The organism is Pseudomonas floridensis (genome assembly GCF_002087235.1).
Taxonomy (GTDB): Bacteria; Pseudomonadota; Gammaproteobacteria; order Pseudomonadales; family Pseudomonadaceae; genus Aquipseudomonas; species Aquipseudomonas floridensis.
The window spans coordinates 54,938-110,617 of the sequence record NZ_MUIO01000009.1 but is presented as its reverse complement, the minus strand read 5'-3'; the positions used below and the strand labels follow the sequence as shown (position 1 = coordinate 110,617).

Annotated in this window: 56 protein-coding genes and 4 tRNA genes; 33 read left to right on the top strand and 27 right to left on the bottom strand. The window is 56.9% G+C overall.

All coding sequences use genetic code 11. From position 1 onward, the window contains the following. Positions 1-155 precede the first annotated feature (155 nt). From cgtA to BZK31_RS03050, 3 genes are all read left to right on the top strand, one after another. Positions 156-1,379 (top strand): Obg family GTPase CgtA, encoded by a 1,224-nt coding sequence (gene cgtA, locus BZK31_RS03060; protein ID WP_083181196.1) that lies wholly within the window; start codon positions 156-158, stop codon positions 1,377-1,379. Positions 1,380-1,469: 90 nt separating this feature from the next. Next, on the top strand, positions 1,470-2,588 hold the full coding sequence (gene proB, locus BZK31_RS03055; RefSeq protein WP_083181225.1) for a glutamate 5-kinase: 1,119 nt from the start codon (positions 1,470-1,472) through the stop codon (positions 2,586-2,588). Between the two features lie 40 nt (positions 2,589-2,628). Next, entirely contained in the window at positions 2,629-3,099 is a 471-nt protein-coding gene (locus tag BZK31_RS03050) for a CreA family protein (RefSeq protein ID WP_083181195.1), read from the top strand. 136 nt (positions 3,100-3,235) lie between these two features. Here the strand turns inward: BZK31_RS03050 and rpsT are convergent, their stop codons facing one another. Then, positions 3,236-3,514 (bottom strand): 30S ribosomal protein S20, encoded by a 279-nt coding sequence (gene rpsT / locus BZK31_RS03045; protein ID WP_003215870.1) that lies wholly within the window; start codon positions 3,512-3,514, stop codon positions 3,236-3,238. Between the two features lie 251 nt (positions 3,515-3,765). On the opposite strand from rpsT, the gene murJ reads away from it, so the two are divergent. From murJ to ispH, 6 genes are all read left to right on the top strand, one after another. Beyond that, positions 3,766-5,304 (top strand): murein biosynthesis integral membrane protein MurJ, encoded by a 1,539-nt coding sequence (murJ, locus tag BZK31_RS03035; protein ID WP_083181193.1) that lies wholly within the window; start codon positions 3,766-3,768, stop codon positions 5,302-5,304. 132 nt (positions 5,305-5,436) lie between these two features. Next, a complete protein-coding gene (gene ribF, locus BZK31_RS03030) occupies positions 5,437-6,387 on the top strand; it encodes a bifunctional riboflavin kinase/FAD synthetase (RefSeq protein ID WP_083181192.1) in 951 nt (316 codons plus the stop codon). Then, the gene (gene ileS / locus BZK31_RS03025) at positions 6,384-9,215 is read left to right on the top strand and encodes an isoleucine--tRNA ligase (RefSeq protein ID WP_083181191.1); all 2,832 of its coding nucleotides are present in this window, start codon (positions 6,384-6,386) and stop codon (positions 9,213-9,215) included. Before ribF ends, ileS begins: the two co-directional genes overlap by 4 nt. Beyond that, positions 9,208-9,723, top strand: a complete 516-nt coding sequence (lspA, locus tag BZK31_RS03020; RefSeq protein WP_083181190.1) for a signal peptidase II — start codon at positions 9,208-9,210, stop codon at positions 9,721-9,723. The genes ileS and lspA overlap by 8 nt, the downstream gene beginning before the upstream one ends. Further along, positions 9,716-10,192, top strand: a complete 477-nt coding sequence (locus BZK31_RS03015) for an FKBP-type peptidyl-prolyl cis-trans isomerase (RefSeq protein ID WP_083181189.1) — start codon at positions 9,716-9,718, stop codon at positions 10,190-10,192. Before lspA ends, BZK31_RS03015 begins: the two co-directional genes overlap by 8 nt. Positions 10,193-10,250: 58 nt before the next feature. Continuing rightward, positions 10,251-11,198: a 4-hydroxy-3-methylbut-2-enyl diphosphate reductase gene (gene ispH, locus BZK31_RS03010; protein ID WP_083181188.1), complete on the top strand. Its 948-nt coding sequence runs from the start codon at positions 10,251-10,253 to the stop codon at positions 11,196-11,198. Between the two features lie 6 nt (positions 11,199-11,204). Here the strand turns inward: ispH and BZK31_RS03005 are convergent, their stop codons facing one another. Then, the gene (locus BZK31_RS03005; RefSeq protein ID WP_083181187.1) at positions 11,205-11,705 is read right to left on the bottom strand and encodes a GspH/FimT family pseudopilin; all 501 of its coding nucleotides are present in this window, start codon (positions 11,703-11,705) and stop codon (positions 11,205-11,207) included. A 131-nt stretch (positions 11,706-11,836) separates the two neighbouring features. Between BZK31_RS03005 and BZK31_RS03000 the strand changes: the two genes are divergently transcribed. Genes BZK31_RS03000 through thiO form a run of 7 tightly spaced genes read left to right on the top strand, consistent with a single transcriptional unit; the run spans position 11,837 to position 18,841 of the window. Continuing rightward, positions 11,837-12,319 carry a GspH/FimT family pseudopilin gene (locus tag BZK31_RS03000; protein ID WP_083181186.1) on the top strand — a complete coding sequence of 161 codons (483 nt, stop codon included), beginning with the start codon at positions 11,837-11,839 and terminating at the stop codon, positions 12,317-12,319. Next, positions 12,319-12,834 (top strand): type IV pilus modification protein PilV, encoded by a 516-nt coding sequence (gene pilV / locus BZK31_RS02995; RefSeq protein ID WP_083181185.1) that lies wholly within the window; start codon positions 12,319-12,321, stop codon positions 12,832-12,834. The genes BZK31_RS03000 and pilV overlap by 1 nt, the downstream gene beginning before the upstream one ends. 2 nt (positions 12,835-12,836) lie before the next feature. Then, positions 12,837-13,541, top strand: coding sequence for a prepilin-type N-terminal cleavage/methylation domain-containing protein (locus BZK31_RS02990; RefSeq protein ID WP_083181184.1), 705 nt, complete (start codon positions 12,837-12,839; stop codon positions 13,539-13,541). Between the two features lie 11 nt (positions 13,542-13,552). Then, positions 13,553-14,062: a pilus assembly PilX family protein gene (locus tag BZK31_RS02985; protein ID WP_083181183.1), complete on the top strand. Its 510-nt coding sequence runs from the start codon at positions 13,553-13,555 to the stop codon at positions 14,060-14,062. After that, positions 14,049-17,297, top strand: coding sequence for a pilus assembly protein (locus BZK31_RS02980; protein ID WP_083181182.1), 3,249 nt, complete (start codon positions 14,049-14,051; stop codon positions 17,295-17,297). Before BZK31_RS02985 ends, BZK31_RS02980 begins: the two co-directional genes overlap by 14 nt. An 11-nt stretch (positions 17,298-17,308) precedes the next feature. Further along, positions 17,309-17,710, top strand: a complete 402-nt coding sequence (locus BZK31_RS02975) for a type IV pilin protein (protein WP_083181181.1) — start codon at positions 17,309-17,311, stop codon at positions 17,708-17,710. A gap of 27 nt (positions 17,711-17,737) precedes the next feature. Further along, positions 17,738-18,841 carry a glycine oxidase ThiO gene (gene thiO, locus BZK31_RS02970; protein WP_083181180.1) on the top strand — a complete coding sequence of 368 codons (1,104 nt, stop codon included), beginning with the start codon at positions 17,738-17,740 and terminating at the stop codon, positions 18,839-18,841. A gap of 415 nt (positions 18,842-19,256) precedes the next feature. Here the strand turns inward: thiO and BZK31_RS02965 are convergent, their stop codons facing one another. The 4 genes from BZK31_RS02965 to BZK31_RS02950 form a co-directional block, all read right to left on the bottom strand. Next, complete coding sequence (locus BZK31_RS02965; RefSeq protein ID WP_083181179.1) at positions 19,257-20,597, bottom strand: sigma-54-dependent transcriptional regulator; 1,341 nt, start codon at positions 20,595-20,597, stop codon at positions 19,257-19,259. A gap of 2 nt (positions 20,598-20,599) precedes the next feature. Beyond that, positions 20,600-22,192: a sensor histidine kinase gene (locus BZK31_RS02960; RefSeq protein ID WP_083181178.1), complete on the bottom strand. Its 1,593-nt coding sequence runs from the start codon at positions 22,190-22,192 to the stop codon at positions 20,600-20,602. Beyond that, positions 22,182-22,421, bottom strand: coding sequence for a PP0621 family protein (locus BZK31_RS02955; protein ID WP_083181177.1), 240 nt, complete (start codon positions 22,419-22,421; stop codon positions 22,182-22,184). Before BZK31_RS02955 ends, BZK31_RS02960 begins: the two co-directional genes overlap by 11 nt. A gap of 125 nt (positions 22,422-22,546) precedes the next feature. Beyond that, a complete protein-coding gene (locus tag BZK31_RS02950; RefSeq protein ID WP_083181176.1) occupies positions 22,547-23,569 on the bottom strand; it encodes an outer membrane protein assembly factor BamD in 1,023 nt (340 codons plus the stop codon). Positions 23,570-23,718: 149 nt separating this feature from the next. Here BZK31_RS02950 and rluD point away from each other — a divergent pair, with 149 nt between their 5' ends. From rluD to BZK31_RS02915, 7 genes are all read left to right on the top strand, one after another. Further along, positions 23,719-24,681 carry a 23S rRNA pseudouridine(1911/1915/1917) synthase RluD gene (rluD, locus tag BZK31_RS02945; protein WP_083181175.1) on the top strand — a complete coding sequence of 321 codons (963 nt, stop codon included), beginning with the start codon at positions 23,719-23,721 and terminating at the stop codon, positions 24,679-24,681. After that, positions 24,678-25,406, top strand: coding sequence for a peptidoglycan editing factor PgeF (gene pgeF, locus BZK31_RS02940; protein WP_083181174.1), 729 nt, complete (start codon positions 24,678-24,680; stop codon positions 25,404-25,406). Before rluD ends, pgeF begins: the two co-directional genes overlap by 4 nt. 180 nt (positions 25,407-25,586) lie before the next feature. Beyond that, the gene (clpB, locus tag BZK31_RS02935; protein ID WP_083181173.1) at positions 25,587-28,151 is read left to right on the top strand and encodes an ATP-dependent chaperone ClpB; all 2,565 of its coding nucleotides are present in this window, start codon (positions 25,587-25,589) and stop codon (positions 28,149-28,151) included. Positions 28,152-28,447: 296 nt separating this feature from the next. After that, positions 28,448-28,523 (top strand) — tRNA-Asn (locus BZK31_RS02930). Between the two features lie 29 nt (positions 28,524-28,552). Continuing rightward, positions 28,553-28,629: transfer RNA gene (locus BZK31_RS02925), tRNA-Pro, on the top strand. A gap of 5 nt (positions 28,630-28,634) precedes the next feature. Beyond that, positions 28,635-28,710, top strand: a tRNA-Lys gene (locus BZK31_RS02920). A 95-nt stretch (positions 28,711-28,805) separates the two neighbouring features. Next, positions 28,806-28,882: transfer RNA gene (locus BZK31_RS02915), tRNA-Pro, on the top strand. Between the two features lie 327 nt (positions 28,883-29,209). Here BZK31_RS02915 and BZK31_RS02910 read toward each other — a convergent pair. The 3 genes from BZK31_RS02910 to BZK31_RS02900 form a co-directional block, all read right to left on the bottom strand. Continuing rightward, a complete protein-coding gene (locus tag BZK31_RS02910; RefSeq protein WP_083181172.1) occupies positions 29,210-30,613 on the bottom strand; it encodes a site-specific integrase in 1,404 nt (467 codons plus the stop codon). Then, a complete protein-coding gene (mobH, locus tag BZK31_RS02905) occupies positions 30,610-32,508 on the bottom strand; it encodes a MobH family relaxase (protein ID WP_083181224.1) in 1,899 nt (632 codons plus the stop codon). The genes BZK31_RS02910 and mobH overlap by 4 nt, the downstream gene beginning before the upstream one ends. A gap of 428 nt (positions 32,509-32,936) precedes the next feature. Next, entirely contained in the window at positions 32,937-33,629 is a 693-nt protein-coding gene (locus tag BZK31_RS02900; protein ID WP_083181171.1) for an SOS response-associated peptidase, read from the bottom strand. Positions 33,630-33,741: 112 nt separating this feature from the next. On the opposite strand from BZK31_RS02900, the gene BZK31_RS02895 reads away from it, so the two are divergent. The 3 genes from BZK31_RS02895 (at position 33,742) to BZK31_RS02885 (ending at position 36,052) form a co-directional block, all read left to right on the top strand. Further along, a complete protein-coding gene (locus BZK31_RS02895) occupies positions 33,742-34,176 on the top strand; it encodes a LexA family protein (RefSeq protein ID WP_003318766.1) in 435 nt (144 codons plus the stop codon). Continuing rightward, entirely contained in the window at positions 34,163-35,443 is a 1,281-nt protein-coding gene (umuC, locus tag BZK31_RS02890) for a translesion error-prone DNA polymerase V subunit UmuC (RefSeq protein ID WP_083181170.1), read from the top strand. Before BZK31_RS02895 ends, umuC begins: the two co-directional genes overlap by 14 nt. Before the next feature lie 219 nt (positions 35,444-35,662). Next, complete coding sequence (locus tag BZK31_RS02885; RefSeq protein WP_020314295.1) at positions 35,663-36,052, top strand: DUF3742 family protein; 390 nt, start codon at positions 35,663-35,665, stop codon at positions 36,050-36,052. Positions 36,053-36,102: 50 nt separating this feature from the next. On the opposite strand, the gene BZK31_RS02880 is transcribed toward BZK31_RS02885, so the two are convergent. The 5 genes from BZK31_RS02880 to BZK31_RS02860 are packed head-to-tail and all read right to left on the bottom strand — an operon-like array spanning position 36,103 to position 40,811. Beyond that, entirely contained in the window at positions 36,103-37,641 is a 1,539-nt protein-coding gene (locus BZK31_RS02880) for a conjugal transfer protein TraG N-terminal domain-containing protein (RefSeq protein WP_083181169.1), read from the bottom strand. Then, the gene (locus BZK31_RS02875) at positions 37,638-38,012 is read right to left on the bottom strand and encodes a hypothetical protein (RefSeq protein ID WP_083181168.1); all 375 of its coding nucleotides are present in this window, start codon (positions 38,010-38,012) and stop codon (positions 37,638-37,640) included. Before BZK31_RS02875 ends, BZK31_RS02880 begins: the two co-directional genes overlap by 4 nt. Before the next feature lie 2 nt (positions 38,013-38,014). Further along, positions 38,015-39,406, bottom strand: a complete 1,392-nt coding sequence (locus BZK31_RS02870) for an integrating conjugative element protein (RefSeq protein ID WP_167377827.1) — start codon at positions 39,404-39,406, stop codon at positions 38,015-38,017. Continuing rightward, on the bottom strand, positions 39,403-40,341 hold the full coding sequence (locus BZK31_RS02865; RefSeq protein WP_024960184.1) for a TIGR03756 family integrating conjugative element protein: 939 nt from the start codon (positions 40,339-40,341) through the stop codon (positions 39,403-39,405). Before BZK31_RS02865 ends, BZK31_RS02870 begins: the two co-directional genes overlap by 4 nt. Continuing rightward, positions 40,338-40,811, bottom strand: coding sequence for a TIGR03757 family integrating conjugative element protein (locus BZK31_RS02860; protein ID WP_080337793.1), 474 nt, complete (start codon positions 40,809-40,811; stop codon positions 40,338-40,340). Before BZK31_RS02860 ends, BZK31_RS02865 begins: the two co-directional genes overlap by 4 nt. A 289-nt stretch (positions 40,812-41,100) precedes the next feature. Here BZK31_RS02860 and BZK31_RS02855 point away from each other — a divergent pair, with 289 nt between their 5' ends. From BZK31_RS02855 to BZK31_RS02830, 6 genes are all read left to right on the top strand, one after another. Then, positions 41,101-41,352, top strand: a complete 252-nt coding sequence (locus tag BZK31_RS02855; RefSeq protein ID WP_005783306.1) for a PapB/FocB family fimbrial expression transcriptional regulator — start codon at positions 41,101-41,103, stop codon at positions 41,350-41,352. 145 nt (positions 41,353-41,497) lie between these two features. Continuing rightward, on the top strand, positions 41,498-41,620 hold the full coding sequence (locus BZK31_RS30265) for a hypothetical protein (protein ID WP_016981068.1): 123 nt from the start codon (positions 41,498-41,500) through the stop codon (positions 41,618-41,620). 102 nt (positions 41,621-41,722) lie between these two features. Continuing rightward, positions 41,723-41,986: a hypothetical protein gene (locus BZK31_RS02845; RefSeq protein ID WP_003317483.1), complete on the top strand. Its 264-nt coding sequence runs from the start codon at positions 41,723-41,725 to the stop codon at positions 41,984-41,986. A gap of 134 nt (positions 41,987-42,120) precedes the next feature. Next, complete coding sequence (locus BZK31_RS02840) at positions 42,121-42,309, top strand: hypothetical protein (RefSeq protein ID WP_003317484.1); 189 nt, start codon at positions 42,121-42,123, stop codon at positions 42,307-42,309. A gap of 63 nt (positions 42,310-42,372) precedes the next feature. Beyond that, a complete protein-coding gene (locus BZK31_RS02835) occupies positions 42,373-42,597 on the top strand; it encodes a hypothetical protein (RefSeq protein WP_083181167.1) in 225 nt (74 codons plus the stop codon). A 53-nt stretch (positions 42,598-42,650) separates the two neighbouring features. Beyond that, positions 42,651-42,902, top strand: a complete 252-nt coding sequence (locus BZK31_RS02830) for a hypothetical protein (protein ID WP_003317487.1) — start codon at positions 42,651-42,653, stop codon at positions 42,900-42,902. 274 nt (positions 42,903-43,176) lie between these two features. Here the strand turns inward: BZK31_RS02830 and BZK31_RS02820 are convergent, their stop codons facing one another. The 13 genes from BZK31_RS02820 to BZK31_RS02760 all read right to left on the bottom strand — a co-directional run bounded on the left by BZK31_RS02820 (position 43,177) and on the right by BZK31_RS02760 (position 54,440). Then, positions 43,177-44,592, bottom strand: a complete 1,416-nt coding sequence (locus BZK31_RS02820; RefSeq protein WP_020342650.1) for a DNA cytosine methyltransferase — start codon at positions 44,590-44,592, stop codon at positions 43,177-43,179. A gap of 261 nt (positions 44,593-44,853) precedes the next feature. Continuing rightward, a complete protein-coding gene (locus BZK31_RS02815; RefSeq protein WP_017279736.1) occupies positions 44,854-45,423 on the bottom strand; it encodes a DUF2846 domain-containing protein in 570 nt (189 codons plus the stop codon). Positions 45,424-45,569: 146 nt separating this feature from the next. Then, the gene (locus BZK31_RS02810) at positions 45,570-46,253 is read right to left on the bottom strand and encodes a DsbA family protein (RefSeq protein WP_083181165.1); all 684 of its coding nucleotides are present in this window, start codon (positions 46,251-46,253) and stop codon (positions 45,570-45,572) included. Then, on the bottom strand, positions 46,250-46,549 hold the full coding sequence (locus tag BZK31_RS02805; RefSeq protein WP_011267019.1) for a hypothetical protein: 300 nt from the start codon (positions 46,547-46,549) through the stop codon (positions 46,250-46,252). Before BZK31_RS02805 ends, BZK31_RS02810 begins: the two co-directional genes overlap by 4 nt. Next, on the bottom strand, positions 46,546-49,554 hold the full coding sequence (locus tag BZK31_RS02800; protein ID WP_083181164.1) for a conjugative transfer ATPase: 3,009 nt from the start codon (positions 49,552-49,554) through the stop codon (positions 46,546-46,548). The genes BZK31_RS02805 and BZK31_RS02800 overlap by 4 nt, the downstream gene beginning before the upstream one ends. Continuing rightward, entirely contained in the window at positions 49,554-50,009 is a 456-nt protein-coding gene (locus tag BZK31_RS02795; protein WP_003425120.1) for a TIGR03751 family conjugal transfer lipoprotein, read from the bottom strand. The genes BZK31_RS02800 and BZK31_RS02795 overlap by 1 nt, the downstream gene beginning before the upstream one ends. After that, entirely contained in the window at positions 49,987-51,471 is a 1,485-nt protein-coding gene (locus BZK31_RS02790) for a TIGR03752 family integrating conjugative element protein (RefSeq protein WP_003425118.1), read from the bottom strand. Before BZK31_RS02790 ends, BZK31_RS02795 begins: the two co-directional genes overlap by 23 nt. Beyond that, entirely contained in the window at positions 51,461-52,384 is a 924-nt protein-coding gene (locus BZK31_RS02785) for a TIGR03749 family integrating conjugative element protein (RefSeq protein ID WP_074845320.1), read from the bottom strand. Before BZK31_RS02785 ends, BZK31_RS02790 begins: the two co-directional genes overlap by 11 nt. Continuing rightward, on the bottom strand, positions 52,381-53,049 hold the full coding sequence (locus BZK31_RS02780) for a PFL_4703 family integrating conjugative element protein (RefSeq protein ID WP_024960171.1): 669 nt from the start codon (positions 53,047-53,049) through the stop codon (positions 52,381-52,383). The genes BZK31_RS02785 and BZK31_RS02780 overlap by 4 nt, the downstream gene beginning before the upstream one ends. Next, the gene (locus tag BZK31_RS02775) at positions 53,046-53,438 is read right to left on the bottom strand and encodes a TIGR03750 family conjugal transfer protein (protein WP_003435722.1); all 393 of its coding nucleotides are present in this window, start codon (positions 53,436-53,438) and stop codon (positions 53,046-53,048) included. The genes BZK31_RS02780 and BZK31_RS02775 overlap by 4 nt, the downstream gene beginning before the upstream one ends. A 15-nt stretch (positions 53,439-53,453) precedes the next feature. Next, complete coding sequence (locus BZK31_RS02770; RefSeq protein WP_074952401.1) at positions 53,454-53,822, bottom strand: TIGR03745 family integrating conjugative element membrane protein; 369 nt, start codon at positions 53,820-53,822, stop codon at positions 53,454-53,456. Positions 53,823-53,841: 19 nt separating this feature from the next. Then, the gene (locus BZK31_RS02765; protein WP_074952398.1) at positions 53,842-54,081 is read right to left on the bottom strand and encodes a TIGR03758 family integrating conjugative element protein; all 240 of its coding nucleotides are present in this window, start codon (positions 54,079-54,081) and stop codon (positions 53,842-53,844) included. Continuing rightward, positions 54,078-54,440 carry an integrative conjugative element protein, RAQPRD family gene (locus BZK31_RS02760; protein ID WP_074952394.1) on the bottom strand — a complete coding sequence of 121 codons (363 nt, stop codon included), beginning with the start codon at positions 54,438-54,440 and terminating at the stop codon, positions 54,078-54,080. Before BZK31_RS02760 ends, BZK31_RS02765 begins: the two co-directional genes overlap by 4 nt. Positions 54,441-54,690: 250 nt before the next feature. Between BZK31_RS02760 and BZK31_RS02750 the strand changes: the two genes are divergently transcribed. Then, entirely contained in the window at positions 54,691-55,638 is a 948-nt protein-coding gene (locus tag BZK31_RS02750; protein ID WP_236534903.1) for a DUF2971 domain-containing protein, read from the top strand. The last annotated feature ends 42 nt before the right edge of the window (positions 55,639-55,680 follow it).

Below are 55,680 nucleotides of genomic sequence, written 5' to 3'. Positions count from 1 at the left end.
GTCAGGTGAGTCTCTTGCAAAACTGTTTGTGCGGGCTGTTGTGATGTTGACCCTTGGGGTCGCTGGTTTCTGATCGGTATCGCAACGCTCATTTTTGCAAGAGTCTTATGTAATTTATGTGGTTCTGCTCGTCCCTGTGGCGGGAGGCGTGCGTTATGAAATTTGTAGATGAAGTTTCCATTCGAGTAAAAGCCGGTGACGGCGGCAACGGTTGCATGAGTTTCCGTCGCGAAAAATTCATCGAGAACGGCGGCCCTAACGGCGGCGATGGTGGTGATGGTGGTTCGGTCTACATGATGGCCGACGTCAACCTGAACACGCTGGTCGACTATCGCTACACGCGTCACTTCGATGCCGAGCGTGGTTCCAACGGTGGCAGCACTGATTGCACCGGTCGCAAGGGTGAAGAGCTGGTGCTGCGAGTGCCGGTCGGCACCACGATCATTGATGCGACCACGCAGGAAATCATCGGTGACCTGACCAAAGATGGTCAGCGCATCATGGTGGCGCAGGGTGGCTGGCATGGTCTGGGCAACACGCGTTTCAAATCCAGTACCAACCGCGCGCCGCGTCAGACCACGCCGGGCAAGCCGGGTGATCAGCGTGACCTGAAGCTGGAATTGAAAGTGCTGGCTGACGTTGGTCTGCTCGGGTTGCCCAATGCTGGCAAGAGTACTTTCATTCGTTCGGTGTCCGCAGCCAAGCCGAAAGTTGCTGACTACCCGTTCACCACGCTGGTGCCGAACCTGGGTGTGGTCAGTGTCGACCGCTGGAAAAGCTTTGTGGTCGCCGATATTCCGGGTCTGATCGAAGGTGCATCCGATGGCGCGGGTCTGGGGATTCGCTTCCTCAAGCACCTGGCGCGTACTCGTCTGCTGCTGCACCTCGTCGACATGGCGCCGCTGGATGAAACCAGCGCTGCGGATTCGGCGGAAGTCATCGTCAATGAGTTGGTCAAGTTCAGTCCTTCGCTGGCTGAGCGTGATCGCTGGCTGGTGTTGAACAAGTGCGATCAGTTGCTTGAGGAGGAGCATGAGGCTCGTAAGCAGGAGATCGTTGATCGCCTGGAATGGACCGGTCCGGTTTATGTGATCTCTGCCATTGCCAAAGAAGGCACTGAGCAACTGACTCGCGACATCATGCGTTATCTCGAAGAGCGCAGTCTGCGCATCGCCGAGGAGCCTGGTTACGCCGAAGAGCTGGCCGAGCTGGATCAGCGCATCGAAGACGAAGCACGCGCTCAGTTGCAGGCGCTGGACGATCAGCGTGCGCTGCGTCGCAGTGGCGTGAAGAGCGTCCATGACATCGGTGACGATGACTGGGATGAAGAAGATGTGGACGATGAAGACGGTCCGGAAATCATTTACGTCCGCGACTGATCGCTTGAAGTAAACTTGAACGCCGCTACGTCTGTTAGCGGCGTTTTTGTATCCCGAATTTGAAAACTCTCTGGCTAAGGTTGGATGATGATGCGCAGCAAAGTGACGGGTGCCCAGCGCTGGGTCGTGAAGATCGGCAGTGCCTTGCTGACTGCGGACGGCAAGGGTCTGGATCGCACCGCCATGGGTGTGTGGGTAGAGCAGATGGTGGCGCTGCATGAGGAGGGCGTCGAGCTGGTGCTGGTTTCTTCCGGAGCGGTGGCTGCGGGGATGAGTCGCCTTGGCTGGACCGTTCGACCCAGTGCGATGCATGAGCTGCAGGCTGCCGCCGCCATCGGTCAGATGGGGCTGGTGCAGGCGTGGGAGTCGAGCTTTGCTGAGCATGATCGACACACTGCGCAGATTTTGCTCACGCATGACGATCTGTCCGACCGCAAGCGTTACCTGAATGCGCGTAGCACGCTGCGTACGCTGGTCGAGCTGGGTGTCGTACCGGTCATCAACGAAAACGACACCGTGGTCACCGACGAGATCCGTTTCGGCGACAACGACACGCTGGCGGCGCTGGTGGCCAACCTGGTCGAGGCTGATCTGCTGGTGATCCTGACGGATCGCGACGGCATGTTCGATGCCGACCCGCGCAACAACCCTGATGCACAACTGATTTTCGAAGCGCGTGCTGACGATCCTGCGCTGGATGCGGTCGCGGGCGGCACGGGTGGGGCGCTGGGGCGTGGCGGCATGCAGACCAAGCTGCGTGCGGCGCGTCTGGCGGCGCGCTCGGGCGCGCACACCGTGATAGTGGGTGGTCGCATCGAGCGTGTTCTGGCGCGGCTCAAGAGTGGTGAGCGGCTGGGCACATTGCTCTCGCCCGAGCGCGGTATGCTGGCGGCGCGCAAGCAGTGGCTGGCTGGTCATCTGCAAACCCGTGGCACGCTGGTGCTGGACGACGGCGCGGTAGCGGCCTTGGCTCGCGATCAGAAGAGTCTGTTGCCGGTCGGCGTCAAGCTGGTGCAAGGCAGTTTTCGGCGCGGCGAAATGGTGGTCTGCGTTGCGCAGGATGGTCGTGAGATTGCCCGGGGTCTGAGCAACTACAGTGCCGTGGAGGCGCAGAAGATCATCGGTCAGTCGTCCGAAGCTATCGTGCGGGAGCTGGGCTATATGGCCGAGCCTGAACTGATTCATCGCGACAACCTGATTCTCGTCTGACTCAGGTCACTAACAGGCACTTCGCTAAAGGGAAGGCTCGATGCGCGTCATGAAAGGTGTGTTGGCTGCTTTGTTGTTCGTGCCGGTGCTGGTTTCGGCTGAAGAGATTGGTCAGGTGTCGACCGTATTCAAGATGGTCGGGCCGAACGACCGGATCGTGGTAGAGGCGTTCGACGATCCGAAGGTGGAGGGCGTGACCTGCTATCTGTCGCGTGCCAAGACTGGCGGGGTCAAGGGCGGCCTGGGTCTGGCTGAAGATCGCGCCGAAGCGTCGATTGCCTGCCGTCAGGTCGGTCCCATCCGCTTTAAGGAAAGCCTGAAGGATGGCGATGAGGTGTTCAAGGAGCGCACTTCATTGGTCTTCAAAACCATGCAGGTGGTGCGTTTCTTCGACAAGAAGCGCAATTCGCTGGTGTATCTGGTCTACAGCGACCGCATCATCGAGGGCAGCCCGCAGAATGCGGTAACGGCCATTCCGATCCTGCCGTGGTCACCTGCGCCGGCTCCATGATCTCAAGCGCTTTCGCGGGCAGGCTCACTCTTGCAGAGAGGGTCTGCCGGTAGGGGCAGTCCTGCTGGTGCATCGATGCTTTTTTGCAGGCAATAAAAAACCGACCCTGAGGTCGGTTTTTCAACAAACAGATTGCTTAGGCTGCAGCAGCAAGGTTCAGAGCCTTGATGTGACCATTCAGGCGACCTTTATGGCGAGCAGCTTTGTTCTTGTGGATGATGCCTTTATCGGCCATGCGGTCGATAACAGGTACAGCCAGAACATAAGCAGCTTGCGCTTTTTCAGCGTCTTTTGCGTCGATGGCCTTAACTACATTCTTGATGTAGGTACGAACCATGGAACGCAGGCTGGCGTTGTGGCTGCGACGCTTCTCAGCCTGTTTTGCACGTTTTTTGGCGGAAGGTGTGTTGGCCACCGTCGAGCTCCTCGAAAGACTTTGTGAAATAGCAAACAAAATAGGCCGCGAATCATGCCGATGAGTTGAACTCTTGTCAAGCGCAGTTAAGGTGTTCCGCTGAGTGGTCGCTGCATTTCTCCGGAGGATTCATTTCCGGCGTGCGACCTGTAAACTCGCGGCCTTTGGCTTCGGGCTTTTTAGCGGCGCGAAGTATCGCATAAATGGAGGGCTTAATCGCCCATCCTTTGCCAAGGCATTCAAGTCTTTCAATGAATCTACTCAAGTCACTCGCCGCCGTCAGCTCTATCACAATGCTTTCCCGGGTTCTGGGCTTTATTCGGGATACCATCATTGCCCGCACGTTCGGAGCCGGAATGGCCACCGATGCGTTCTTCATCGCCTTCAAATTACCCAATCTGCTGCGGCGCATCTTTGCCGAAGGGGCTTTTTCTCAGGCGTTCGTGCCAATTCTCGCCGAGTACAAGAATCAGCAGGGCGAGGAAGCGACCCGCACCTTCGTGGCCTACGTCACGGGGCTGCTGACGCTGGCGTTGGCGCTGGTGACGCTGCTGGGCGTGGTGTTCGCGCCCTGGGTGATATGGGCGACCGCACCAGGCTTTGTCGATACGCCCGAGAAGTTCGCCCTGACGTCGGAGCTGCTGCGTGTCACGTTTCCTTATATATTGCTGATCTCGCTATCGTCTCTGGCGGGCGCGATCCTCAATACCTGGAACCGCTTCTCGGTGCCAGCGTTCGTGCCGACACTGCTCAACGTCAGCATGATTTTTTTCGCGCTGTTTCTCACGCCGTATTTCGATCCGCCGGTCATGGCGCTGGGGTGGGCGGTGCTGGCGGGCGGTCTTTTGCAGTTGTTTTATCAGCTGCCGCACCTGAAAAAGATCGGCATGCTGGTGTTGCCGCGTCTGAATCTGCGTGATTCGGGCGTCTGGCGTGTGATGAAGCAGATGCTGCCTGCCATCCTTGGCGTCTCCGTCAGTCAGATTTCTCTGATTATCAACACGATATTCGCGTCTTTCCTCGTCGCTGGCTCCGTGTCGTGGATGTACTACGCCGACCGCCTCATGGAGCTGCCGTCCGGTGTGCTGGGTGTTGCGTTGGGTACGATTCTGCTGCCGATCCTGTCGAAAACCTATGCCCAGCGGGACCGTCAGGAGTATTCGCGGATTCTCGACTGGGGGCTGCGCCTGTGCTTCGTGCTGGTGTTGCCGTGCACCCTGGCGCTGGGTCTGCTGGCTGAACCGCTGACCGTTTCTCTGTTTCAATATGGCAAGTTCGATGCATTGGATGCGGCGATGACGCAGCGTGCGCTGGTTGCCTATTCGGTCGGGCTGTTGGGGATCATTCTGATCAAAGTGTTGGCTCCGGGCTTCTACGCACAGCAGAATATCCGCACCCCGGTTAAAATCGCGATCTTCACCCTCATCGTGACCCAGTTGCTCAACCTGGCCTTTATCGTGCCGTTGCAGCATGCGGGTCTGGCGTTGGCGATCAGTGTCGGGGCGTGCATCAACGCCGGGCTGCTGTTCTGGCAGTTGCGCAAACAGGCACTGTTTCAGCCGCAGCCGGGCTGGATGAAGTTTCTGTTCAAGCTGGTCATCGCCGTCACGGCCATGTCGGCCGTGCTGCTTGGGCTCATGCATTTCATGCCGGCCTGGGACGAAGGGCACATGCTCGAACGTTTTCTGCGTCTGGGTGCGTTGGTGGCGGCCGGTGTGGTCACCTACTTTGCCATGCTTCTGCTGCTGGGATTCCGGCTTCGGGATTTTGCCCGCAAGGCCATCATGTAAGCGGTATTTCAAAGGTGAGCGGTCGGGTTTGCGCGTTATGTGCCGACAGCTTTGATCGGGTCCCGGCGTGTTGCCTGTCGTCCGGGGCCGTGTGTGGTTATAATCGGCCACTTTATGAGCAAGAAGTGCGTTATGCAGCTGGTTAGAGGTCTTCACAACCTGCATCCCCAGCATCGGGGCTGCGTCGCCACGATTGGCAATTTCGACGGTGTTCACCGCGGCCACCAGGCTATCCTGGCGCGTTTGCGTGAGCGGGCTGTCGAGTTGGGCGTGCCTAGCTGCGTGGTCATCTTCGAACCCCAGCCACGCGAGTTTTTCGCGCCAGAGACCGCTCCGGCCCGTCTGGCACGCCTGCGTGACAAGCTCGAACTGTTGAGCGCCGAAGGCGTGGACCGGGTCCTGTGCCTGTCCTTCAATCAGCGTCTGAGCAAGCTCAGCGCCGCAAGTTTTGTCGAAACCGTGCTGATTGACGGTCTGGGCATTCAGCATCTTGAGGTGGGTGATGATTTTCGCTTCGGCTGCGACCGGATGGGCGATTTCGACTATCTGCAACAGGCGGGCACAACTTACGGATTTACGGTGGAGGCGGCGCAGACCGTTGAAATCGATGGCGTCCGGGTCAGCAGCACCAAGGTGCGTAAAGCCTTGGCTGCCTCGGATTTTGCCCTTGCCGAGCGTATGCTCGGTCGCCCGTTCCAGATCACCGGACGGGTATTGCACGGCCAGAAGCTGGCGCGCCAGTTGGGTACGCCCACCGCCAACGTGCAACTCAAACGTCGTCGCGTACCGTTGAGCGGGGTTTACCTCGTCAGCATGGACATTGATGGCAAGGCCTGGCCGGGCGTCGCCAACATAGGCGTGCGCCCGACCGTGGCTGGCGATGGCAGTGCCCATCTTGAGGTGCATCTTCTGGATTTTGCCGGCGACCTTTATGGCCGGCGTTTGACGGTGGCTTTCCACCACAAGCTGCGTGATGAGCAGCGTTTTGCCTCTCTGGAGGCGCTCAAGACGGCGATCAATGCGGACGTCGCCGCCGCCCGTGCCCATTGGCATGGTCAACCGCTAACCAAGAGCCTGAAATGACCGACTATAAAGCCACGCTAAACCTTCCGGACACCGCCTTCCCGATGAAGGCCGGCCTGCCCCAGCGCGAGCCGCAAACTCTGCAGCGCTGGGACAGCATTGGCCTGTACCAGAAGCTGCGCGAAATTGGCAAGGATCGTCCGAAGTTCGTCCTGCACGACGGCCCTCCGTACGCCAACGGCAATATTCACATCGGTCATGCCGTCAACAAGATTCTCAAGGACATGATTCTGCGTTCCAAGACCCTGGCGGGCTTCGATGCTCCGTACGTGCCGGGCTGGGACTGTCATGGTCTGCCGATCGAGCACAAAGTCGAAGTGACCCACGGCAAGAACCTGTCCGCGGACAAGACCCGCGAGCTGTGCCGTGCCTACGCTGCCGAGCAGATCGAAGGCCAGAAGTCCGAGTTCATTCGTCTGGGTGTGCTGGGTGACTGGAGCAATCCGTACCTGACCATGAACTTCGCCAACGAAGCCGGCGAAATCCGTGCGCTGGCTGAAATGGTCAAAGGCGGTTTCGTCTTCAAGGGCCTGAAGCCGGTCAACTGGTGCTTCGACTGCGGTTCGGCGCTGGCTGAAGCCGAAGTCGAATATCAGGACAAAAAGTCCTCGACCATCGACGTAGCATTCCCGATCGCTGATGAAGCGAAGCTGGCGGCTGCTTTCGGTTTGACGTCGCTGGACAAGCCTGCGTCCATCGTCATCTGGACCACCACGCCGTGGACCATTCCGGCCAACCAGGCACTGAACGTCCACCCCGAGTTCAACTACGCGCTGGTCGATGTCGGCGACAAACTGCTGGTGCTGGCAGAGGAACTGGTCGAGTCCTGTCTGGCTCGTTACACGCTGGAAGGCACGGTCATTGCCACCGCCACCGGCCAGTCGCTGGAACTGATCAATTTCCGTCACCCGTTCTACGACCGCCTGTCGCCTGTCTATCTGGCAGACTACGTCGAGCTGAGCGCCGGTACCGGTATCGTTCACTGCTCGCCTGCCTATGGCGTGGACGACTTCAATATCAGCAAGGCCTATGGCCTGAGCAACGACGACATCATCAGCCCGGTGCAGAGCAACGGCGTGTATGTCGAGTCGCTGGAGTTCTTCGGCGGCCAGTTCATCTTCAAGGCCAACCAGAACATCATCGACAAGCTGACCGAAGTCGGCAGCCTGATGAACACCGAAACCATCAGCCACAGTTACATGCACTGCTGGCGTCACAAGTCGCCGCTGATCTACCGCGCCACCGCGCAGTGGTTCGTCGGCATGGACAAGCAGCCCGCTACCGGCGATACGCTGCGCGAGCGTGCGGTCAAGGCCATCGAAGACACCCGATTCGTGCCAGCCTGGGGCCAGGCGCGTCTGCATTCGATGATCGCCAATCGTCCCGACTGGTGCATCTCGCGTCAGCGCAACTGGGGCGTGCCGATTCCGTTCTTCCTGCACAAGGAAAGCGGCGAGCTGCACCCGCGCACCGTCGAACTGATGGAGGAAGTGGCGCAGCGCGTCGAAAAAGAGGGCATCGAAGCCTGGTTCAAGCTGGACGCCAGCGAGTTGCTGGGTGACGAGGCGGCCAGGTACGACAAGATCTCCGACACTCTGGACGTCTGGTTCGACTCCGGCACCACGCATTGGCATGTGCTGCGCGGTTCACACCCGATGGGTCACGAAAGCGGTCCGCGTGCCGACCTGTACCTGGAGGGTTCCGACCAGCACCGTGGCTGGTTCCATTCGTCGCTGCTGACCGGTTGCGCCATTGACGACCATGCGCCGTACCGTGAGTTGCTGACTCACGGGTTCGTGGTTGACGAGAACGGTCGCAAGATGTCCAAGTCGCTCAACAACGTCGTGGCGCCGCAGAAGGTCAACGATTCGCTGGGCGCCGACATCATGCGCCTGTGGGTTTCGGCGACGGATTACTCCGGCGAAATGGCGGTGTCCGATCAAATCCTGCAGCGCAGTGCCGACGCGTATCGTCGTATCCGCAACACGGCGCGTTTCCTGCTCTCGAACCTGTCGGGATTCAATCCGGCGACGGACCTGCTGCCTGCTGAAGACATGCTCGCTCTGGACCGTTGGGCGGTGGACCGCACCTTGCTGCTGCAACGTGAGTTGCAAGAGAACTACAGCGAATACCGCTTCTGGAACGTCTACTCCAAGGTCCACAACTTCTGCGTGCAGGAGCTGGGTGGTTTCTATCTGGATATCATCAAGGACCGTCAGTACACCACGGCGGCCAACAGCACCGCGCGCCGCTCGTGCCAGACCGCGCTGTTCCATATCTCCGAAGCGCTGGTGCGCTGGATCGCGCCGATCCTGGCCTTCACCGCCGACGAGCTGTGGCAGTTCCTGCCGGGCGAGCGCAACGAATCGGTGATGCTCAACACCTGGTACGAAGGCCTTAGCGAAATGCCGGCCAGCTTCGAAATGGACCGCGCCTACTGGGAGCGGATCATGGCGGTGAAGACCTCGGTCAACAAGGAAATGGAAAACCTGCGCGCAGCCAAGGCCATTGGCGGCAACCTGCAGGCCGAAGTGACCCTGTACGCCGAAGACTCGCTGGTAGCGGATCTGGCGAAGCTGGGCAACGAACTGCGCTTCGTGCTGATCACCTCGACCGCCAGCGTTGCACCTCTGGCATCGGCTCCGGCCGATGCCGTGGTCACCGAAGTGGCCGGTCTGAAACTGAAAGTGGTCAAGTCCGGTCATGCCAAGTGCGCCCGTTGCTGGCATCACCGCGAGGATGTGGGTGTGAACCCTGAGCATCCTGAAATCTGCGGTCGCTGTGTGGACAACATCAGCGGTGCGGGTGAGGTGCGCCACTATGCGTGATTCCGCTCCGGGCCGTTTCGGTCGTCTGAGCTGGTTGTGGTTGAGCGTGCTGGTCCTGGTCATCGACCAGGCCAGCAAGTTCTACTTCGAAAACCGCCTGGGTCTGTACGAGCAGATTGTGGTGATTCCCGACTACTTCAGCTGGATGCTGGCGTACAACACCGGCGCGGCGTTCAGTTTTCTGGCTGACGGCGCTGGCTGGCAGCGCTGGCTGTTCGCCCTGATCGCTGTCGTGGTCAGTGGCGTGCTGGTGGTCTGGCTCAAGCGCCTGGGGCGCGACGACACCTGGCTGGCCATTGCGCTGGCGCTGGTGCTGGGTGGCGCGCTGGGTAATCTCTACGACCGCATCGTGCTGGGTCATGTGATCGACTTCATTCTGGTCCACTGGCAGAACCGCTGGCATTTCCCGGCCTTCAACGTGGCTGACAGCGGCATTACCGTAGGTGCGATCATGCTGGCGCTGGATATGTTCAAGAGCAAGAAAACCGGAGAGCCTGCCCATGACTGAACAGTCTTCCACTCAAGGCTCATCAGGCGAGTTGCGCATCGGCCAGAACACTCAGGTCACGCTGCACTTCGCCCTGCGTCTGGAAAACGGCGACACTGTCGACAGCACCTTCGAAAAGGCTCCGGCCACGTTCAAGGTCGGTGACGGCAACCTGCTGCCTGGCTTCGAGGCGGCCATTTTCGGCTTCAAGGCGGGCGACAGAAAGACCGTGCAGATTCTGCCGGAAAACGCCTTTGGTCAGCCCAACCCACAAAACGTGCAGATCATGCCACGCTCGCAGTTCGCGGGTATGGAACTGTCCGAGGGGTTGCTGGTGATCTTCAATGACGCCGCCAACACCGAACTGCCTGGCGTGGTGAAGGTATTCGACGATGAACAGGTCACCATCGACTTCAACCACCCGCTGGCAGGCAAGACGCTGAGCTTTGAAGTGCAAATCTTCGAAGTGAAGGCGATTCTGGCGTCCTGACCCCGATATCGAGCCCGGCTTCGGCCGGGCTGCTTCGCACGTAACCATGAGGCACAGCATGCAAATCAAACTCGCCAACCCCCGCGGCTTCTGCGCTGGCGTGGACCGTGCGATCGAAATCGTCAATCGCGCCCTGGAAGTGTTTGGTCCGCCGATTTATGTGCGCCATGAAGTCGTTCACAACAAATTCGTCGTCGAAGACCTGCGCTCGCGTGGCGCGATCTTCGTCGAAGAGCTGGATCAGGTGCCTGACGACGTCATCGTGATCTTCAGCGCTCACGGCGTCTCCCAAGCGGTGCGCACGGAGGCCGCAGGTCGTGGCCTGAAAGTGTTCGATGCCACCTGTCCGCTGGTGACCAAGGTGCACATCGAAGTCGCCCGTTACAGCCGCGACGGTCGCGAATGCATCCTCATCGGTCACGAGGGTCACCCGGAAGTCGAAGGCACCATGGGCCAGTACGATGCCACCAACGGCGGGGCAATCTATTTGGTCGAAGATGAAGCTGACGTTGCCCGCCTGCAGGTGCGCAACCCTGATTCGCTGGCGTTCGTGACCCAGACCACGCTGTCCATGGACGACACCAGCCGGGTCATCGATGCTTTGCGGCAGAAATTTCCGGCCATCGGCGGCCCGCGCAAGGATGACATCTGCTACGCCACGCAAAACCGGCAGGACGCAGTCAAGCAACTGGCTGACGAATGCGATGTGGTGTTGGTGGTGGGCAGCCCGAACAGCTCCAACTCCAATCGTCTGCGTGAGCTGGCCGAGCGCATGGCGACACCGGCATACCTCATCGACGGTGCCGAAGACATGCAGCGCGCCTGGTTCGACGGCGTCGAGCGTATCGGCATCACGGCCGGCGCTTCCGCACCGGAGGTGCTGGTGCGTGGCGTGATTCAGCAGCTGCAGGCCTGGGGCGCGACCGGCGCAGATGAGTTGGCAGGCCGCGAGGAGAACATCACGTTCTCCATGCCCAAAGAGCTGCGGGTCAAATCGCTGCTCTGAAACGGCTCAGCCGCACAGCGGCGATTCGGTTTTCCGGTCTGCAATCCTGACCCGGCCGGTCGCTGCCACTATCACCCGGTAGTGGCTGACCGGCTGGTCCCTGACACAGACAAACAGCGTTCCGTTGGCTCTGTTCACCAGCCCGCCCAACCCGTTGAACGTCAGGTGTTCGGCCAGTTTCCTGTTGCCGACGATCTTTGTGTTTGCAGTTCTGGCGCGCTCGATAAGCAGCACGTCGTGATCGTCAGGACCTTTGCCATTCGGGTCGAAGATGATCCGCCACCCCTTGCTCCAGTCGGCTTCAATGGCGTGAATCGTTACCAGTTGATTGTGAGTGATGGCGGCAACGCGAGCAGAGCGTATGCCACTGGCCAGTTCCTGAGCAGCGACAAGCCTGCGGTTGCTATCAATGATTTCCGTGACAGAAGGTGTCGCAACGTTGGCAAGAATGGCAACCAATGCAACGACGACCAACAATTCGATCAGTGTAAAACCTGACTGCTTCATTCTTTTTCCCTCCCTGGAAAGGCTGTTGCAATCGCGTTCGGGCGTTCGTCATCGCGAAACAACCGTACGTCCCGCTATAGATTTTCCGACGGCATTGCTGCCTTATAGTCGTAACGTCTAGGAGACACTCAATGCGTCATATCGCCAAGGGATTCAGCCTCATCGAATTGTTAGTCACTGTGTCCCTGGTGGGCATCCTGGCAGCTATCGCGATCCCGAATTTCGCCAGCACCCTGCAGAGCAACAAGGCCGACACCGAGCTCAATGATTTGCAGCGCGCGCTCAACTATGCGCGGCTTGAGGCGATAAACAGGGGAGTGACGGTGCGAATCGCGCCTACCAGTGGCACGGCGTGGAACACCGAGCTGCAGGTCTATCTGACTTCGGACGCTGCAACTGTCGCGGCTGATTCGACAAAGGTCTTGCGCAAGGTAGCGGCAATGAGCAGCGGCGGCACCTTGGTGGCGGCCAATGTCAATGCAATTGATTTCAATAATCTGGGCGGACTCGTCGCGCCTGCGACGGCGGTGGCGATGACTTACACGCGAGGCTCTATCATCCGAACCATGAATGTCTGTCTGACCGGCCGTATCGTACTCGGCGGAACGTGTTGATGATCCTTAATTCCCGACATCGCCAGCGCGGCATGACTCTGATCGAAGTACTGGTTTCGGTACTGATCCTCGCCATCGGTTTGCTGGGGGCGGCGGCGATTCAGCTCAACGCTTTGAAATACACCGACAGTGCCGCGATGACCAGCCAGGCCAGCTTCATCGCCTACGACATGATGGACCGGATTCGGGCGAATGTGGATGGTAATGCGGCTGCCAACCCAAGCGGAGTACTGGCAACCTACAGCCTGAATGGTCTGGGCTCTGCTCCGGTCGAGAACCTGAACGTTGCCCGCGACCAGGATCTGGCTGACTTCAAAAAGAACATCAACAACTTTGCAGGCTCTTCGGGAACAGGAGTCATCAACGTTGCCAACGCACCCGAGGTGACCATTACCATCACCTGGAACGACACCCGTGCGGCCAGTGCCAGCAACGTGGCGACAACCGGTAACGCGCCAACCACCCCGACCACCCAGACATTCACCCTGACTTCGCGCATCGGGGTGAACCCATGAGCATGAGAAAATCGTCCAGAGGCTTCGGTCTGGTTGAAATCATGGTCGCGCTGGTATTGGGGCTGATTGTCAGTCTTGGCATCGTGCAGATCTTCACCGCGTCCAGAGGTACTTACCAGAGCCAGAATGCCGCGGCACGGATGCAGGAAGATGCGCGGTTCGTGTTAAGCAAGCTGATTCAGGAAATTCGTATGACAGGCATGTACGGGTGCCTGAGCTTCAGTAACAACATTCCCGTAGCGCCTGGCATTGCTTGGCCGCCAGCGCTTGATAATCCGATCCTCTGGGATAACGCCAACAGGACGCTCACGCTGGTGACGGCCGACGTGGGAACCACCGGCAGTGCGCCGACCTGGACAATCGTGTCGAACTGCCTGACTACGACGCAGCTTTACGTCGGTGCAAGAACTCCTGCGACAGGGCAGACGGCGTTTCCGCTGAGGCAGTTGGTCTACGTCCTGACCGGAACCAATCTGATGATCAAATTCGGTACGGGTGGGGATCCGCAGCCACTTCTGCAAAACGTTGCCGATTTCTCGGTTTCCTTCGGCATGGCAGGTAATCCCATGTCCTATAAGACGGCGATCACCCCAGCCAACGCTGGCGACATTCGCAGTGTGCGAATCAACCTCACGTTACGTGATCCGGACAACCGGGTCGAAGACCAGACGTACAGCGTTGTCGCCTATGTGCGTAACCGCTTTTGAACGGGCCGAGCATGAACAAGACCTTTAGACTCAATTTGATCAGAAGCTTCCCGGCCCGTCAGAGCGGAATGGTGCTGCTGGTCAGTCTGGTGTTTCTGTTGCTGCTCACGTTGCTGGGGATTTCCTCGATGCAGAACGCCACGTTGCAGGAAAAAATGGCAGGCAGCGTGGTGGTCCGCAATCAGTCGTTTCAGTTGGCCGAAAGTGTGTTGCGTCTTGGCGAGTCGGCTATCAAGGCGGGCAGGGTGGTGCCGGCTGCCTGCTCGAGTCTGGCTACATGCGCGCCACCTGCCGAGTCTACCGTGGTAACTGCTGCTGGCCTGGGTGCATCCGGGGTGACCTGGATTTCAGAAGGAGGAGGGTTGTATGCCGTTCAAAACCTGGGGACCACGGCCGCTCCCATAAAGCGGCCTGCCTGCGCGAGTGGCGGTTCAGTTATTACGTTGTACCGGGTGACCGCTGTTGCGATAAAGGGCGGAACGTCGCGAACCGTGCTGGAGAGCATCTATGCCAATTGCTGAAGCGCTTCGCCGTGGAATGAAGTATGTCTACGGTATGTTGCTGGCGTTGTATCTGGCGTCGCCGGTCTATGCCTTCACACCGGCGCAGGTGCCGTTGCTCAGTTCCTCGGCGGTGCCGCCCAACCTGATGCTGCTCGTGGACAACTCCGGGAGCATGTACAACATCATCTGGGCGTCCGGGTTTGATCCGAACGTCAATCGCCCTGACATCCAGTATTACTCCACGCAGTGCCTGAGTGGTCTGATTACGGTTCCGTGTCCGTTCATAAGCACCATCTCGGGCGGGGATACGCTTTCAGTGGGCGACATAAACGCAACGGGTGTGGCCGGGATTTCACTGTCATGCCTGTTCGGTGGACGCGTGATCTTTCGCAACGGCATCAGGTACTGCGTCGTGCTGCCTGATCCTGCCGGAAATGGTCTGACGCGCTATACCGCAGACTATCTGTCGTATCTGATTGATCTGGTCACGCCTGGCTTCTTCGATTTCGGTGTGCGAAATTACACCAACGGCGTGATTCCAAACGATTTCCGCATGAATGTCGCGAAGACCGTGGCCACCAACCTGGTTTCCAACAATCTCACGCTGAGAATCGGGCTGGCGACCTTCAATGAGCCCAACAATTTTGACCTTGGACCGGGTGGTCGCATCTCCAGGGTTGTGAGCGATCTGTCGCCGGTGACGGCGACCACCTATCAGCCAGCAGTCACCCAGACACAGGCCAATAACAATATCAAGGCGCTTAAAGATGCGATCGCAGCGCTGAACCCGACCTCCAACACGCCGCTGGCTGAAACCTATTACGAGATCACTCGATATTTCCGCGGGATGACGCCCTTTTACCAAAGCGGTTCCACGTACACGAGCCCGATCCAGTACCGTTGCCAGAAAAACTATGGCGTAGTGGTTACCGACGGCTTGCCGACTTACGATCGTACATTTCCCACCAATGATCCGGAAGATGTCGCCGATACCACACGTTCGTTACCGAACTGGGACCTGAACGCGGCCAACGATGGCAACAACCTGTCGGGTGACGGAGAGGGCGACACCCTGTATCTGGATGACCTGGCCAGGTTCGCCTACGACATCGACCTGCGTCGCGATGTTTCGGCTGCCGGGGGCGATCTGACCGGCAAGAGCTGGGACACCGCAGGTTTCCCTAAACAAAATCTGAGTACTTACACCATTGGCTTCACAGCCAGCAACCAGATGCTGGTCGATGCGGCGAACGATGCTCACGGCCATGGAAAATACTTTCAGGCCAATGACAGCTCAGGGCTGAATGCTGCCTTGAACCTCGCGTTGAGTGATATCTATGCCAAAGCGGGTTCTGGCGGCGGGGGCGCTGCTAACTCTGCGACCCTGCAAGCAGGTACGCGTTTTTTCCAGACGTTGTATGACCCTTCCGACTGGCACGGGACGATCAATGCGTTCGATCTGGATGCGGCGACCGCAGATACCGGTACTGCGGTCTGGACGACCGATACGACTATAACCTCCAGCTCGGCTGCGCCTACTTTCGAAACCTGGAACACCGCCACGCTCGCCAGAGTGACTCTGGACTTCAATTCGATCTCGCAGCCGCAAAGGGACGCCATCAACGCTACCTTGCCAACGGGTGTCACTGGTGTTCAGCTGATTTCCTGGGCCAAAGGCACTGCCAATGCCGCTTTGCGAACACGTATACGTCTGTTGGGTGATCTGATCAATACCAATCTGGCCGTGGCGCTTCCGACCGAGAAAACGTCAACTGACATGGCGGGCAGCAATTCTTACAGTACCTACCTGGCGAATAAAGCCAGCAATATGACCTACAACGTGTTGGTAAACGCCAATGACGGTTTTTTGAATGTGATCAGTGCCGACAATGGCAGGCGCACCTATGCCTACATGCCCTCGACTGCGCTGGCATCACTGGCAACCGTGGCATCGACCAATTATGGTCTTGGCTTGCACAAATTCACTGCTGACGGTCAGATTTCGATATTCGATACTCAGGCAGGCAGCAATGCTTCATGGCGCACTGTGGCGGTGAGTGGTCTTGGCGCAGGCGGCAAGGCATTCTTCGCCCTCAAGCTGTTCGAGGGTACTGCCAATAACGTCAGTGCATTGTGGGAGGTCAAGGCACCTGACGTATCCACACCTACGAACGGTTTCAACAATCTGGGTTACACCTATTCGAAGCCCGAAGCGGCACGTATGGCGGACGGGACCGGGATTGTCGTTGTCGGTAACGGTTATGGAAGTTTTACGGGCAGGGCTTCGCTTTTTGTCCTGAACGCCAACACCGGAGCACTCATCGCTGAGATACCCACCCCGGTAACGGGCAGCGAAACCGATAACGGACTGTCTTCGGTCAGGCTGCGGGTCAATGCGCAGAACGTAGTGCAGGCCGCATATGCAGGTGACTTGAAAGGCCGTCTGTGGAAGTTTGATTTAAGCGGGACATCCGCCAGCAGCTGGAAGGTGGCTTTCAATGGTGCGCCGTTGTTCACTACGCCAAGAGGTGCGAACCAGCCGATCACCATTCAGCCGCTGATTCTGGATCACCCGCTAAACGGCAAGATCATCTATTTCGGGACCGGCAAGTTTCTCGAGACAGCGGACAAGCAGACGACAGCGCTTCAGGATTTCTATGCAATCTGGGACGCTGACACGGCGTCGGGCAACTATGTGGAAAGCAACTTGCAGGCTCAGGCAGTCACGGGCACGGTGACCGGCAGCGATGCGACCTACTTCACTTCCACTTCCAATGATGTTGACTGGGCGTCGAAGCGGGGATGGTTCCTGCCGCTGTCCACCGTCGAACCCTATGTTGGCGAACGCATCATTTATCCTGCCCAAACGAGCAGGGGGCGCATCATCTTCACCACTGCTGCCGTTAACTCGACAGACCCTTGTGAAAGCACGGGTACAGGACGTCTTTTTGAGCTGGAATCTGCAACTGGCAGTATGCTCAATTATCAGGTGCTGGACACCAACGGAGATCTGGACGTAAACACCCTGGACGTGCGTGTTTCGGGCCGTGCGGTAGGCAGTGGCATTCCGATTCTGGCTTCTATTCTGGCGGGAACGGTAAGTCTTGGAACCGATACCAACGGCAATCCAAAGGACCCGGAAGATCGGAAAATATTGATCGATTCCAGTGGCAACATATTAAGGCTTCCTGAGGACAGTGGCTCAGGCGCAAAAAATACATTCCAACGCATCATGTGGCGACAAATCCAATAGGGAAGCTGACTATGCGAGCAACTACCAGGGGCGTTACGCTGATCGAACTCATGATCGTCGTGGCGATTGTCGGTATTCTGGCCGCCGTTGCTTACCCCAGTTATACCGAGTACGTGAGGCGCACTCACCGGGCGGAAATCGCTAGCCTGCTGTCGGAACAGACGCAGGCGCTGGAACGTTTTTACTCGCGAACCGGGAGTTACAAGAACGCTACGGGCGTGAGTGGCGGTAATAGTTATTACACGATTGCTCCGGTCATCAATGACGCTGACTTCACATTGACGGCGACGCCCAGCGGCAACGCGATGATGAATGGCGACAAGTGCGGCAGTTTCGTCATCAAGAATACGGGTGAGTACAGCAACACAGGCGCGTCCAGCGGCGTGACCAAGAAAGACTGCTGGGGCCGTTAACCCTTTTCAACTTTCCCTGAGAGCAAAATGCCCAAGCAACACGTAGTGATCGTCGGCGGTGGTGTCATCGGTTTGCTGACTGCCTTCAACCTGGCCTCAGCGCAGATGAACGTCGTGTTGCTGGACCGGTCCGGCGTGGGGCAGGAGTCGTCCTGGGCGGGCGGAGGCATTGTTTCGCCGCTGTACCCTTGGCGCTACAGTCCGGCGGTTACGGCATTGGCACATTGGTCGCAGGACTTTTATCCACATCTGGGCGAGCGTCTTTTCCAGCAGACCGGGCTCGATCCGGAAGTCCATACCACTGGCCTTTACTGGCTGGATCTGGACGACGAACAGCAGGCGCTTGAATGGGCAGCTCGAGAAAAGCGGCCACTGAGCCGTGTCGATATTTCGTCGGTGCATGATGCGGTTTCGGTGCTTGGAGCCGGTTATTCAAGGGCGATCTACATGGCTGACGTTGCTAATGTGCGCAACCCCAGGCTGGTCAAATCCCTCAAGGCCGCTCTTATGGCCATGCCCAATGTCGAGATTCGTGAGCAGTGTGAAGTCAGTGGCTTTTTAAGGCGCGACGGCCGGATCTTGGGTGTGAGCACGGCATCGGGCGACGTTCGGGCTGACCGGGTGATTCTGGCGGCCGGAGCATGGAGCGGTGAATTGCTCAAGACCCTGGGGCTGGATTTGCCCGTGGAGCCGGTGAAAGGCCAGATGATTCTCTACAAGTGCGCTACGGACTTTCTACCCAGCATGGTGCTGGCCAAAGGTCGATACGCGATTCCGCGGCGCGATGGTCACATTCTGATTGGTAGCACCCTGGAGCATGAAGGCTTCGATAAGACCCCGACCGACGCCGCGCTGCAGAGCCTAAAGGCCTCGGCCATCGAGCTGATTCCGGCCTTGGCGGATGCCGAGCCTATCGCGCAGTGGGCCGGTTTACGTCCCGGCTCGCCTGAGGGAATTCCGTTCATTGGCCCGGTGCCGGGTTTCGATGGTCTGTGGCTTAACTGCGGGCACTACCGCAATGGCCTGGTGCTCGCCCCGGCTTCGTGCCAGTTGTTGACCGATCTGCTGTTGGAGCATGAGCCCATTATCGACCCGGCGCCTTACTCGCCCGCAGACCGTCTAAAGCGCTGACTCTCTCGCAGGGATGTAGCGCCTGGACCGCCGCTTTCGTGGACAAGTCCACTCCCACAATTTGAAACGTCCGCCAAACCCCGTGGGAACGTGTTCGCGAAGAGGGCAGTGCAAGATGCAGCGCATGAAATGCCGTCTTCGTGGACAAGTCCACTCTCACACCGCGTTCTGGTAGGAGCGAACTTGTTCGCGAAAGCGTTTGTCCCGTCACTGAAGATGCGGCATATGAAATGCCGGCTTCGTGGACAAGTCCACTCCCACACCGCGTTCTGGTAGGAGCGAACTTGTTCGCGAAAGCGTTTGTACCGTCACTGAAGATGCGGCATATGAAATGCCGTCTTCGTGGACAAGTCCACTCCCACGAAGCGAACGTCTTCGTGGGCAAGTCCATTCCCACTCTGGGTTTTGGTCAAGCTCAATCCAGTCCCAGCTTCTTCAGTCGATAACGCATCGACCGGAATGACAGACTCAATCGCTGCGCCGCCGCCGTGCGGTTCCAGCGGGTTTCTTCCAGCGCTTGCAGGATTAGTTTGCGCTCGACGCCTTCCAGGTAATCTTCCAGATTATCGATGTCGGCCAGATTCGGGCCGTCGCTTTCCTGAGGCTTGGCAGACTCGGCCAAACGCAGGTCGCTCGCATGAATTTCATCGTTCTCACAGAGCGTATACGCCCGTTCCAGCATGTTCTCCAGTTCGCGCACGTTGCCCGGGAATCGGTAGCCTTTGAGCGTGTCCAGTGCCTGCGAATTCAGGTTGGCCAGGGGCTGGCCGCTGTTGTTTGCCAGCCGCTGCAGCACGCTGGTGGCGAGTTGATCGATGTCTTCGCGCCGCTCACGCAAGGATGGCACGCGCAGTTCGATGACGTTCAGCCGATAATACAGGTCCTGGCGGAAGCGCCCGGCGGCCACTTCCAGGTTCAGGTCTTTATGAGTCGCGCACAGAATCCGCACGTCCACCACCTGTTCCTGCTGCCCGCCGACACTGCGAATGGATTTTTCCTGTATGGCCCGCAGCAGTTTCACCTGCATGCCCAGCGGCAGATCGGCGACTTCATCGAGAAACAGGGTGCCCGTATGAGCGGCCTGAAACAGCCCCGGCTTGTCTTCGTGAGCGCCACTGAAGCTGCCTTTGCGATGGCCGAAAAATTCGCTTTCCATCAGTTCCGAAGGGATGGCGCCACAGTTGACGGGGATGAACGGCTTGTCAGTGCGTGGCCCTTGCTCATGGATCAGTCGCGCCACTAGCTCCTTGCCGCTGCCGGACTCACCGCTGATATACACCGGCGCCTGGCTGCGTGCCAGCTTGGTGATTTGACCACGCAAGGCGCGCATGGGCGGCGAGTCGCCGAGCAGGCGGGTGTCGGCGGCGCGTGTCGGCTCGGCGGCAGGTGCGAGACGCAGGGCGCTGTTGACCAGTTCGCGCAGCCGGTTGAGGTCCACCGGTTTGGTCACGAAATCGAAGGCACCGGCTTTAAGTGCGTGAATGGCGGTATCCAGGCTGCCGTGTGCGGTGATCATCGCCACTGGAACGTGTGGATAACCCTGCTGAATGTGCTGCACCAGTTCCAGGCCATTGCCATCCGGCAGACGCATGTCGGTGAGGCACAGGTCGAACGGCTCGCGTGCCAGCCATTCAAGGGCTTCGGCCACATTTCGGGCGCTACGGGTGTCGAGCTTCATTCGGCCCAGAGTGATCTCCAGGAGTTCGCGAATGTCCGGCTCATCGTCAACGATCAGGATCTTTTGCCGTGGGGTCATGTTCAGCTCGGTTTGAACGGGTGGGCGAAGGTAATGCGCAGGCAACTGCCGCCGCCGTCCCGAGGGGCGTAATCAAGGTGCGCCTGATTGCTTTCGCACAGCTCGCGCGACAGGTAGAGGCCCAGCCCCGTACCTTTGCTTTCTGTGGTGAAAAACGGTTCGAACAACCTGTTCAGGTGCGCGCCGCTGACGCCCGGACCGTCATCCAGCACTTCCAGGGTTGGCAGGTCGCTTTTCGAGTGGTGATACAGCTTCAGCCACACTTGCGCAGAGGCCTGTGCCTGAGCGCTGTAACGCAAGCCGTTCTGCAGCAGGTTGGTTACCACTTGAGTCAACTGTTCGGGGTCCATGCGGGTGGTCAGCATTCCGCTTCCGATCTCCATGTGCACCCGATGGTCGGGTGATGCGGTGTTCTGAAACTCCGCGACGAAGCTTTCCAGCCAGCCTTTCAGGTCGAGCAGTTCGCGCTGTGCCTCGCGTCGTCTGGACAGTTGCAGCACGTTCTCGATGACCAGATTGATCCGTCGCGACTGCTCATGAATGATCTGACCCAGACGCCGGTCTGGCGCGGAAAGCTCTTCAGATTCGTTGAGTAACTGCGCGGCATGGCTCACAGCGCCAAGCGGGTTGCGGATCTCGTGGGCGATCCCGGCGGTCAGGCGTCCCAGTGCGGCCAGTTTCAATTGCTGGGCCTGGTGAGCGATCTGTGACAGGTCTTCGAGAAAGATCAGGGTCTGGCGCTGGTCGCCCCGGTTGAGCGCAGCAAAGCTGGGCTGCAGTTCAGGTCCGATGGCTGAGGTCGAAATGCTGCGCGGCACCATGATCGGATTGATCAGCCATTGGCGCAGGCGATCCACCAGTTGTGGGGAAAAAGGATCGATCACATGACCGACCAGTTGCTCGTGCCCCAGCAGGCTCAGCGCGCCCTGATTGGCGAGTAGCACCTGGCGACTGGCATCGAGTACCAGAATGCCGGTGCGCATGCGTTGCAGAATCAGGGCGTTGAGTTCTTCCAGGTTATCGACATCGGCGGCGCGCTGCTCGGCCAGCACTTCACTGTTGTGCATCCGCGAGGTGAGTGCCTGCACCAGCAGGGCGGCGGCAAAGCACAGAGTGCCCAGCGAACCGGCCTGCACGTAATCGTTGGACACCGAAGGCGTCGTGAAGCTGATGTAAAAGGTCAGGTAGATGATGCCGATGGCCGAAACGGCAGCGATCAACAGCCCGATGCGGCCACGTAGCAAAATGTTGCTGATCGCGACCGATGCGATCAACAGATTGCCGATGCCGCTGGAAGGGCCGCCTGCTGCGTAGAACAGACCGGACAGCATGAGCGCATCGGTCATCGCCAGGCTGAACAGATGGGACGGTCGGCTGGGCCGCTCCAGCAGCACCACGACCAGAATGTTGAACACCAGATACAGCCAGCAGCCCGCTCGAAACAGGTTCGTGTTGGCCATCTGTAACAGTTCGGTGTCCAGGCTGGTGGAGATCAGCGATACCAGCAGGACGCCGATGACCAGGCGATAAAGATGATAGAGCCGCAGAATCCGTTGCGCTTGGGGGCTGCCGAAGGAAAGTGTCTCAGCGGTCACGGGCCGCCGGGCCTTCTAGCCGGTGCGCCTCGCTGCAGTACCATTGTTGTTCCTGGCTCAAGGCACGGTCGCGAGGAAGATGAACGCCACAGTGTGCGCAACGCACCATGGGCGCGGCGGTGGTGTCTGGCGGCGCCGGACGGGATCGTGGCTTGGGGGGATTGAGCAGGCGTTTGACGAACCAGACCACCGCCGCGATCAACGCGGCCCACATTAATAACCGAACCATGACTACCAGCTTAGTGAGTTGAGTCTGCGCAGTGTAGCCAAGGAGCAGGCGTGCGGACAGGGGCGAGCGTGCATAAAAAAAGAGGCCTTGAAAAGGCCTCTTTTTGCTTGCCGGGCAGGTCCGGATCAGTCGAACAGACCCAGGGTCATGTAGCTGAACCAGGAGCGGCTCTTGGTGCCTTTTTCTTCGGCTTCCTTCTCGGCCTGCTCATCCAGCTCTGCCTGATTTTCCGGCAGCAGCTCTTTAGGGATGGAGTCCTTGGCGTCCTGATACTGCTTCTTGATGTCCTGATCGGCACGGGTTTCACCCGGTGGCAGTGGCGCGCTGCCGTCGATCAGGCCCAGCGTCGCTTTCGACAGCCACGAGCGGTTGTCCGCTTCGGCCTGGCGAGGCGTGAATTCGCCGTTTTCCAGTTGCGGGTGGTTCGGGTAGTTGGTTTTCAGCACTTCAAGGCTGGTCGCTGCCAGTTCGTCGAGGTGCAGACGCTGGTACGACTCGACCATGACCGCCAGGCCGTCACCAACCGAAGGCGTTTCCTGGAAGTTTTCGACCACGTAGCGACCACGGTTCGCAGCGGCTACATACGCCTGACGGGTCAGGTAGTAGTCGGCCACGTGGATTTCGTACGACGCCAGCAGGTTGCGCAGGTAGATCATGCGCTGCTTGGCGTCCGGCGAGTAACGGCTGTTCGGGAAGCGGCTGGTCAGTTGAGCGAACTCGTTGAACGAGTCGCGAGCGGCACCCGGGTCACGCTTGGTCTGGTCCAGCGGCAGGAAGCGCGCCAGCAGGCCGACGTCCTGGTCGAACGAGGTCAGGCCTTTCATGTAGTAGGCGTAATCGACGTTCGGGTGTTGCGGGTGCAGACGAATGAAACGCTCGGCAGCGGATTTCGCGGCCTCCGGTTCACCGTTTTTGTAGTTCGAGTAGATCAGCTCAAGCTGGGCCTGGTCGGCATAGCGACCGAACGGATAGCGAGATTCCAGCGCCTTGAGCTTTTCAGTGGCGCTGTTATAGCTGTTATTGCCCAGGTCGGCCTGCGCCTGCTGGTACAGCTCGACTTCGCTGAGGTTTTCGTCGATGACTTCCTTCGACGAACAGGCCGCAGTCAATGCGAGGATGGCGATCAGCAGCAGGTGTTTCACTTGCATGGCGGCTTGCGTCCCTATAACGGCCTGCTGTCTTGGGCGGGGCCGTCCTGTTATGATGAGCGCCCCGCGATACCGGCGGGACAAAAGACGCCGTATTTAACCACAAGCGCGCTGCCGAAACCAAAGGCTAGCCGCCACCTAGTCTGGTCATGTCCGAAAATATAGAACTCCGCGCAGAGGTGCCGTCCGAATTGGGCGGTCAACGCCTCGATCAAGTCGCCGCACAATTATTCGCCGAGCACTCGCGCTCGCGCCTTTCCGCCTGGATCAAGGACGGCCGCCTGACTGTGGACGGTGGCGTACTGCGCCCGCGTGACATCGTGCATGGCGGCGCCGTTCTCGAGCTGATTGCCGAGCAGGAGGCCCAGGGTGAATGGGTCGCTCAGGACATCGAGCTGGACATCGTCTACGAAGACGATCAGATCCTGGTCATCAACAAGCCTGCGGGCCTGGTGGTGCACCCGGCTGCCGGTCACGCCGACGGCACGCTGCTCAATGCCCTGTTGCACCACGTGCCGGACATCATCAACGTGCCGCGTGCCGGCATCGTGCATCGTCTGGACAAGGACACCACCGGTCTGATGGTGGTCGCCAAGACGATTCAGGCACAGACCCAACTGGTCACCCAGTTGCAGAGTCGCAGCGTGAGCCGCATCTACGAGTGCATCGTGATCGGTGTCGTAACCGCCGGCGGCAAGATCGATGCGCCGATCGGGCGTCACGGTCAACAGCGTCAGCGCATGGCGGTGATGGAAGGCGGCAAGCAGGCGGTGAGTCATTACCGCGTGCTGGAGCGCTTCCGGTCCCACACGCACGTGCGGGTCAAGCTGGAAACCGGTCGTACGCACCAGATTCGCGTGCACATGGCACACATCAACTACCCGTTGGTCGGCGATCCGGCCTACGGCGGTCGTTTCCGTATTCCGCCTGCTGCCAGCCTGACCATGGTCGATTCGCTCAAGACCTTCCCGCGTCAGGCACTGCACGCACGCTTCCTGGAACTCGATCATCCGACCACCGGCAAGCGCATGAGCTGGGAGTCGCCGCTGCCTGACGATTTCGTCTGGCTGCTGTCGTTGCTCAAGCAGGACCGTGAGGCCTTCATTGGGTGAATGACTGGCTGATACCTGACTGGCCTGCGCCAGCGCAGATCAAGTCCTGTGTCACCACCCGTTCGGGCGGGGTCAGCGCGACCCCGTTCGACACCTTCAATCTGGGCGATCATGTCGATGACAGCCCGGAGGCTGTTGCCAACAATCGCCAGCTTCTGACTGCTCGTTTGAACGTTGAGCCTGCCTGGCTGCGCCAGGTGCACGGCGTGGTCGTCGCTCATGCTGATCCGTCATGCGTGATGGAAGCCGATGCCAGTTGGACGGAAACGCCCGGTGTGGCGTGCACCATCATGACCGCCGATTGTCTGCCCGCGTTGTTCTGTCGTCGTGACGGCACGCGTGTCGCGGCGGCGCATGCGGGCTGGCGCGGGCTTGCTGCAGGTGTTCTGGAGGCGACTGCGGACAGTCTGCAGGCTCCGGCTGAAGAGATTATGGTCTGGCTCGGTCCGGCGATCGGTCAGCCGTCCTTCGAAGTCGGCCCTGAAGTTCGCGAGGCCTTCATGGCGCTTCATCCTGAAACGGCGCAAGCCTTTGTTCCCAGCGTCCACCCTGATCGCTTCATGGCCGATATCTATGCCCTGGCTCGCCTGCGACTGGCCGCCCACGGCATCTCTTCTGTCTATGGTGGCGGGTTCGATACCTTTACCGATCCGCGCTTCTTCTCCTACCGTCAGGCTGCCCGTACGGGCCGTTTAGCTTCCCTGATCTGGATCGATCACGCCTGAACACCTGCTCTTTTGCGCGAGCCAGCTAGGCTTGCCTGAGCGTGTGGCTGATCTGCATCAATCAAACCCGTCTTGAAACGCGCAGAATTGCCCGCATCTATTGCGCATCCATAAGTGTTTCAGCAGGTTTTCGTCACAGGTGTGTTCATTGCTCCGGCCTGCTTTTAAAGGAAGGTGACTATGCGTATCGACAGATTGACCAGCAAATTACAGTTAGCGTTATCCGATTCCCAATCGCTGGCGGTGGGTCTTGACCATCCGGCCATCGAGCCTGCGCATTTGATGCAGGCATTGCTTGAACAGCAGGGCGGTTCCATCAAGCCGTTGTTGCTGCAGGTAGGCTTCGACGTGAACAGCCTGCGCAAGGAGTTGAGCAAAGAGCTTGATCAACTGCCGAAAATCCAGAACCCCACCGGCGACGTCAACATGTCGCAGGAGCTGGCACGCCTGCTCAATCAGGCTGACCGTCTGGCGCAGCAGAAGGGTGATCAGTTCATTTCCAGCGAACTGGTGCTGCTCGCCGCGATGGACGAGAACAGCAAGCTCGGCAAGTTGCTGTTGGGGCAGGGCGTCAGCAAGAAAGCCCTGGAAAACGCCATCAACAACCTGCGTGGCGGCGGTGCGGTGAACGACCCCAATGTGGAAGAGTCACGCCAGGCGCTGGATAAATACACCGTTGACCTGACCAAGCGGGCAGAAGAAGGCAAGCTCGATCCGGTGATCGGCCGTGACGACGAAATCCGTCGCACCATTCAGGTTCTGCAGCGTCGTACCAAGAACAACCCGGTGCTGATCGGTGAGCCCGGCGTGGGCAAGACCGCCATCGCCGAGGGCCTGGCGCAGCGCATCATCAACGGTGAAGTGCCGGATGGCCTGCGTGGCAAGCGTCTGCTGTCGCTGGACATGGGGGCGCTGATTGCCGGTGCCAAATACCGTGGCGAGTTTGAGGAGCGTCTCAAGTCGCTGCTCAATGAGCTGTCCAAGCAGGAAGGTCAGATCATCCTGTTCATCGACGAGCTGCACACCATGGTCGGCGCCGGTAAAGGCGAAGGCTCCATGGATGCGGGCAACATGCTTAAGCCGGCGCTGGCGCGCGGCGAGTTGCACTGCGTGGGCGCGACCACGCTCAACGAATATCGCCAATATATTGAGAAGGATGCGGCGCTCGAGCGGCGTTTCCAGAAAGTATTGGTGGACGAGCCGAGTGAAGAGGACACCATCGCGATCCTGCGTGGCCTGAAAGAACGCTACGAAGTCCACCACAAGGTCGCGATCACTGACGGCGCAATCATTGCGGCGGCGAAGCTGAGCCATCGCTACATCACCGACCGTCAGTTGCCGGACAAGGCCATTGATCTGATCGATGAAGCGGCCAGCCGTATCCGCATGGAGATCGACTCCAAGCCAGAAGTTCTCGATCGCCTCGAGCGGCGCCTTATCCAGCTGAAAGTTGAAGCCCAGGCGCTCAAGAAAGAAAAGGACGAGGCAGCGATGAAGCGCCTGGAAAAACTCCAGGGCGAAATCGAGCGTCTGGAACTGGAGTACGCCGATCTGGAAGAAATCTGGACGTCGGAAAAAGCCGAAGTCACCGGCTCGGCGCAGATTCAGCAAAAAATCGAACAGTCCCGCCAGGAACTGGAAGCGGCGCGCCGTCGTGGTGATTTGAATCGCATGGCCGAATTGCAGTACGGGGTCATCCCGGACCTGGAGCGCAGCCTGCAGATGGTCGATCAGCACGGTAAACCCGAGAACCAGTTGCTGCGCAGCAAGGTGACCGAGGAAGAGATCGCCGAAGTCGTCTCGAAGTGGACCGGTATCCCCGTGTCCAAAATGCTGGAAGGCGAGCGCGAGAAGCTGTTGAAAATGGAAACCCTGCTGCACAACCGGGTCATTGGCCAGGAAGAAGCCGTGGTTGCTGTCGCCAACGCGGTACGTCGCTCGCGTGCCGGGCTGTCGGACCCGAACCGGCCAAGCGGCTCGTTCATGTTCCTCGGCCCGACCGGTGTCGGCAAGACCGAGTTGTGCAAGGCGCTGGCCGAATTCCTGTTCGACACCGAAGAGGCGATGGTGCGTATCGATATGTCCGAGTTCATGGAGAAGCATTCCGTGGCCCGTCTCATCGGTGCGCCACCGGGTTATGTCGGTTACGAGGAGGGCGGTTACCTGACTGAAGCCGTCCGTCGCAAGCCGTATTCGGTGATTCTGCTCGATGAGGTCGAGAAGGCGCACTCCGACGTGTTCAACATCCTGTTGCAGGTGCTCGAAGACGGTCGTCTGACCGACAGTCATGGACGGACGGTGGACTTTCGCAACACAGTGATTGTGATGACCTCCAACCTGGGCTCGGCGCAGATTCAGGAATTGGTGGGTGATCGCGAGGCGCAGCGCGCTGCGGTGATGGATGCGGTCAGCACTCACTTCCGCCCGGAATTCATCAACCGGATCGACGAAGTGGTGATCTTCGAGCCTCTGGCCCGTGATCAGATTGCCGGCATTACCGACATCCAGCTGGACCGTCTGCGCAAGCGTCTCACCGAGCGCGAGCTTTCGTTGACCCTCAGCCCCGAGGCGCTGGACAAGCTGATTGCCGTTGGCTACGACCCGGTCTATGGCGCACGGCCACTGAAGCGTGCGATTCAGCGCTGGATCGAAAACCCGCTGGCGCAACTGATCCTGTCGGGCGGTTTCGAGCCCGGCACCAGCATTACCGGCAAGGTCGTGGACGACGAGATCGTGTTTGCCTGAACGCCTCAGGTGCCTTATAAAGGAGGGCTCCTCAAGCAGGAGCCCTCCTTGTTCATGGCAATGTCAGCAGCAAAATCGCCTGTTGAAGGCGATCTGTAAAGAAATCGCAAATCATTGTCTTAAAAAGCAATTTAGAGGGTTGACAGGTGTTTTTAAAATTGTAGAATAGCGCGCCTCAGAGACGTGAACGCAACGATACAAACGGAGCGGAATCGTAATTGAGATTGAAATCAAAGAGTTAACAGCGATATGATTTCAATGCGGTAAGTGGTAACGTTGAATCTGAAATCGATAGTTCCGCGATAGCTCAGTTGGTAGAGCAAGTGACTGTTAATCACTGGGTCCCTGGTTCGAGTCCAGGTCGTGGAGCCAGATTTCGCAAGGTTCAATGATGTTTCAGTCGGGGTATAGCGCAGTCCGGTAGCGCGCCTGCTTTGGGAGCAGGATGTCAGGAGTTCGAATCCCCTTACCCCGACCATATTTGGGTCGTTAGCTCAGTTGGTAGAGCAGTTGGCTTTTAACCAATTGGTCGTAGGTTCGAATCCCACACGACCCACCATTTTTGGTTCCAAGGTTTACCTTGGAGCCGAATCTTAAAGATCTGATGCCACTTGTATCAGGTCGCAGGCAGCTGGTTGAGGTGCCTTGATTTACCGGGGTATAGCGCAGTCCGGTAGCGCGCCTGCTTTGGGAGCAGGATGTCAGGAGTTCGAATCCCCTTACCCCGACCAAACACTGTTGTGGCTGTATCTTTAGGACCTTGATGGGTGTTCATGTCTCAGTTTGAGGCAGGCTTTACCGTATGAGGGGTCTTATACCCAAACAAGCAGCCGTCTGTCGCGAAACATAGCGCCAGCAAGCTGTGATGTCAAATTGGAGCGCCCCGTACCGAGCGAAAGCTTGTGTACGGGGCGTTTTTTTTGGCAAAAAATGCTGTGCTGCGCGTGTATCGGCCCATATGAAGCAGTCATTAGGCCTGATAACTAAATAATCGGCATCGCGATGCATCTGCTGATAATGGCAGATTGAGTATTTTTACAAATATCCAACGCAAGTGATCAGCCTGACCTGCCGATCCATCCGGCCAATTCCAGCATTTCAGGGCGTAGATGCCGAGCATCCTGGCTTGGGACAGGTCTTTCCTCGATTACTGGTTCAGCACCAATTCCTCCGCCGGCAATGTTGTTCTGTACCCACCTGGTGAGTTCCCCCAAGCTTCTCAACAGATCTTCTGGACTGGAGCAGCCTAACGGTAGCTGGCTGACTGCGGTGTCGCGGTCACTAGTGGGTGAGGGCGTCTCGTCGCGGTTCACTGTCCTGGTATCTTGAGCATTTGATGGGCACATGGTCGAGACCGGTGTAGGCAGTGCGCGGGGCCTAGCCAAGGCCTGGCCGACTGAGCTTTCGGCTTCTGCAGTTGTTTCGCGAGTCGTAGTCGATGCAGTCAAGTCCTTAACTGGAGCAGATATTGATCGGTGTCTATCAGCACGCAGCGTCGCATCCGGTTTTGCCATGTAGCTGATTTTGGCCGGCCGCTTTCCTCGTTCGTTCATCACCTCCCGCATCATGTCGTAGTCGGGTTCGATGTAATCCATCGTGGTAGCTATATTCGAGTGGTTCAGCAATTTCTTGGTCAGATAGATGTTGCGCTCCGGTAGCGTCATTAGCTCACTGGCGATCGTGTGTCGGAAGCGGTGAGGCGTCATCCGTACACCGGTCATCGCAGTGAGTTTTTTATACATCGCCTCGACTTGGTTGGAGTTCATCTCATGGCGGCGGTAGTGGCCTGAAAATCTGTTTACGTTGAACAACTGGTCACCCGGCTGGAACCTCAAGGCCTTCGCTGCTTGCATAAGTGTTTCTAGCTGAGCCATCAGGCCGTCCGGGATAGGAATCAGGAACTCACGATGAGTCTTCTCCGTTTCGCCTCTGACTCTGATCAGCCGGTCGCGCAGGTATACATCCGCATATCTCAGGCATAGCAGCGCGTTGAGTCTGATCCCCGTGTAGTAGAACGTTTCGAACACGCTCAGCCAGAACCAGGCAGGTGTAATTTCTGTCCGTTTCGCGGTGGCACGCTCCTCTGCGGTCAGCATCCTCAGCCAGTTACGAGCGCGGACGCTTGCGTCGTTCGCAACTGTCTTTTTTGGGCGCTTGGGCGGCATCACACGCGTGTTTTTAAGTGGGTTAACAACCAGCTCCAGCAGACCGTGCTCGATTGCATAGCCGTAGATGGTGCGCAAATGGCTGGAGTACGTGTTCCAGCTGCGCTTGGAGATACGCTCGAGCTCAGACCTGCGCCAGTCAAGCATGTCTCGGTGGGTCGTCTCACAGGCAAGGCAGTCGCCGAAGAATCTGACGTAGGATTTTGTGGCAGCCCAATAGATCTTGACGGTGTCGGGCCTAAGGTCATGAGTGAGTATGTATTCCTGGGTCAGTTCCGGAAGCGTCATCGGTTTCATTCAGATGTGTCCTTGTCTACCAATTCTGCCAAGCTGATGACCGGGTTGTCATAGGGCACCTCGCTGAAAACGTCGTTAGGCTCTATGAGCAGATAGCCCCGCAGTTGCTTGCTTTTTCGTGGTCCTTTGACCAGGCATGTCCAGATGTTCAGGCCTGCGCCAGTCTTGCGATGTTTTTTCAGCTTCTCAAAAGAACGCTGAACGACCTGCCAAGCTTCCAGATCCCGCTCTTTAGCTTCACGCTCTATGCCCGGGTGCTCAAGTGCGTAACGTTTGAATATGTCCGGGCTCACCAGGAACGCAGTGCCATCCACGGTATGCACACGTGCCTTGGCATCATTGATGATGATCCTGTGGGAGATCACGCCCCCCTTCAGCCAGGTGAGGAAGTTCAAGCCGTGGCTTGAGCTACCTTCCGGCAAGACTTTTGCCGGCTCTTCGACTGGGGCTGTGTGGTTCTCTGCCTTGTTACCCACAAGCTGCCGAGGTTGGCTAAGATTGGTAGGTGCCGGAGGAGGGGGCAAAAACGGAATCTGATCGTCATCGCCTACCTGCTCGGGTGCTGGTTGAGTCGGTGCTGTCGCTACCGGGTCCGGGAACAGATCGAGCAGCTCGTCCAGCGCATCAAAATCTTTTGCTGCAGGAGGTGCTTGCTGAGGTGCAGGGCGCACTGCTGATGCCGCAGGCGTATTTTTGCTGTTCACCGGTTGAGATTCGTCGCCTCCAGCAGGAACTTGCTCGTTGTCATCCGCCATTGGTGCAGATTCCACGGTCAGCGTACCGGTATACGTCTCAGGTCTATCAGTGGTGTTTGGCCAGATCAGTGCCGGCGCTATTTTCAGCACTGTGAACGTGTTCTTCCAGCCACGACCATTGTCGATGCTGGCCTTCCAAATGGCTTTTCCCTCTCCGTTGGGCTGAATGATCGCTTGATCCTGGAGCAGATTGAACATTGGGGCGTTGGAAGAGGGGATGTGTTCGATACCCTGAGACAGCAGAAGTGCTCTGAGCTGATCTACAGCTGGCTTGCTGACAAGCCACAAGCCTTCCTGAGTCAGCCATCCGTCTGAGGGACCGTCGGGCTGATTCAACTTGAATTTATCCGCCACGAGCATCCTCAGGCCTTCAGCCAGCTGCCTTTGGATAGACTGCTTGGGCGCTGACATAGCTCGGCCAGGATTGCCTCCGAGTTCCTGTGCCACGGATGCCTGGTCAGCTTGGGAGACAATTTCACCAAGGATATCGGCATGCTCATACTGACCTGCGAACGCGAACACGAGTTGAGACCAGAGCTCGGGAAACCCGCTGAGCCAGTCCAATGCCTTCGCCGGAATCACATTGGAGTAGATCAGCGACGAAGCTGCTCCATGCAACCGATAGTCTCGACCTTTCACGTACTTGAATCGGTATGGCTGATCCAGAGGCCCGTGCCATGGATGCCAGATAGTGCCATCTGCGAGTTCAACCTTGACGTCTACCGCAATCTTTCCCAGGTCGTGGACGAGCGCACCATAGGCCGATGCTGCAGACCATGCTTCTGACTGAGCCGCTTGCGACTCGGGCGGCGCTCCGATGGGGAGCAGATACATTTGCCGTATCTTAAGTGCGTAGGCGACGATTTCGAGACCGTGATCCAGCATGCCACCATGATATGCATGGTGATGATTCTCAGAGGCTGGGAGATGCTGCACCAAGGCTGCGTAGCTCTTGAATGCCTGCATGTAAAGCGTCTCGAACTGCTCACGGGGCAGAGAGGTCCGCTGCCAGATGTTTTCAATCAACTGGCGCCGTCGGGAAGTCGACAGCAACGCGTCGGGAGATTCTGGTTTGAAAAAGCCTGCAGCAGCATTGGACGAGATCGGAGACGCTTTTCTTCGCGTGAAGAAACTAAGCATTTAGGCACCCATGATGAAGTCATTGGTGGGCCTTTTGCTTTATATGGCTCAGCGTGACAAGTCGAAACCTATATCCATCCTGGAAAGGTTATACACATAAGCCGTCACTCGATTGGCTGGGATCCAAACAGTGACAGAATCGGATGTTGCCACGCTTGCGTAAAAAAATGTAGCCTCCAAGTGACTGTTAAGTAACATTTTTTGTAAATTTCATTTTTATTGAGGACGCCTTTCGAACCCTTTCGGCATCCATTTCCGGCGGACTCGCCGGCCCTTTCGGGTAAGGCACTTACCCTTATTCCCCCATTCCATTCAAACCCTTCGCTTTGCCATTTGCTTCAGCCCATTTCGCCCTTTCGGTGCGGACTACCGGGGGCAGACGAATACGGACAGCCGTTGGTCGGGTCGAAGCCAAAGGCGTGGGGCAGTCAAAGCTCAACGGGCTGGATGAGCTCCGGTCCTTGATTCCGCACGTTCCCCACTGCGCGATCAACCGGGAACCATTCAAAATCGTCAACAATCCTGCAGTGCTCTTTTGCCAACGCTTCGGCTTTCTGCGGTGTAGTTTCGGAATCAAGCCATGCCCGCGCATCTTCTGCCGTCAGTACCACCGGGCGGCGATCATGAATGTCCACCATTCCCGAGTCGCTTGCCGACGTGATGATGACAAACCCGTCGCCATCATGCGGCTCAAGCCCTCTGTGGACCTGGGCCAATGCCGCGAAGAACATAGGCTTTTTACTCTTGAGACGGATGAAGTAGGGCTGCTTTTTCTTGGGGTCATCCGGGTCCTTCACCCATTCAAACCAACCGTTCGCTGGGGCAACTGCCCGTCCGGTAGGCCAGAGCTCTTTGAAGAACTTTCCCGTCATTACGGTTTCGACTCGAGCGTTGATTGGGGCTGGTCGTTTGCCTTTCGCCCAGAAAGGCTCCCACCCCCACCGAACCTTGTCGACACTCAGACCCCCCTCGGTGGGACGGATGATCTCAACCCGAGTGCTAGGAGCCACGTTGTAGCGCTCTATGGGCAGGAGGTCGTACCCATTGATCACGATCTGCTCTGGGGCAAGCTCCTTGAGGTAGTGGTCCATGGATTCGTAGATCGAGTAGCGTCCGCACATGATGTCACCCCAATGTCACTCGTCGAAAATGCCTTTCAGTACGATTGACCGCGCGCGGGCCAAAGAGTTAACTGTATATATATACAGCTAACTTTATAGAAAGGTCTTCATCATGAGCGTAGTCATTCTTGGTCCGTTGTCTGAAGGGGGTATCAAGCTACCGCTCTACTCATTTCAGGTGCCAGCTGGATTTGCTTCTCCCGCTGTCGATTACATCGAGAAGCACGTGTCCCTAGACGAACTGGCCGAGGTACGGGCACCGCATGTCTACCTGGCGAAAATTCTCGGAGACAGCATGATTGGGGCAGGTATTTTTGATAAGGATTTGATCGTCGTTGATCGCAGTCGCACTGCCGAGCATGGAGAGATCGTTGTGGCAGCGCTTAATAATTCGGAACCGATTTGCAAGCGGCTCTTCATGATGGATGGGGTTGTCAAACTTCAATCCGAAAATAGTGCCTACCCGTCCAAGCACATCCTGGAGGGTGACAACCTCGTCATCTGGGGCGTAGTGAACTACAGCATGCGCCGTCATGGAAAAGCATGAGGCTGTCTTCGCGCTTATCGATTGCAATTGCTTCTATGCCAGCTGCGAGCGTGTTTTTCGTCCAGATCTGGAGAAAACGCCCATCGTGGTACTCAGCAATAACGACGGTTGCGTCATCGCCCGTAGCTACGACGCCAAGCCATTTGTGAAAATGGGGGCTCCCTATTTTCAGATCAAAGAGGTGTTGCGCCGCCACGGCATAAAGGTGTTCAGCAGCAACTACGCGCTCTATGGCGACATGAGCGAGCGTGTCATGTCGATCATCGAGTCGATGGTGCCAGCCTCCGAGGTCTACAGCATCGATGAGGCGTTTGCAGACCTCACCGGGGTCCCTGGCGATCTCACAGCGTTCGGTCGACGCATCCGGGCGAACATTCTTAAATGCACTGGCATTCCTGTTGGTGTGGGTATCGGTCCTACGAAAACGCTCGCCAAGCTGGCAAACCACACTGCTAAGCGACTGCTATCCCACACAGGCGGTGTTGTAGACATTTGCGACCTGCATAACCGCAACTGGGTACTGCGTAATACGGCGGTCTCAGAGGTCTGGGGGGTAGGGAAGAAGATGAATGCCCACCTGGAGGCTATGAACATCCGCACCGCAATGGACCTTGCAACCGCCGACCCGCGTACTCTGCGCGACCGGTTCAGCGTGGTCATTGAAAAGACCGCACGTGAGCTGGCAGGTACTTCGTGCCTGGAGCTGGGCGAAGCTGCACCACCCAAGCAGGAGATATGTTGCAGCCGAATGTTCGGGAAACGGCTAACCACCATTCAGCCTATCAAAGAGGCGGTGGCCACCTACACTCAGCGTGCGGCCGAGAAGCTCCGGTCTCAAAACTCGCTGTGCAAGAAGATCCGCGTCAGCATCCGTACCGGCATGTTCAATCCGGAAGAAGCCAAGTACGCCAACGGCGCTTTGGTTGAATTGCCATACCCCACCAACGACGTGCGCTTGATGACCAGGGCGGCGACTGAGGCAGTGAATCGTTTGTTTCGACCGGGGTTCAAGTACAGCAAAGCTGAGGTTCTGTTGCTGGATCTGAGACAGCCTGGCGAATTTACGGATGACATGTTCGCTGCTTCGCAGCCGGCATCTTCGGAGAAGATCATGGGAGTCCTGGACGAGATCAATACACGCTGGGGCAGAGGGACTTTACGAGCTGGGAGTGTTCCTTCCAATCCAGAGTGGGCTATGCGTCGCGAGCTGATGAGTCAAAGTTATACGACCAGGCTCGATCAGTTGTGGGAGGTGAAAAGTGTGTAGCAGCTCTGGAATGGTAGGGATGGAAGCGCGGACGCACTTGGATTACTGGAACAGTATTTCATTTGAAAACACTGTCGTACCGAAGCGTTATACGGTCTGAAACAGTCGGCCGGCTGTTCGTCGGAAGGTTGATTTCTAAGGGAAAGTAGGTTGAATATGTGAGTTTATAGGTCTATAAATGATGTCAGAACGACATGTTGATTGAGTCACGAGGTGGCTATGAGCACAGTTAAAGTACAAGGCAGCGCTGCAATGCGGATCGGGCAGGGCCTGGGCCGTGGTGTGGCTGCAGTTTTGCGCCTGGAAAAAGCTTTGTGGTCATCGCTTGGCCGTGCCGGTATACCTGCACTTATTGTGACCGCTGTGAAGTGGAGTGCTCGGGTGGCTGTCCTCGGTGCTGGAGCGCTGCTCGCAACTTGGGGCTTGCTACAGCTTCTTGGATTGCTTGCCATCATCGCGATCGGAATCGGCATCTTTAGCAGCCCTTCGATTCAGCAGGGATCGCAGAGCGTCGACTTTGACTTGGATGCCAACAAGGCAACGAAGATCGAAGTCCGTGAAGGCTTGGATGGTTATGGGACTTATGTTGGTAGCCATCGGGTCGAGTAAGTGCGCCAGGTAGCTGTTTCAAACCAGTACCTGGCACATTACGTAGTCGGTCAGATCTTCCCTTTGGCTACTGACATAGCCAACTGTCCACCTTTCCCTCCAGCGTCCTGAGCCGCGCTAGTGCCAGTAGCCAATCCGCTCATCAAACTTCCTAGTTTCGCCCCACTCCAGCCCAACGCTACTATCCAAAAGCTGGGGAGCACGATGAACATCGCTCCCATCACGAAGTCCAGCAGCAGATCTCCTTGCGCATTGCTCGCTCCAAATACCGGGTCAAAATTGGTGTGAGGAACATTGCTGCCGATCCCGTTGCCGTAGAGGGCATCGAGAATCGTACTGTCTACCCATCGTGCGAGCTGGAACCAGAAGTCCACGAAAATCAAGGCAAATGCTGCGAAAGTCACCGTCATCACGACTTTCAAGTCGAACGCCCCGATCACCAGTACAAACGGAATGCAAATGATGAGAGCCATCTTTAGGAAGGCCATCACCATGGGCGCTGCTTGCCTAACACTGTCCATGGCTGGATACATCACAAGAGATCCTGCTGCCTGACCAGCTGTAGCTGCAAGGCGTGTGAAGTCATTTAGCACAGAGCCACCGACTTGACCGCCATAGTCTGAATAAACCTGACCCTGGGTCAGTTGCTGCTTCCTCGGAGAGACCAGATCCCGGATGACCGAGTCGCTCACTTCGGTCTGGGTCATGAATTTTGCCCACTGAGCAAGCTTGCTCAGCAGATCTGGACTTACCTGTTCCAGCAGCCTGGCTCTGAGCCCGACGCTTCCATCCGACCACCATTGAGTACATGTAGGAAACCCACCACCACCAGTGGTTTGTGGCAGGCCCGCGTCCCGGGTTGCGTCATAGGGCCATCTGGTTCGGGGAGTGTGTGACCTGAACCCTGAGAAACCATCGCTGTAATAGCCGGATGTTTGCAGGAAGAAGTGCGAACCGATCCAGTTGACGTCGTTGAATTGATCATTGCTGAGGGTAGGCTGGGTCATGAACAGCTTTGCGCGCGCACGTGCGTAGCAATCGTTCGTGAAGTCAGCGACCTCCTGGGCAAGCAGCGGATCGTTGATGCGGGCCTTGTTGACGTCCATCCGGACCTGTTGCAAGTCCACTCCACAGGGAATAGCTGCGACTGAGGCTGCAGTTGCTGCCTTGGACATCGCGTGCACAAATAGCCACCAGACGGGCACCGTAGCGCTTTTTCCGTTAAGCGTACTGAAGGAGGTTTCCCAGCCTGTATCAGCTGGATTGGGTATTGAGTATTGGCACTGCTCTGAGCGGCTTCGGTCGAACTGGATGGTATCAATGCTGACGTTTACCAGAGGCATGCAAGCCAGGATGATGACTAAGATTGCCGTATAGAACCGGTTTTCTACTCGGGCCAACGAGAGGACTCCCTTGTTGCCCTCATCAGCTCCCTCACCGCGGGCTCTGAGCCATTCGCTGATGACAATGGCGGCGAAGGGGGCTGCGAATAATCCGCTGTCCTCGATCATGTTCCAGATGCCGCCGTTTATGAGCCATCCAACAAGAGTCAGGTAATACTCAAGGTAGTCATTCGTGTGCAAGATCATGGCAGGTCAACTCCCGCTACAGTGGCGGCGCGGCGAAGCTCGAAAAGGAGAACGACGAAGATGGCCATGACCTCGCAGCGCCGAAGTCCCGAGGGGAATAGATTTGTGTCTGATGCTCGCTGTTTGAGGGTGCGCCTGAGCCTGTACCAGCCGAGCCCTATCGCTGCGTAAAGCGACAACCGCCAGACCAGCATGTAGTTGTAGTGCGCTTTTTGCCATTCCCTGAACTGCTCAATATCTCCAAAGAAATGCGCGATGGCTGTCATGAAAATCACAGCCAGAACAATGGTCAGCAAGACCGGCCAGGTGAGTGACACTAGCGCTTTCGCGCCCCTACGTAGCCATCCCTTGGCAACCGGCAATGAGCTCATGGTCAGTTACCTTTAGAAGGATTCTGCAGCTGATCGAGGCGGTCGGGCGTTGGATCGCCTTGAAATATGCCTTTGGAGCTGTCTTTCCGGCTCTGAGCCCTCTGTAGAATGGCTGTCGGTGAGTTGCTGGCCAAGCTGCGACGCATATCCAACTCGGTCTTGAGGTTGTCAATTTCCTGTTGCAGGCTGCTGTTCTGCTGACTGACCGCCTGCAGGGCCACATCGTTGGCGGCAATGTTCGGCTCTTTGCTGCCGGTAAACATGGTGCGCTGAAGCAGTAGTGCCTTGCCGAGAACCTCAGATAAAGCGACCTCTGAAGCAAGACGTTTTGCGAGAATATCCTGGTCATGCTCAGTCCTGAGTGCCTCGACCACTCCACGGGTAACAGGCAGAGAATCGCTGCTCGCTGCAGTCAAGTTTTCTGAAGTGAGGGACTTGCTGCCCGAGATCAATTCCTGCAGCGTCTTGAGCTTGGAGTCGTAGGATTCCTGGATGAGAGGAGTGAGCCCGACGCCGGCGGTGGAGGTTGTTTTGGTACAGTCCTCACAAGTGCGTTGTTGTTGCTCTCCCAGTACACGATTGGCGAACGTGGTGGCTGCCTGAGGCGAGGACCAGGTGGAACACACCATGCCGTTGTTGCAGGCCGACGGACTAATGGACGATGTATCGGCGGCGCCGCGTCCGTTCAGCAAGTTGTATCCCGCACGAGTAACGTCACCTACGACCTTGATAGGTTGCTGGCCAGATCCGCCGGCCTTATTTCCTCCGAGCCAGGTGATACCGTCATTCCCTCCCTGCTTTTCGACCTGTGCAACGGCTGAGACAGCATCTGTGTTCCCGTTTTTCACCGCCTGACTCATAGCCTGGCCCTCGGCGATCTTGTTCCAGCCCATCTGTCCTCCAGCGACATCGAGCATCTTGTCAGCAATGGCACGACAAGTGCCTTTGGAGCGGTCGAAGTCAAGACGACCCTGCAGAATGCCGTTGGTGAGCAGGTTGTACAAAGCCGGGTTAGCCCGCTGGATAATCAGTCCTGGTAGTGATGAAACGGCGCTGGTAGCGTTCGAGATCATCGACCCCATGATCGTCTGAAATCCGGAAGTTGCGCCATTCAACTGATTCTGGAGCGTGTTATTCATACTCATGTTTCCGCAGACCAGGTTGCTGTTCCAACCTCCGCCGATGCTGATGCTATCCATATTCCCCGCCGTACCCATCGTCACAGCGTTGCCGCCTCCAACGCTGTAGAGCACGTCGTCACCGATCACGCTGCCCGATGAGCTTGCATTGATTCCCGGGATTTCGGCGAGAGCAGTATGGGCCGTCAGGGTGCTCATGAATGCAATAGTCAGAAAGGCAGCGCGGCGCATAGTTGAAGTCCTCTTGATCATCATTGAAAGTCCGTACTGCCAAGAAAGGTTTGTCCTTCCCGCTTGCAGCAGGAATACGGGCGCCATAACGCCCAGGCGTAGCCACCATCTGTTGCCTGCACACGGGGCTGGGAGTTTGGAAATACCGCGCAGCTTTGACTGAGGGTCGGCGTGAGCTCTTGCCACTTACCGGTGGTGGCGTCGGTCTCGATCAATTCTCCTGCCGGCCAGTAGCCTGGTTGCGGCTGTGCCAGAAGCGGTTGATAGACATGAACCTGACCGCTGCGAGTGACCACGTCACCTGCACGCTGCGCGATCACGGATGCCGCCTTGTAATCGTCGGCTTGATGGATAAAACCACTGCGAGGGTAGACGCTTCCCCACATGTCCCCCGACGTCAGACCACCCACCTCTCGACGTCCGGGAATCAGTGCTTCTGGATACACTGATTCTGGAACGCCGTAACGCCAGGCGACAGTGTCCAAAGTGCTCAGCAGGTAGGGCATGTAGGGCGTGGCAGCACCCTGGCAGGCATAGCCCGAGGCGCTGGCAAACTTACTGAATGTTGCTCCTCCGGGGTGGCCTATGACGTCAGCGTTTTTGAATTTAGCCAGGCTATCTTCGTTGTTGTGATTGGTGGTTCCGTCACCGCCATCTTGGGCGTACGAAGTTGATGAGCTTAACGAAGAGACCTCAACCCACGGGTTTTCACCGGTATTCGAGTAGCTTGAGACCACGGCGTCTGGAACGAAGTGACGAACCTTGGTCGACGTCTTTACCTTGCATCCAAACGGGGTGCAGAGCAGCCAGTAGCAGATTCCAACCACCTTGTACTCCAGGCAGTCAGGCGACAGGGTTGAGGCGACCAGGGTGGCAGATGTCACCGTGCCCGCTGCTGCCGGCCAGGTTGAGATCGACAAGGCCAAGGCTGCCCACGCTGGAGGCTTTCGCAGGTTCATCGCGGGGCATCTCCCTGGCCAGATGCGTTCTGATGATTGGCGGCGGCGCGCCACTGGGCAATGCGATTTTCAGCCGCTGTAGCGTTGGTTTCCCCGTACACAACAAACTTGCGGTCGACCACCACTGCAGGCACCTTCGTTACCCCCATGCTCCAAGCGTCTACGAGGTCTTGTTGAGCTAAAGCCAGATCTCGTTGCAAGCGCTGCGCATCGCTGCTCTTGAGGCGTTGCTGCATGATTGCGATGGATTGTTGCTGATTAGCCGGTAGTCCTTCAGAGAGCTTGGCCTCAAGCCTTTCTGATTCGTCCAGGAGGATCAACCGGACACGTGCCGGTGCCTGGACTGGGTGGTTCCGGTCAGTAACGATCCACGTCTCTGCGTTAACGAAGGGGACCTGAATGGCCGCAATCAAGATCAGGAAGGTCATGCGGTTCTTGCAGCTGAAGCGATAGGGGCTGGAGGGGGGCATTAGGCATTACCTGCAGGTGGTGTCAGGTACAGAAAACGCGATTAATGAACTGTCGTCTGTAGGAAACCGTTATCGGGACGGTTGGGGTTTGATGGCGCCTGCGAGGGCCGAGCGGCCGCCATCGAGCAGCAGGCGCGGTAGTGTTTAGGTAAACAGCACTGCAAGCGGGCCTGTAATCTTAATGGAGATGTTTTGTGGTGGCGTATAGGTCCAGACACCTCCGCAATCGCCGTGCTTAAGATTTCCGATTACGGTAAAGTTGCTGGTCCATTGTTTGTCTGGAGTTTCGATGTCGCAGCTCAAAGAGTCAGGGTTGATCCCAGGCAAGGTCACGTCTCAGCACTTCGACGTGCTGCTGTCGTTTACCGGAATCAGAGGGAAGATGCTTGAGGCAGCGCTGCGTGCGCATTTCGTCGACGGCCTGTCTCAGCGGGATGCAATCCAACAGACTGGCGTGAATCAGAGCTTGCTGTCTCGGAAGGCTGCAGCGTTACAGGTCATGAGTGGGCGTCTTGAGGATGCATCAAAGTATTACCGATAACGGAAATAAAAAGCTTCCAGAGTATTTCCGAATACGGTAATGTGTCCTCATTCAATCGAATCACTGGGGGCAGCAAGTGAGTTCCAAGCCGCATAAAATCAAGCGTCCTGCACTAGAGCACATACTCTGTCACCTATCGCTGGAAGTGGCATTTGAAGTTGCTCATGCACGCTGGCCGGGCGTGAAGTTGGGGTACATCGGTACTGACCGCAAGACCTTCCAGCATTACTTTCAGGAATGGGGCAACAACGAGCCCTTCATTCTTTGAGCAAATATCGTCCATCTACACCACTAGCCCTGCCATCAAAAGCGGGGCAGAGGCCGTAGAAGGATGCCCCTTTGGCATCCAACTCCTTGAAGGGCTGACCCGATGCCTCTACCGAAACGCAAAAACATGACCCTGCGTGAGCAGGAAACCGCTGCTAAGGCCCAGTGCCACGACTGGAACACCACGCACCCTGAAGGGGCGGCCGTATTTTACGAGGAGCTGTTGGGCTCTGGTGAAAAAATCAAGACCAAAACCCGCGGCAAGGCATACGTCATGTGCTGCGAGCCGGTTATCATGGTGGAGGATGTTTCGGGTGCTGTATCCCTTGACCACTGCACTGTTGTTGCAGGGCACGCAGTTGCATAGGAAAAGACCTTATCGCACTCAGTACCTACCGCCGGCCTGGCTGCCGCTCAGCTTCACTCCAAGCCTCGCTTCGTGCGGGGCCTGGCCGGTAGAAACACACGACTTTTACACCAAAAAGACAGAAGGAACGTCTTATGAAATTAGCATTGACTCAATTGATTGCGGTTTTGGCTTCAATAGGTCTGGGGGAAGCAGGGCAGCGCACTGCAGATCTGGCATACACCGAGGCAGGTATTATCGCTCTGCTCTTGGGAACAATTCTGATGATGGCAGCCTTTGCGCGCGAGGTCTTTGAAGTGCTGCGTGAAAAGTCATTGGTATGATACGCAGGACTGCCTATCAACGATTCGGCTGTCGATAGCCCCACTCAGAGCGGAAAATAGACGATGAAAGACATTGACCCGATTGCCCAAATCTTGGAACGGGCCCGTCAGCGCATCGAGCAGGTGGCCATAGCTGGCGACCGTGAGGTGATGTTCCACAGTGCGGCTGAAGCTCAGGGTTGGATAGGGGCTTTGCAGGCAGAGAATTTGCTGGGTAATGAGCAATGCGAAATGCTTGATGCAGAATTGAAAGTGGCCGTTTCAAAGTGGGATGGTGGTCCAGAGTAAGTAATCTGGACCGACTATTGCCGCAAGGTCCTATCCGAACAGGAAATTCAGGCATGACCAATCTCTATGAAGCCTTGCGCGCAACTGCCAATAAGTGGCGAAAGATCAACCAGGATCACCGTGGCGGCATAGTGATGATCTGGCAAGGCACTGTGTACGGTTGGAAGGATTCATTGCGCGACGCGAGCCATGAGCGCCCAGGTGTATTCGCAGTGGATGAAACTGGCCACATTTTCATCGCCGCTGGAGGTGATGACTATAATGGTGCAAAAGGCTGGGTGGCGGCTGACCTGGACAAACAGTAGGGTGATACGATGAAAACGTTTCTGCTTTATTTAGTGCTCATTTTTGGGGGGACGGCTGCTGTCGTGGCCGGTGCGGTAGCATTGGGGTATGACTCGTTTAGCGCAATGACCGGCTGGGACAATACAGGGACCCCGGAGCTTGTATTCTTGGCCATCTGCGCTGTATTTGCGGTTGTATGCATAGTACAAGTTCGGAAACTCAACAAGCTCTATGGCCGGCGTTGAAACCCATCGAGTATAGGCCGGCGCTACCCGTAAGGTAGGCCGGACGTTTTCAAGCCGCCATCGCACTTGCCGGACTGGCAGTTCTGTGCAGCTTCGTTATCAACTTTCCTACAGCGGCCGCTATCGCTTCGAAAGCGGTATAGATGACAGATTGGCCCAGTATTTCGTGGCCTGTGGTGTTGGATACTCCTTCAACGATCTCAACCGGTATGGTTTTGACGCGAGCATGTTCGCTTACCGTCAGAAGCCTGCTGAGCGCCGGGTTTCTTGGGTGTCGAATAAATGGTTCTGTCGATCTTGCCTTCGCGTACCCACGCCCAATACAACCGCATGAGGTTGCTTCAGGTGTCAGTAGTTGCCTGCGAAAGCCCTTGCCGCTGGCGATATCGCGCTCCTCTTTACGTCCCAGGTAGTCATAGCACTTCCAGCTTTCATCAGTTTCTGGCACAGCGTCCATGAGATCCTTGAGTGAGCGCTCTTTTGTGCGAAGAGGGGTGATCTGATCCAGTGTCAAAGGCTCAAAAGCCCCCTCCGTGTATGCAACCAAAGCCATCCTGGACCTGCTTTCGAATGCCCCGAACACTGCTCCGTCGAGGATGCACTCGAACAGCCGGTAGCCCAATGACTTCAACACAGATCTGATCACTTCCATCGAAGTGCTGGTCTGGTAATCAGGTACATTTTCGACGATTGCCATGACTGGGTTGGAGTACCGGACAAAGTCCAGAAAGTCTATGAATAACGAGCCTGCGGACGGATGTTGTTCGGCTGAACTGAGTTTGTTTTTGGCCTTGCCTGCACGGGAGGCTCCAGTACAAGGAATGCCCGCAACAACCAAGTCACATTCCGGGGTACCCGTGCCGCGTTGCACGTCCCGAACATCTGCACAGATTGCGAATGAAGTGTCTCGCCAAAGCATCGGGTTGTTGCGCAAGCTGGCGTCCAGGTACTGATCTTCAACCTCAATACCAATCCTGACAAACGTATCAATTCCTGAGCGTGCCAGGCCGGCGTGTATCGCACGATCCAGCACGCCTCCACCGTGGAACAGACTGCATACCGCCAGTGGTTCTTGTGCATCGAGCTTGCGCTTCAGTCGCGCCAGGCGCTCTTCAATCCTCTTGTCATTGTCGAGGGGGGTGATGACGATCCTTCCCAAACGAATGACAACTCGGACTTTCTCTGCGGTCTTGAACAAGCTTCTGAGTAGGGCTGTCCGGATCTCGATGAGAGGCGTCGTGATTCCATTTTTAACCCGCCTGGAGACCGTGACATCGCCTGTGTTGAGCTCTGGTGATGTGGCAGGCACGAGTTCCAGCCTGGTCTGTCCTTCTGGGCGGATGAGTGAAAAGCGAGTTCCTATTTCGATGCCGGCATTCAATAGTTTTTGGCCCTCAAGCCAAATACGTGGGACGCCGCGGGCTTCCCCAATTTTAGGGGTGATGAGCAGTGAGAAGGTATTCATGTAGGGTTCTCGAAACGGGAACCCGGCCCAATGGGAGGATTCCCATTGGGTAGATGAAGTGAGGAGTGTGCAGCCACCAACGTCAGTTGGCTGCTCGCGCTTCCGGTTGCTTTGCGAGCTTTGGGGACGTTCACGCAGCTAGCTGCGTCGAGGCCACTAGTAGGTAGCCCTCATTACGGGTTTGAAGCTGAAGTTACCTATCCAGGTTCTTACAAGTCCGCCAGTTGTGTCAAGGGGCGCAATCGGTACAGCGAGACTATTCTAAATTGGCATAGGGGGCACAAGACGGCAAAAGCTCATCCTCTTCTCAGCTATTTCTCGCGGGACCATAGCCCATCGGAAAAAAAGCCGTTCTCCACCAAAGAGGCCATCCTTAAGAATACCGAGCGTCTGATTGTCAGAAGGGGGCTCTCCACTGATTTGACCGGCGATGAAATATACGTTCCCTTTTTGGACGGTGAGATTGAAACGGTCTCCGATAAAGGAGCCGCCTAACGGCGGAGTTTTAGCCTCAAAGACGTGGGTGCCCTCAGGCAGTTGGAGCTTCAGGTAGCCACCAGAAGGTAGCTCGGCCACTTGCTGTTCATCAATTTCGATATACAGGGTTACGTGGCGAGCAGCTCTGTGTATCGGACGATAAACGTAGACAGTTGCGCTATCATTATTTGCTTCTGCCGGCCCTCGATAGTAGGGCTGATGGTCTAGTGATGGACCGCTAGAGCAACCTTGCAGCAAGCCTAATATGCCCATCAGGCAAACAGAAAAAAATATACGAGACATCAGAAGTTCTCTCTTGACTTTCTTGTGCATTAAAAAAACGTTAGCCACCATGGCGAACTAACTCATTGCCGTCCCTTATCCTACAGAGGTCATTTATGCGATTTTTGGCTATCCGTACAGTTTAATGCTGGCAATAGTAAGCAAACCTGCATCCAAAGCAAGCGCGCTTGCAAGGCTTGTTCAAAGGCTGGATTCATTTATCTATCCCTCGTGCTGGCCAGCCAGTCCATTGCGGAGAGCAGCACGTCACCGTCAGGTGCACCCTGCAGCTTGATCGAGCGGCCAGATTGTTTGTCCTTGATGACCAGCGTAGGGGTGGCTGTGATGCCGTCCTGGCTCGCCTTGTGAGCCTGGCTAATGACGGCCTGTTGCACAGACGGGTTACTCGCAGCGCAGTTATCAATGAAGTGCTGTCGATCTTCGAGGCCAGGGATCTGCGGATTGCCAGCAGTTCCAGCACCGTTCGACCGAGTACGCTGATAAATGAGCTCGACTGCGAGCCAAAAAGCGTCATTGCCTCTCTCAATCCCCGCGCACTCAGCCCACCGAGCCTCATAGCTCGCTGCAGGCTCATGCATAGGTAGGGGCAGATGGTGCCACTGAAGATTCACGTCCGGATGCTGATCAATCCAGGCTTTGAGGCGTGGGAAGTAATCCTTGCAGTAGGGGCATTCCAGATCTGCATATTCGATGATGGTGAAACGCGCCTCACGGCTCCCGTAGACCCATCCGCCACTTTGTCTCTTCTGATCGGCTGCCGGCGCCACGGGGCCACCTGTGACGCCAGGCTTATTCTGCAGCTCGGTCAGCAGAAAAGGTGAGATAGCCAAGGCGACCGCACCGATGCAGTAGAGGATTTGCCGGCGCGTCGGTCGCTTCATGCGGAGGCCTCTTTGTCGAGGAGCTGTTTTGCCAGCAGCTCCTGATCCAGCAGCGTCAGAAGAGCTTTCTGGGCGCTTTCAGGCTGAGGGTGATGCTCAAGCCACTGATCCAAAGCTTTGTGCAGTTGAGACTGAATCTCTCGGCGATCTACCGCTACATGTTTGACGACTTGTAAGTGCTCGATCAGTACCGGCGCGCAGATTTTCAATGCGAGCAGGGAGTCTTCCTGCGGGCACTGAAGTATTTGAGTCAGACTGTCGATCAGGTTTTGAGTCAGGGCATCCATGGCTCTCATGCCAGGTTCTCCAATGCACGGGGTGTTGGGAATGTAATGTTCAGGGGTTCAATACCTCGTTTCCGGTCGAGATCTGCAGCTACTTCCAAGGCAGCTCCCAACTCGTCGACACCCATGGACTGCATCAGGTCGTAACGCTGTTTTTTCTCTTCAGGCTCGGTCATGGCCAATGCCAGGTACAGGCTCGGCGGAACAGCGCGAAACAGCACTTCCATCGATTTCGAAAGAACCACGCCTTCGGTGTATTTACCGCTCTCTTTGCGTGCTGACAGCATCAAGCCCTTCTGTGCAGGTGTGAGCTCACGGAAACGGGAGATCTTCTCCACTTCGTCAGGCGGCATGTTCAAGCAGATCCACCACTCGATCATGTTGAGCATTGGTGCAGTTGAGGGAGGAAAGTCATCCATGTTCTGTGTTGCCAGCCAGAACCAGGCCCCGAGCTTTCGCCACATTTTGGTGATCTTCATAATGTAAGGGGCGAGGAGGGGGTTTTTGGTAATGATGTGGCCTTCGTCTGTCACGTTGACCAGAGGACGGCCCTTGTACTGATCACGCTCCGCTATGTTGTTCACGGTGTTGATCAGCGAGATGTAAGCGATCGACAACTGGGCGTTGTAGCCCTCACGTGCGTAGGTGGCCAAGTCGACGATGGTCAGATCTGCCTCAGGCCAAGGCGTACCGGTACGGTTGAACATCTCCCCGTCGGCGCCCATGCAAAACATGTCCATGGCTTCGGCCATTTCAAGCATCCGATTGCGTCTGCCCTCCGGGATGGAGGTGTCTTCCCCGGCCGTGCGCAACGCATTACGGACATCTTCCGTGAGGACGGTGCGATCGGCGTCGGAGCAAATTCTGGCCGCTGCAAGGATGCACTGTCGGATTACGCTGCGGTCAGCCCGGGTAAGCCGAGCTTCCTCTTTTTCCTCACCGCCGGTGATCATCAAACGGGCTACGATTTCCATCTCGCCGAGGACATCCCGTTCATCATCGTCTTCATCGGGCTTGGCATTCATGTCCTCGTCAGAGCTCTCTAAGTCATCAGCGTCCAAGGTCTTGACCTGGCTCGGTGTGTTTACCAAGCGAATAGCGTCGGCGAACGGAGCCAGGCTAACGCCTGAGTTCGGGGCTAGCTTGATCCTGTTGACTGTCAACCCAAGCTTTTTCGCGAAATCCCCGAGTAGACCGAAACTGTTACCCGCCTCGACGATGAACAGGCGGGGAGCGTAAACCGCAATGAGCTGGTTGAGCAGGTTATTCAACGTGGCGGACTTACCTGCCCCTGTGGGGCCGAACAGAAACATGTGGGCATTCATCTGACGATCCAGCTTGTTGAATGGATCAAATGTCAGTGGAGCCCCACCACGGTTGAATAGCGTGATGCCAGGATGCCCGGTACCACTGGAGCGACCCCACACAGGGCACAGGTTTGCAACATGCTGGGCGAGCATCATCTGCACGTACCAGTCCATGGCTCGCTTTTGATTGACGTCGAAGTTCCCGGGAAGCCAACGGAGGTAGCTGTTGAGTGGGGCCACCTCGTCGTCAGATGCTACGGGTTCCATACCGGCACCCAGCAATGCGTTGGTCAACTGCATGCTGCGCGCGGTGAGCTGTGCTTCGTCATTTCCCTTGAGGTAAAAGGCGATGCTGCCTCGGTACAGCTTGTGCTCACGACCGATCAGTTTCCTGGCATCGTTTACCGCTTCGCGGGTGAGTAGTGAAGCTTGGTTGTCACCCACCGACTTGCGTGCCAGCTTCTCAAGATGAGCCTCCAGCACGTCCTGAGGGGTGATGACCAGGGTGATGGCCAACACAGTGTCCTCCGGCAACTTGTCGAACAGGGCATGCAAGGCATCACCGCCTTTACGTGTTTCGCCAGTCAGGTGGCCGGTCTTCGGGGCTTCGCGCAGCCGATCCAGCATGATGACTCTGTGAGGCTGGCCATCGAAGTACCACAAGCCTTTTTGACTGTCGGATTTTGGCTCTCGATAAAAGAGTCCCTGTGCGAAGTCGTCGCCAGTGACCAGTGGAAGATCCTCGCCGGCATCCTCTGTGCGTTTGTTCACCAGTTGAAAGAAGCGATCAAAGTCTTTGAGCGTCGTTCCCAGGTGATCGGGGTGAGGGTTGAACCACTGCAGGAGCCAGTGTCGGATGTCGTAACCGTCCATCCGTTTGCTTTTAATGCCGGCGTTGGCCAGACCTCCTGTGAAGCGCTGACAAATGTTGTCCAGGTGCATGGCAGGGGTTTGGCCACGGAACGCTGCATCACCGACTACCCGGCGATACACGACTACCCGCACTCTGCGCTGCTGGCCACGCCAAGGCAATTTTGAAACTGTGGTGTCTTCAAAAAGACCACCAGGTTTGGCGATTGCATCGAGGTGATGCTTGAACAGATCCAGATACAGCTCCGAGAACGGGCTGCCTTTAGCCTGTGGTCGGATGTATTCACGCAGGTTCCGAAGGTAGTCATCCCAGCTGGTTTCGTCCTTCGCGTAGAACTGCACAACCCAAGGTGAGGTATCGAGCTCGTCAAAACTATTTTGCAGCGCGTTCTCCAGGGAATCGCGCACCTTGCGAAGCCAGTCGGGATCACGGCCTTCAGTGCCGATCGGAGTCAGTTCGAAGAATGCTGCCAAGGATTTGCCATCCTCAAGCAGCATCGCTTGCTCCGCTGGCAGGTACTCAATCCATGGAAGGAGGTCTACAAAGCTCGGCTTGACGTCGTACAGCGCGGCGACGTCGCCAACCGTGGCAGGCTTCTGCTTCGGGTTTCTCCAATCGCCAGGCGCGGGTATGCCCTGATCCTCAAGTCGCTTTAGGTAACGCTCAAGTGCCGCATCCACATCGTTTTGATCTGAGGCTTTCAAATCCTCAACCAGATCATCTTCAGGCTGTTCAAGTTCGACCGCTGCAGGCTCGCTCAGCAGAGGGTCGCCCGCTATATCCGTCTGCGTAGCTGAATTGAGGGACGCGCGGCTTTTGAGCCGTTGAAAAAGAGTCATCAGTAGTCCTCAACCCGCTCGCCAGGCATGGCGTACTGCACACGCTGATAGAGCGGGAAAACAGTGGTGTAGCCAGGGACTGGTGCTGGATCGGAGCCCGCAAGGTGCGGAAACACGTACATGACAAGATCCGGATTGGGTAGTCGTTTGAACTGGCTGTAGATCTCGTTTTGAGCGGTACGGGTGTAGGCCGCGCTGTCCTGCAAGGGCTGGGTAGCACGTACATCGATTGGACGGCGCAACTCCGAGCGCGCATCGAGCAACTGCCGGCCACTAGCGCTTCCCGCCGAACCGGTCGTTCCTTGGTTCCAAACGTCCATCATGGTGTTTTGACCATGCGGCAGCATTTGCTCTTTGTTTGTCGAGCATCCAGCCAGCAAGCCCGCCGTGAGAAGGCAATACATCAGCGCGCTGCGCGCTGAGCCCAAGTGATCAATCCAGGTTGGCATTGGCATGGTTCGCTCCTGAGGCGTACTTGACCTTGCGGCCTTTGAGTTCGTAGTCAATTTCCAGCTCTTGATCGATATGCAGTGAGACTTGCGCACCAGGCAGGACATAAATGGCCGCGAACGCTTGTCCGTAGAGTTTGTTAACCCAGCTCGAAACGTCCGTGACTCCTTGGGTCAGGATCTTCCCCATCGCCTCGTTACCAGACAAACCGGTGCTACCAAGCGTCCCAGAAGCGTTCGAGACGTATGAGGAGGTGCTTCCCTCTGTCTTGATCAACGATGCTGCTCCAGCGCCTGCTGCGGTGATGAGGGCTTGTGAACCGATGTACTGCTGCGCATTGCTGCGTCGCTCGCCCGCAATACATGGAATGCCGTATGGATCACTGATCCAGCCAAGGCCACCCTGGATGGGTTGTTGGTCTCCAGAGTTGTTCTGGTTGTTGTTCTGTTGATTGCCACCCTGAACCGGTGCCGGCAACGTGCGGACAGTGCCGTCGGTAAACACGAAGGTCAGACTTTTGATTTGCCCACGCACGCATGAGAGGGTCCAGTCGCCGGACGCTGTACCGCTGGCCACCGCACCGGCTACGTCAGGAAGGTCGATGCCATTGGCAGTCAGGTTGTCCGGACCGATCAGCACCTTGAACGGGTAGGGGTCATTAACCGTCCCATCAACAGGAACCCGGCCGATCAACGCGGACATGGCCACCGAGCCCATCAACGTCGAGTTTTGAGGGAGGGTGTAGGCACGTCGTACCTTCTTACGCTCCTGTTGCTGGCCACCCATGTCATCGCGGACAGACTGAGCACCTGTCGTGAGCGCTTTCTGTCCTCGGTCCACGGACTCGCCGAAGGCTGTAGGAAAGCTGTAGGCGCTCGCGGGGACGCTATTGCCGGCAGTGATCGGTTTGCCATTGCTATCCAGGGCCGTCGCGTCCTGTGGATCGATCCACACGATGTCTGAACCGTTTGTTTCCGATTTGAACTGTTGGCCATCACCAGGCTGAACACCTAACCCAATCGGTAAATCCGAATTGGAATTATTGTTTTGTCCCATTCGGGTCAGTTCATCCATCTGTTTGCGCAAGCCCTCCAACACGCTCTGCTGTTGCTGCTGACTATCCAGCTTGAACTGTTCCTGGGCGTTTTTAAGGCGCTGGTCGACTGTCTGATCAATGTTTGCCAGTCGCTGTTTGAGGGTCTCGTTATCCTGTTTGACCGCAGTGTTCTGTGCGATGACGTCGGTGATCTGTTGCTTGAGCTCGCGTCCTTCAGCGACGACCGTGCGCAGCGTATCGCTCGGCGTGTCGCCTTCCACACCCAGGGCTTTGGCTTGCTCAGCCGTCAGTTTTGGAGCAGGGGTTTCGGTACTTGGTGCGGGGGCACTTCCCAGTGATTTGATGCCGACGAAAATCACAAGCAGGAGGAATGGAATCACCAGGTACTTGAGCAGCGGATTACCTTTCATGCTTCGCTCCTTGCGCTGCACGCGGATCTGCTTGGGTCGCCGAGAATACGGCCGCCTGTGTCAGCCCGTGTCCCCGCGTGACCAGGTACAAGGTCGTGGTGTCACTAGCATCGCCGCGTGATCCAAGATAAGGATGTTGGAACGCTGCAGTGACGAATTCACCCATGAGCTCTCGAGGATCAAGCGTGATCCGCTGCGCCGTCTGATTCTGCAGCTTCACGGCAGTCACCCAAAAATCATCCAGACGCCATGCGCCTAAGGGTGTGGACTTCACAGGTAGAGTGGGAAGCAAGGTCGCCAGATCAAGGCTGCGCTCAACCTTCACCTGGGCGATGCCGTCTACAGGCTCAACGGTGCGTAACGGCGCATAGAGCATCTGGGCTGCATAGCGGGTGAGGACGACTGGGACGGGCGTTTCTCGCTTGACCACTTCCTCTGGTTCATCGTCTTCATCGCTTGAACGGCTGGTTGAGTCCGTGTTCTTCGTAGTGGCCTTGGCTGAGCGTGCTGTAGCAGCCCCTCCATAGCGTGCTGATGATGTTTCACCTTCGACTATCTTCACCGGCTCGAGCGGCGTTTGATCCGTAGATGCCTCTGTAGCAGCGATGTCGACCAGAATGATCTCACCGGTCTTGGCGTTCTGCAGCTGAAGTCGAGTTGGCTCTATCGCTTCCTTCGCATATAGGTAGATCGCGCCCCCCGTACTCTGCACCCGCAGCTTTTCAGTCAGCGAACGCGGGAGTCCAACACGAACATTCTGATCAACGAAGACGATGCGTTCCTGATTGATGCGCAGTGGAATAGCCAGTGGCAACCGCTCCCAGCGGAGAATCTCGACCGCCGAGGCGATTTGGGCGTTGCCAGCCAACACCGCCAGTAATGTCGAGCATGTGATTACTCGCAAAACGCTCATTTGAAGACTCCTTTCGACGGAGTTGCGGGAGCTTCAACATTGCCCTCGATGCGTTGTGGTGCGCCGTTGTAGCAGTCCCAAGCCAAACCGAAGGGATTGGTTTCAGGGTCGACGTCCATACGTACAACGTGGAGTGGATATCTCGCGAGGGCACGCTTGACCAACTGCCCGCCGTAATACTCGTCTGCTGTTATATCGAGCGTCACAGTCCAATCGTCGATAGAGTTGGTCACCGTCCTGATCTCTGGGGAATCTCCATAGCCTCGACCTGGAATTTCGTACACGCCCCGGACGCGCTTGCGTAGCTCACCGCTAGACCTGCGCAGTTCAAAATCACTCTGCAGGTAATGCTTGCAAGATGGCGTGATGTAAGCATCCAGACGGGTGATATTTGCCTGGTAATCCTGCTCGCCGTCGACCGGCCACCGGTTCATTTGCTGAAAGATGTACAGGCCGAATGTGTATACCGATTGTGGAGGGACATCCCACCACATTCGCGTGCTTCCAGACCGCAGATCTGGCGGAACGTGAACGGTCAATTGCTTCGGCGCACTCCACCAGCCGAAACCAAGGCCTGCTGCCACCAGCGCGATCAAGACAATCGCTATCCTCAAGCTGTTGATGTGGGCACGTTGGGAGTCGGCCAATTTCAAGAAACGGCTCATTGTTGCTCGCTCCGGCGGCAAGTCCAGTTGCCTGATCGAAGTACCAGGTTGGCTTTGTTGAATGAGGTCGGGCCGAGCATGGCCGTCTGGAGCTGGACCCTGCGGTAGATCCATGTCTCCGGTCTACCGCGTTTGAGGCGTCGCAAGACCCGAGATGCGATGAGCAGTCCCAAAACTCCTCCTATCAGGGCGCACACCACGGGCATTGACGGTGTGATGATGAATGCCAGCGGCAGACCAATCACAAAGCCTATGCCGCTGCAGCCGAATACGGTCGCCCACATCTCATCCGCCGTAAGACCACCAATCACCACGGGCTGGTTATTCAAGCGACTGGGCAGAAAACGCAGGGTGCCGTCTTCATGCTGATCTTGCTGGAGCTCAGTCATGGGAGCCTCTACGACTTAAAGGATGTTGGTAGCGGTGGTGACCAGGTAGATCGTGACGCCGATCAAGCAAACACCGACTACAGCGGTACTGCCCAAGTCAGCCCATTTGGCTTTGCCCATGTGGATCTCGTGGTAGACGCCCAGCGCATGTCGCCCCACCAGAACGATGCCGAACGCGCACAAACAGAGACCCAGCAGCATGAAGCCGTCGTAGGCATAGTTTTGGAAGGTCTGCAGGAAGCTGGTCCCAGTGCCGCGCGTGGGGGCTTGGGCACCCGGTAGGGCGGCAAAACTAGTGCCAGGGGTAGCGGCCATCAGCAGGACCGAAAAAGGCCGGCGTTTCAAAAAGGCACGTGCCTGAGTGAACAATGAATACAGCGTCATCTTTATCTCCTTGGAAAAATCAACTCAACAGCATGAAAGTCATAACCATGAACAGCACGGCCCAGCGAGCGGCAGAAGCGGCAGCAGCCGATCTATCGAGGTTTCGGGTTGCCCAGCCGCGATAAATGCTTAGAAGAACCCAGACGCCCCATAGCAGGAGGATGCCCATCGCAATTCCGGTCCACAGCGTGTTGCTGCTGGCTGGTGAAAATCCGGCAGCGGCCTGAAAGGCACTGGTCTGGGTTGAGGACATCGTCATGGCGTGTGATCACCGCTGACGTTGTAATGGCCTGATATCTCGACGGGGTCGCGGGGCTGAGCCCGGGAGGGAGTCAGATAGTCCTGCAGGCCCTGGCGGATGCGAGCTATGTCGCTGACTAACCTGGAGTAATCCAGGTGATAGCGCTGAGCCGATTCACTGGGCAGGTCAACGCTGCGCTGTGCAACGGCCTCTAGCGCATTGAGCTGGCGAATCATTACTTCCACATTGGCTTGCTCGGAAGCCGTGCCGGCTGCTCGGGCATGCGAGGAAAGCAGCGGTGTGCATATGAGGACTGCAGACAGGCAGATCTGCACGCTTGAAAACGCTGGTTTGATCGCGGGGAGTTTGATTTTCACGTCGCGGGCCTTGGAAGCTGTAGGAATCTATGTACACAGCATGACCATCGGCCCGGATGGAATCAGTATGAAACCCTTTTTAGGTCTGAGGGGGTTTAGGTTGGCCTGCTAACTGCGCGTCCGGCCAGAGATTCAATGGAGAAAATCGTTTGGCGAGGCTTTAATGCACAGCATGCAGCGCTCTCAATGTTGAGTCGGAGCAGACATGCTGCGGAGAGCTTCATAGGGACTGATTGGAGTTATTGATGTGATGGGTAAAGCGCCAGCAAGCTTGTACAAATATTTAAGTTTCAGTGATCGTATGGTAGAGCAGCTGTATCACGGAAAGGTTTTTTACGCTGATCCAGGGACGTTCAACGATCCATTAGATTGCCGGCCTGTCGTAATCGCTGGTAACCAAAGCATTGAAAGACTGAAATTGCTTCTAAAGTTAATGGTCATTAGGCGCGTAGAGAAGGAGTCCTCTGCAGCGCTGAAACGCTTAAAATTGAAGGGGCAAAGACTCGACTTGCACCGAGCTCGACTCGGGGAGACCGAGGTACAGGATGCTATTCGTGGCATAGAGTATATGGCGACGGATCCAGAGATCACCGATCAGGCAGGCTATTATCAACGTGAGCTGTTGACGCTGATTCAGAGTGAAGTCAAAGACACACTTGCCACGGGCGTTCTTTGCCTCAGTGCGAATGCGACAAGCCCATTGATGTGGTCACACTATGGGCAGCAGCATCGAGGTGTGTGCATTGAGTATGACACTTCGGATCTCAAATCGACGCGTATCCATAAAGTCGTGTATGGCCAGAGCCGTGAAATACTAGCCGACGCAATTCTCCGGTGGTTGCAGGATGGTGACGTGCAGTCGCAGCTCGAGGTCGAGAGGGCCTCCCTACTCACAAAGTCGGGCGAGTGGAGATACGAGAAAGAATGGAGGTTACTCGCTCCCATCGGGTTAGACCGTAGCCCATTCCCCGTCAAATCCGTCACATTTGGTATGAACTGTCCTTCAGCAATTTTCGAGTCGACCATGTCGATGCTGGGTGGGGAAAAATCGACCATAAAATTTTGGAAAATAACCGAGCCGACGTCCAACTTTAAGCTCAAACGCGCGAGAATTCATTTCGACGACTCGATGAGACCTATGCTTGATCAAGATTATTCATGGCTTCTTGACGACTTGGACGATGCTCATGACGTTTAGGAGGCCCGCGACACTCCCTTCAAGTCATTTATCGCCAGAAAG

Coding starts and splice junctions, on each gene's coding strand:
- cgtA (WP_083181196.1), top strand. CDS start 156: ATGAAATTTGTAGATGAAGTTTCCATTCGAGTAAAAGCCGGTGACGGC.
- proB (WP_083181225.1), top strand. CDS start 1,470: ATGCGCAGCAAAGTGACGGGTGCCCAGCGCTGGGTCGTGAAGATCGGC.
- BZK31_RS03050 (WP_083181195.1), top strand. CDS start 2,629: ATGCGCGTCATGAAAGGTGTGTTGGCTGCTTTGTTGTTCGTGCCGGTG.
- murJ (WP_083181193.1), top strand. CDS start 3,766: ATGAATCTACTCAAGTCACTCGCCGCCGTCAGCTCTATCACAATGCTT.
- ribF (WP_083181192.1), top strand. CDS start 5,437: ATGCAGCTGGTTAGAGGTCTTCACAACCTGCATCCCCAGCATCGGGGC.
- ileS (WP_083181191.1), top strand. CDS start 6,384: ATGACCGACTATAAAGCCACGCTAAACCTTCCGGACACCGCCTTCCCG.
- lspA (WP_083181190.1), top strand. CDS start 9,208: ATGCGTGATTCCGCTCCGGGCCGTTTCGGTCGTCTGAGCTGGTTGTGG.
- BZK31_RS03015 (WP_083181189.1), top strand. CDS start 9,716: ATGACTGAACAGTCTTCCACTCAAGGCTCATCAGGCGAGTTGCGCATC.
- ispH (WP_083181188.1), top strand. CDS start 10,251: ATGCAAATCAAACTCGCCAACCCCCGCGGCTTCTGCGCTGGCGTGGAC.
- BZK31_RS03005 (WP_083181187.1), bottom strand. CDS start 11,705: ATGAAGCAGTCAGGTTTTACACTGATCGAATTGTTGGTCGTCGTTGCA.
- BZK31_RS03000 (WP_083181186.1), top strand. CDS start 11,837: ATGCGTCATATCGCCAAGGGATTCAGCCTCATCGAATTGTTAGTCACT.
- pilV (WP_083181185.1), top strand. CDS start 12,319: ATGATCCTTAATTCCCGACATCGCCAGCGCGGCATGACTCTGATCGAA.
- BZK31_RS02990 (WP_083181184.1), top strand. CDS start 12,837: ATGAGAAAATCGTCCAGAGGCTTCGGTCTGGTTGAAATCATGGTCGCG.
- BZK31_RS02985 (WP_083181183.1), top strand. CDS start 13,553: ATGAACAAGACCTTTAGACTCAATTTGATCAGAAGCTTCCCGGCCCGT.
- BZK31_RS02980 (WP_083181182.1), top strand. CDS start 14,049: ATGCCAATTGCTGAAGCGCTTCGCCGTGGAATGAAGTATGTCTACGGT.
- BZK31_RS02975 (WP_083181181.1), top strand. CDS start 17,309: ATGCGAGCAACTACCAGGGGCGTTACGCTGATCGAACTCATGATCGTC.
- thiO (WP_083181180.1), top strand. CDS start 17,738: ATGCCCAAGCAACACGTAGTGATCGTCGGCGGTGGTGTCATCGGTTTG.
- BZK31_RS02965 (WP_083181179.1), bottom strand. CDS start 20,597: ATGACCCCACGGCAAAAGATCCTGATCGTTGACGATGAGCCGGACATT.
- BZK31_RS02955 (WP_083181177.1), bottom strand. CDS start 22,421: ATGGTTCGGTTATTAATGTGGGCCGCGTTGATCGCGGCGGTGGTCTGG.
- BZK31_RS02950 (WP_083181176.1), bottom strand. CDS start 23,569: ATGCAAGTGAAACACCTGCTGCTGATCGCCATCCTCGCATTGACTGCG.
- rluD (WP_083181175.1), top strand. CDS start 23,719: ATGTCCGAAAATATAGAACTCCGCGCAGAGGTGCCGTCCGAATTGGGC.
- clpB (WP_083181173.1), top strand. CDS start 25,587: ATGCGTATCGACAGATTGACCAGCAAATTACAGTTAGCGTTATCCGAT.
- BZK31_RS02910 (WP_083181172.1), bottom strand. CDS start 30,613: ATGAAACCGATGACGCTTCCGGAACTGACCCAGGAATACATACTCACT.
- mobH (WP_083181224.1), bottom strand. CDS start 32,508: ATGCTTAGTTTCTTCACGCGAAGAAAAGCGTCTCCGATCTCGTCCAAT.
- BZK31_RS02900 (WP_083181171.1), bottom strand. CDS start 33,629: ATGTGCGGACGCTACTCGATCTACGAATCCATGGACCACTACCTCAAG.
- BZK31_RS02895 (WP_003318766.1), top strand. CDS start 33,742: ATGAGCGTAGTCATTCTTGGTCCGTTGTCTGAAGGGGGTATCAAGCTA.
- umuC (WP_083181170.1), top strand. CDS start 34,163: ATGGAAAAGCATGAGGCTGTCTTCGCGCTTATCGATTGCAATTGCTTC.
- BZK31_RS02885 (WP_020314295.1), top strand. CDS start 35,663: ATGAGCACAGTTAAAGTACAAGGCAGCGCTGCAATGCGGATCGGGCAG.
- BZK31_RS02880 (WP_083181169.1), bottom strand. CDS start 37,641: ATGATCTTGCACACGAATGACTACCTTGAGTATTACCTGACTCTTGTT.
- BZK31_RS02875 (WP_083181168.1), bottom strand. CDS start 38,012: ATGAGCTCATTGCCGGTTGCCAAGGGATGGCTACGTAGGGGCGCGAAA.
- BZK31_RS02870 (WP_167377827.1), bottom strand. CDS start 39,406: ATGATGATCAAGAGGACTTCAACTATGCGCCGCGCTGCCTTTCTGACT.
- BZK31_RS02865 (WP_024960184.1), bottom strand. CDS start 40,341: ATGAACCTGCGAAAGCCTCCAGCGTGGGCAGCCTTGGCCTTGTCGATC.
- BZK31_RS02860 (WP_080337793.1), bottom strand. CDS start 40,811: ATGCCCCCCTCCAGCCCCTATCGCTTCAGCTGCAAGAACCGCATGACC.
- BZK31_RS02855 (WP_005783306.1), top strand. CDS start 41,101: ATGTCGCAGCTCAAAGAGTCAGGGTTGATCCCAGGCAAGGTCACGTCT.
- BZK31_RS02845 (WP_003317483.1), top strand. CDS start 41,723: ATGCCTCTACCGAAACGCAAAAACATGACCCTGCGTGAGCAGGAAACC.
- BZK31_RS02840 (WP_003317484.1), top strand. CDS start 42,121: ATGAAATTAGCATTGACTCAATTGATTGCGGTTTTGGCTTCAATAGGT.
- BZK31_RS02835 (WP_083181167.1), top strand. CDS start 42,373: ATGAAAGACATTGACCCGATTGCCCAAATCTTGGAACGGGCCCGTCAG.
- BZK31_RS02830 (WP_003317487.1), top strand. CDS start 42,651: ATGACCAATCTCTATGAAGCCTTGCGCGCAACTGCCAATAAGTGGCGA.
- BZK31_RS02820 (WP_020342650.1), bottom strand. CDS start 44,592: ATGAATACCTTCTCACTGCTCATCACCCCTAAAATTGGGGAAGCCCGC.
- BZK31_RS02815 (WP_017279736.1), bottom strand. CDS start 45,423: ATGGTGGCTAACGTTTTTTTAATGCACAAGAAAGTCAAGAGAGAACTT.
- BZK31_RS02810 (WP_083181165.1), bottom strand. CDS start 46,253: ATGAAGCGACCGACGCGCCGGCAAATCCTCTACTGCATCGGTGCGGTC.
- BZK31_RS02805 (WP_011267019.1), bottom strand. CDS start 46,549: ATGAGAGCCATGGATGCCCTGACTCAAAACCTGATCGACAGTCTGACT.
- BZK31_RS02800 (WP_083181164.1), bottom strand. CDS start 49,554: ATGACTCTTTTTCAACGGCTCAAAAGCCGCGCGTCCCTCAATTCAGCT.
- BZK31_RS02795 (WP_003425120.1), bottom strand. CDS start 50,009: ATGCCAATGCCAACCTGGATTGATCACTTGGGCTCAGCGCGCAGCGCG.
- BZK31_RS02790 (WP_003425118.1), bottom strand. CDS start 51,471: ATGAAAGGTAATCCGCTGCTCAAGTACCTGGTGATTCCATTCCTCCTG.
- BZK31_RS02785 (WP_074845320.1), bottom strand. CDS start 52,384: ATGAGCGTTTTGCGAGTAATCACATGCTCGACATTACTGGCGGTGTTG.
- BZK31_RS02780 (WP_024960171.1), bottom strand. CDS start 53,049: ATGAGCCGTTTCTTGAAATTGGCCGACTCCCAACGTGCCCACATCAAC.
- BZK31_RS02775 (WP_003435722.1), bottom strand. CDS start 53,438: ATGACTGAGCTCCAGCAAGATCAGCATGAAGACGGCACCCTGCGTTTT.
- BZK31_RS02770 (WP_074952401.1), bottom strand. CDS start 53,822: ATGACGCTGTATTCATTGTTCACTCAGGCACGTGCCTTTTTGAAACGC.
- BZK31_RS02765 (WP_074952398.1), bottom strand. CDS start 54,081: ATGACGATGTCCTCAACCCAGACCAGTGCCTTTCAGGCCGCTGCCGGA.
- BZK31_RS02750 (WP_236534903.1), top strand. CDS start 54,691: ATGGGTAAAGCGCCAGCAAGCTTGTACAAATATTTAAGTTTCAGTGAT.